The organism is Amycolatopsis sp. NPDC004368, from assembly GCF_053602515.1.
The window spans coordinates 1-56,044 of sequence record NZ_JBSGDT010000011.1 but is presented as its reverse complement, the minus strand read 5'-3'; the positions used below and the strand labels follow the sequence as shown (position 1 = coordinate 56,044).

The window sequence follows — 56,044 nt, the reverse complement described above, 5'->3', positions numbered from 1 at the left end:
TGCCCTCATCCCGGCAACAGCAGTAGCCGAGCCGCCACACACGGCGAACTCACGTCCACAGTGGACTCCGTCACCGGTCCACCGCCGCTGGGCCGGGGAGCGGTACTCGCTAACAGCCCATCGGGCCGTTAAGGCGGATCTGCGGCTACCCTGGGCGGACGAGGTCGAAGGGATGACAGCCGTGGGGCGTTGGGTTCGTCGGGGTGCCGCGTTGGCTGCTGCCCTGCTTTTGCTGTTCGGCGAGCCGTGGTCGGTGTTCGTGCTGCTGCCGGGGTGGCCGATGGCCGGGACGATTGCCGCGACGGTGGTGTTCGCGGGCGCGATGCTGGCGTTCCCGGTGCTCATGTTCCGGGGTCACGGGCCGCGGCAGAGTGATGTGGCGGCGCGGATCGGGGACGTCACGCTCGGCGTGATCTGGGTGCTGTTCGCCTGGAGCGTGCTCGGCCACGTGCTGCGCCTCGCGCTGCTGCTGGGCGGCGTCGGCGACCCGGCGCGGCCGCGCATCGTGGCGGCGGCGACGCTCGCCGTGGCGGTGGTGCTGCTCGTGACCGGCAACCGGATCGCCATGCGGGTTCCGCCGGTGCGTGAGGTCGACGTGGTGATCCCGCGGCTGGGGGCGGGCGTCGACGGCCTGCGCGTCGCGGTCATCACCGACACGCACTACGGGCCGCTCGACCGCACGAAGTGGTCGGAGAAGCTGGTCGCCGAGCTGAACCGCCTGCAAGCCGACGTCGTCTGCCACGCCGGTGACCTCGCCGACGGGTCGGTCGCCAAGCGGCGCAAGCAGGTCGACCCGCTGGGCGGCGTCCAGGCCGGCCTCGGGCGCTTCTACATCACCGGAAACCACGAGTACTTCGGCGAAGCCCAGGCCTGGCTCGACCACATGACGAGCCTCGGCTGGGACACCCTCCACAACCGCAGCACCCTCATCGAACGCGGCGGCGACCGCATCCTCTTCGCCGGCATCGACGACCCCACCGGCGCCGCGTCCGGCCTCCCCGGCCACGGCCCCGACCTACCCGCCGCCCTCGCCAGCGCCGATCCGGGCGTGCCCGTCGTCCTCCTGGCCCACCAACCGAAGCAGGTCGCCCAGGCCCGCGAGGCCGGCATCGCGCTGCAGATCTCCGGGCACACCCACGGCGGCCAGATCTGGCCCTTCCACCTCCTGGTCCGCCTCGACCAGCCCACCCTCTCCGGCCTCACCACCCACGGCCCCACCCAGCTCTACAACAGCCGCGGTTCCGGCTTCTGGGGCCCGCCGTTCCGCATCTTCGCGCCGAACGAGATCACCCTCCTCACTCTCCGCCGCGCCGCCTGACCGCCCCCACAGCCACGCCGTCGCGGCAACCGCCCGCCGCACACCCGAGCGCGAACCCTTCGGCCTCAGCACACGCGACGCCCGAACGAGATCGCCCACTCACACCTGCGGCACCACTGAAATGACCCGCAGGTTCTCGCCCGGAAATGGCGCGCCACGGCCCTCCCGCGCCCACCACGCGCCCCTTCGACCGCGGCAGCACGGAGACGACCCGCACATCCGCCGAGCCCCGGTCCGCCACACCCCGGCCGGCGACGCCCGCCACCGCCCCTCCGACGGCGGCACCACCGAGATGACCCACGGTTCGCGCCCACGCATGGCTCGCCACGGCCCTCCCGCGCCCACCACACCAAATAGCGCCCCCTCGAACGCGGCAGCACAAAGACGACCCGCACATCCGCCGAGCCCCGGTCCGCGCCCACCCCCGGCCGGCGACACCGGCCGGGGCCTCTCCAACTACGGCAGCGCAGAGATGGCCCACGGTTCTCGCCCGGGCATGCCCGCCACGGCCCTCTCGCGCCCACCACTCCAACCCGACACCCGCCCGCCCCGACCAACGCAACACGACCCACGGCCCGGCAAGCCCTGGCCACCGCCGCTCTCTGGCGCTCACCCCGCTGCGACAGCACACAGACAATCCAGACTTCCGTCGAATCCAGGTCTGCCACGCCCCCGGGCCCGCGACCCCACCAGCGGTCCTCCGACGGCGGCACCACCGAGATGACCCACGGTTCTCGCCGAGCCATGGTCCACCCGCGCCCCCACCCAACCAGCGCATACACGACCCAGCGCCCCGTCAAACTCTGGTCACCACTGCAGTCCCGCGCTCATCACGCCAGCCGGCACCCATCCGTCCGCGCCAGCGCAGGCACAACCCACCGCTCCGCCGAGCTCTGGTCCGCAACGCAGCCAGCCCGCGGCACCGGCCAGCGCCCCGCCAACTGTGGCGGTGCGGAACAGTCGCCCCACCCCGCACCCGCCACACCCCCAACCCCACCAGCCGACCAGCACCAGCCCGACCAGCACCAGCCCCATCAAAACCGCCCACCCAGCGCTCACCGACTAATTTTCTTTTCTTGACAACCACAACCGTCGGTGAAACCCTTCTCCCCAACGGACCACCACCCCACGGAGGAATCACCATGACCACCACCGTCTCCGCCGATGGCACGCGGCTCGGCTACACCCGGGTCGGCAGTGGGCCCGCGCTCGTGCTCGTCGACGGTGCCCTCTGTTACCGCGGCTCGACGCCCAACGACGCCATCGCGAAGGAGCTCGCGGATCGCTTCACCGTCTTCACCTACGACCGGCGCGGTCGGGGCGAGAGCGGCGACACGAAGCCGTACGAGGTGGAGCGGGAGGTCGAGGACGTGGCGGCCATCGTGAAGGAAGCGGGTGGCGAGGCCGGCCTCTTCGGGATCTCCTCGGGTGCCGCGCTGGCGCTGGAGGCCGCGCACCGCGGGGTGCCGGTGCGGCGGCTGGCCGTGTACGAGCCGCCGTTCGTGGTTGACGGGGCGCGGGCACCGTTGACCGACGAGTACCGCGAGAGCCTCGATCGCGCGGTCGAAGCGGGTGATCGAGGGACCGCCGTGAAGCTGTTCATGCGGGTGGGCGTGGGGCTGCCGGCGCCGATGGTCGCGATGATGCGCCTGATGCCGGCGTGGCCGAAGCTCAAGGGCGTCGCCCACACGCTGCCCTACGACACCGCGATCATGGACGGCCACCAAGCCGGCCGGCCCCTCCCCGAGGGCCGCTGGTCCGGCATCGCCGCCCCGAGCCTCGTCGTCGACGGGGGGAAGAGCCCCGGCTGGATGCGCGCGGGCGTCGCACAACTCGCCCAGACGCTGCCCGGCGCCACCTACCGCACGCTGCCCGGTCAGACGCATCTCGTGAAGGCAAGCGTCCTGGCCCCCGTGCTTGCGGACTTCTTCACAACGCACTGACACCGCGCACCGCCGTGCGGCAAGCTGGCCCGGTGGCCACGCGAGCGCTGATCTTCGACTTCGACGGAACGCTGGCCGACACGGAAGCCGCCGTGCTGCAGTCGTGGCAGGAGATGTTCCGCAGCCACGGCCACGAGCTCCCGCTCGATGTCTGGCACACCGTCATCGGCACCCAGAACACCGCGGCGACGATGTTCGAGCTGCTGGCCGCACACGTCACGGACCTCGACCCCGAGCAGGTGCGCCCGGGGATGCGCGCCCGCGTGCACGAGCTGCTCGTCGCCGAAGGACCACGCGAAGGCGTGCTCGGCTACCTCGACGAAGCCGCCGAACGCGACCTCAAGCTCGGCGTCGCCTCGTCCTCGTCCGGCGGCTGGGTCCACGGCCAGCTCGAACGCCTCGGCCTCGCCGAACGCTTCACCGCCGTGGCGACCGGCGACCGCCACGCCGCCAAACCCCGCCCCGACACCTACCTCGCCGCCCTCGCCACGCTCGAGATCCCGGCGCAGGAGGCCATCGCCTTCGAGGACTCACCCCACGGCGTCAGCGCCGCGAAGGCCGCCGGCATCCCCACCGTCGCGGTGCCCAACGCGATCACCGCCGTCCTCGACTTCGGCCACGCCGACCTCGTGCTGCCTTCGTTCACGGCCAAGCCCCTGGCCGAGGTCCTCGACCTGTTCGGCTAGACCGCCTCGGAAAGCCGGTCGAGAAACGCCCGCTGCCCCTTCACCAACTTCACCTGCGCCACGTCCAACCCGAACCACTCCACCCGGTCCACCTCCGGAAACTCTCGCCGCAGCCCCGATCGCGGCGGCCATTCCAGTTCGAAGGTCCCGGGCACGACCGCGGCGGGATCCAGGTCCGCCTCCACGGCCCACGCCGTGACGACCTTGCCCGACTGACGCACGTCGCCCAGCGGCAGCCAGGTGCCGCCGGGAGCGGGAAGCCCCAACTCTTCCGTGAACTCGCGCCGGGCGGCGGCCAAGGGCTCCTCGCCGTCCTCGAGTTCGCCCTTGGGCAGCGACCACGCGGCCTCGTCCTTCTTCGCCCAGAACGGCCCGCCCATGTGCGCGAGCAGGACCTCGACCTCGTCGCGCCGGCGGAAGAGCAGCAGCCCGGCGCTGTGTTTGGCAGCCATCGCGCCAGTCTGCCGGACGGCGCGGCGAAAAAGTTTCCGCACCCGTGTCGATTCGCGTCGAGGCCGTCCGACGCACAGGTAAAGGACACAGCGAAGGGAACCCGAAATGACCACCATCACCCGCACCCAGACCGTCGAGAAGACCACCAACCGCGTGCGCCCGGTCGTGCTGGCGCTGTTCCGCGTCGTCACGTCGACGCTGTTCCTGCTGCACGGGCTGCAGGGCTTCGGTCTGTTCGGCGGCATCGACGGGCAAGGCGCGGCCGTGCCGTTCGGCAGTTTCCCCGGGTTCTGGGCCAGCGCGATCGAAGTCGTCGGCGCCACTTTGATCGTGCTGGGCGTGGCGACGCGACCGGCGGCGATCGTCCTCTCCGGCGTGATGGCGTTCGCCTACTTCACCGTCCACGCGCCGATGGGCTTGCTGCCGATGCAGAACATGGGCGAGCCGGCCGCGTTGTACTCGTGGATCTTCCTGACGATCGCCGTCGTCGGTCCGGGCGCGTTCGCACTGGGCCACCGAAGCAACCGCGGCAACCGCAAGAAGGCTCAGTAGCCCGCGGCCGCCAGGTCGTTGTGCTTCACCACGTGCTCCATGAGGATCGTCAGCACCTGCTTGGTCGACTCCCGCTCACGGGCGTCGCACAGCAAGAGGGGAACGTCCGGGTCGAGGTCCAGCGCGGCCCGGACCTCTTCCGTGCCGTAGCGGTACGCGCCGTCGAAACAGTTCACGCCCACGATGAACGGCAGGCCGCGCCGCTCGAAGAAGTCCACGGCGGCGAAGCACGACTCGAGCCGTCGCGTATCGGCCAGCACCACCGCGCCCAGGGCACCCTCGGCCAGCTCGTCCCACATGAACCAGAACCGGTCCTGCCCGGGCGTGCCGAACAAGTACAGGATCAGCTCGGGGTTGATCGTGATGCGCCCGAAGTCCAGCGCGACCGTGGTTGTGGTCTTCTGCTCCACGCCCGCGAGGTCGTCGATCCCCTCCGACGCGGTGGTGATCACCTCTTCCGTCCGCAGCGGAGGGACCTCGCTGACGGAGCCGACCATCGTGGTCTTGCCGACCCCGAACCCACCGGCGATCAGCACTTTGACCGCGGTCGCGGTCAGCGAGCGCCGGGGTTCAGAGTTTCCGGATACCATCGAGAACCGCCTGGAGTACGTGTTTGTTCGGAGCTTCGGTCGGGGGTGCCGCGGTGCGGAACAGCACGAGGTTCGACTCGATCAGATCACTCAGCAGCACCTTCACCACCGGCAGGGGCAGATCGACGCGCGCGGCCACCTCCGCGACCGACGTCGGCTTCTGGCACAGGCTCAGGATCTGCGCGTACTCGGGCTCGATCGCGGCCACCTCGCGCGCGGTGCGCATGGCCACCACGAGCGTGATCAGGTCCAGCCCCAACGTGTCCGAGCGGGTGCGCCCGCCCGTCACGGCGTAGGACCGGACCAGGGGCCCGGCCTCGTCGTCGAACCACGCCTCGTGCCGGCCGCTCATGGCCCCGTCCGCTGGACCACTCCGGCCCGCGGTGCCGCCGTGAGCACCGCGCCGACCCGCTTCACCATCAGGTTCATCTCATACGCCACGAGCCCCATGTCCGCGTCGACGCTCGCCAGCAGCGCCAGGCACGCGCCGCGGCCCGCGGCCGTGACGAAGAGGAACGCGTGGTCCATCTCCACCATCGTCTGTCGCACGTTGCCGCCGCCGAAGTGCCGCCCGGTGCCCCGCGCGAGGCTCTGGAACGCCGAGGCGACGGCCGAAAGGTGCTCAGCGTCCTCTTCGGACAGATTGCCCGACCGCCCGATCAGGAGCCCGTCGGACGAGAGCACCACTGCCCGATCGGCACCGGCGACCCGCTTGACGAGGTCGTCGAGCAACCAGTCGAGCTCGTTGACGCCGTTGTTGGCCATCAGTCGTGATCTCCGTACCTGTTGTCGTAGTCGACTTCCGTCTCCCGGGCGCGCCGGGTGCCCTGCTGGAACGCCGTCAGCCGGTTGCGGGCGAGTTCCGGCGAGTCCTCCCGGACGTCTTCCCGGTCCTGCTCCGGACGGTCCGCGCGCAGCTGCGGCACGAGGTTCTGCTGACGCCGGCGCTGCGGCAGCGGTGGCCGCCCGGGTGCTTCCGGCCGGTTGGGCTGCTGCGGCCGGCCGTTCTCCGGTGCGGGCCGCGGCTCGTGCGCGGGCCACGCCGGCTGGGGCGGACGGGACGGCCGCGCGGCCCGCGGCATGGCGGGCTGCTCGACCGGCGGCTCCGCCTGGCGATAAGCGGGCGGCTCGTGAGCAGACGGTTCGTGCCGGGGCTGCTCGTGCTTCGGCTGTTCGTACGCGGGCTGCTCCACCGGCACCGAGGCGGGCGGCACCGCCTCCGCCCGCAACCGCGCCGCACGCCGGCCGACTCGCGCCATCCGCACTGGCTCCTGCGTGGGTTGCTCGGGCACCGGCGCCTCTTCCCTGGCGACGTCGGGCGCCGCCTCGCTCAGTGGCGCCAGCAACTCCCGGCGCACCAGCACGATCGCGCGAGTGCCGCCGTACGCCGATTCCCGCAGGTGCACCGAAATCCCGTGGCGCGACGCGAGCCGCGCGACCACGAACAACCCCAGCCGCGGCTCGTCCGAGAGCGCCATGATCCCGAAGTCCGGCGGGTCGGCGAGCATCGCGTTGAACTCGTCGGCCTGCTCTTTCTCGAGCCCGAGGCCCTGGTCCTCGACCTCGATCACCACGCCCTTGCCCACCACGTTGCCCCGCAGCTCCACGCGCGCCTCCGGCGGCGAGAACGAGGTCGCGTTGTCGATCAGCTCCGCGAGCAGGTGCACGAGGTCGCCGACCACCGGGCCGCGCACAGCCGCCGACGGCAACGCACCCGTCTTCACCCGCGCGAAGTCCTCCGTCTCGGCCGCGGCGCCGCGCACGAGCTCGGCGAGGCTGACGGGGTTGCGCCACTGCCGGCCCGGCTGGCCGCCGCCGAGGATGATGAGGTTCTCGGCGTTGCGGCGGGCGCGCGTGGAGAGGTGGTCGAGCTGGAACAACGTGTCCAGCTGGTCCGGGTCCTCCTGCTTGCGCTCGGCCGCGTCGAGCACCTTCAGCTGCCGGTGCACGATGACCTGGCTGCGGTGGGCGATGTTGAGGAACACCGTCTTGGTGCCCTCCCTCGTCTTCGCCTCCTCCACGGCCGCGGCGATGGCCGCCTGCTGCGCCTTGTTGAACGCCTCGGCGACCTCGCCGATCTCGTCGTCGCCGTGGTCGAGGAAGTGCCCGCCCTCTTCGAGGTCCACGGGCTCGCCCGCCCGCACGCGCTCCACCAGCTCGGGCAGCCGCACCTCGGCCGCGTCGAGCGTGTCCTCGCGCAGCCGCGCGAGGCGGGCGATGAACCGCCGCGACAGACGCAGCGCGATGAGGACCACGATGAGCGCGATCAGCAGCGCGGCGGCGCCGGCGATGATCGAGTTGGTGAGCGTGGTGTCGGCGTCGGCGATCGCCGCGTTGGTGGCGTTCGAGCTCTGCGTCACGAACATCGTCATCAACGTGGTGGCGACCTGGTGCGCGGCGTCGCGCCACTGCTCCGGTGGCACGGGCAGCTGCTTTTCGCCCGCCAGGAAGGCGTTTTCGACCTGCGTCACCGTGCGCCAGTCCGGGCCGGCCACGAGCTTGTCGTAGCTCGCGCGCACCTGTGGCAGCATCTGCGGCACCGACTGTTCCAGCTGCGCGTGGTACGCGCCGATCTGCCCGAGGTACGCGCGCTGCTCGTCGCCGTCGAGGCCACCCGAGGCGAGCCCGGCCGCCGACAGCGCGTCGCTGCGCTGCATCTCCTCGGCCGCGTTGAAGATCGGGATCGCCGACAGGCGCGCGAACGCGTTCTCCGCCCCGCGCGCCGACTGCGCGAGCCCGGCGACGCCCTGGGTGAACTGGTCGATGATCTGGTTGTAGAAGGCGAACGTCTGCAGCAGCGGCAGCTGCGCGCCGTCCACCTGCTGGCGCACCTGCGGCATCTTCGAGTACAGCCCGATGAACGTGGTGATGTTCTGCTTCACGCTCGCCGGCACGGTGTCGTCGTCGGCGAAGTTGCCCTCCAGCACCGAACTGATCTGCGCGGCCGCCGCGTCGGTCTTCGGCCGGGCGGCCAGCAGCGCCTGCCGCGCGTCGGCCTGGCCCGCGAGCAGGCTCATCGACAGCTGCCGCTCCTGCTCGGCGGCGACGATGAACGGAATGCCGGGGCCTTCCGAAGTGCGGATCTTCTGCGCGTAGTCGCGGGCCTTCAGCGCGTCGGTGATCAAGTAACCGGCCAGCGCGACGCCGACGAGCAGGAGAGCGAGACTCGGTATCAACGCGATCGCGAGCACGCGTGACCGAATCGACGAGCCGCGGTTGCGACGAACGGAATTACGCTTCACCGTGGTCCGTTTTCCTTCCGGCAGTACAAGGTATTCGGGTCTCCCAGGGTTTTCCCACCCGGTTCCGACCAGCCGGATCAACTCACCGTGGTCCATCGCCCGCGACGACGTTAGGCAGGCCGGGCTAGCTCGTCAAGTCTGGACGCGAATCCCGATCACGTTCCCGTGAGCGTCTCACAACCCTTGACAGCGCGTGGGAAATACACCACAGGATCGGTGACCTCGGTCGCTCGATCCAATGGGCCGGACGGCGGTGCCGCCGTGACCTGCGGCGCGCTATCGGCGAGGTGAACCGCGGTTAGGGAAACGTGGAATTACCAGGTGAGGTCCATCACGGGAGGCACCGACGGTCCGTGACGATCACCCCACGGCGGGCGGCAATCGGCACGCGAGGACGAAAAGGCGTGAATTGGACTACACAAGCCGCGGAATCGCGTTCCGTGCAGACACGATTACCACTTTTCAGCGCCGAACGCCGTTCGGTCGCGAGGGGCTGTCGCGATGCGGGATCAGCCGCGGCACGCCGGACTGGTCGAGACCTGTTGCGTGATCCGCTTCACGATCCGCTCCCCGCGAGCCCCGGCCGCGCCGCCCCCGCTGCACGAGCTCGTGCAGCATCTCGCGGCACGCCCACCCGAGCACGAGGACCGAGCACACCAGCACCAGCACCAGCACGGACTCGACCGGGAAGCGCACGAACAGATCACCGAATTCGGCCACCAGAATTCCGATGACAACGCCGATCAGGAGCGTGCCGACATACGAAAGCGGAACCTCACGAACGCGTGCACCGGCCACGGCCGCCCCCTTCGCCCCGGAACCACGCCGACGTTCCCCTCCCGCACCAGCACGGGATCAAGAACGGGACCACGTCGGGTCGCGGTGCTCTCACCAGCGGAAAAGCAGGCCACGATCATAGCGGGGTTCAGACCACAACAGCCCCGGGCACTCACCCGAAGGGACTACCCGACGCACAAGTGCGCCCTCACCAACACCATTTCCGTGAATTCGGTTCGCCTTCTTCGTTCAGCGCAGCTCACGCAAGGTCGTGACGGCGCGAAGCACTTCCTCGTACCGGGTGTAGAGCGGCGCGAGCCCGAACCGCAGTACGTCGGGCGGCCGGAAATCACCGAGCACCCCACGTTCGTGCAGCGCCGCCATCGTCGCCCGCGCGTCGGGCACCCGAACGGAGATCTGGTGCCCGCGGGCGTGCTCACGCGGGGTCGGCACGTCGGCCCCGGGTAGCAGTTCGTCGAGGCAGTGGAGGAAGAAATCGCCCAGTGCCAACCCTTTCGCCCGCAGCACGGCGAGGTCGACGTCGTCCCACACGTCCAGCGCGGCGTCGAGCGCGAGCAGGGAGAGCACGTCCGGGGTGCCCGCGCGCGCTCGCGAAATCCCCGCACCCGCGCGGTAGGCGGCCTCCATCGCGAACGGGTCGGCGTGCCCGGCCCAGCCGGCGAGCGGCTGGTCGAACGACGCTTGCCGCCGGCTCGCGACGTAGACGAACGCGGGCGCGCCGGGTCCGCCGTTGAGGAACTTGTAGGTGCAGCCCACCGCGTAGTCGACCTCGTGCTCGTCGAGCCGCACCTCGACCGCGCCGACGCTGTGGCAGAGGTCCCAGACCACGAGCGCGCCGGCCGCGTGCGCCGCGGCGGTGACCGCGCCCATGTCGTGCAGCCGGCCCGACACGTAATCGACGTGGTTCACGAGGACCGCGGCCGTCTGCTCACCGCACACGGCGGGCAGCTCGGCAACGGGCACGCGCCGCACCGCGTGTCCGGTCAGACGTCCGACCTGATCAGCCACATACCCGTCGGTCGGGAACGTGGCCGCGTCCAGCAGGATCTCGCCGCGGCCCGGGTTCGCGCGCACCGCGGCGACGAGCACCTTGAACAGGTCGACGCTCGTCGAGTCGGCGACCACGACCTGGCCGGGCGCCGCGCCGACGAGCGGCGCGATCCGCATCCCCACGCGTTCCGGCGCCTCCCACCAGCCCTCGGTCCACGACCGGATCAGCCGGCCGCCCCACTGCTCGCGCACGACGGCGGCGAGCCGCTCGGCGACGTGCTTCGGTGGTGCGCCGAGGGAATTGCCGTCGAAGTACGCGACGGCCGGGTCGAGGTCGAACTCCGCGCGCTTGGCGGCCAACGGGTCGGCGGCGTCGAGCGCGGCCGCTTCCGCGGTGAGGTCGCGGCTCATGCGGGGAACTCCTCTGCGAGGGTGTTCCAGAACATCAGCTCGTAGCTCTGGAACAGCCGGGCGTAGGTCCGCGCGCGCTGGGCATCGAGACGGCCGGCGTCGAGCCCGGCCTGGATCGCGGCGAGCGCCTGCTGCTCGATCTCCGGGACGTCGGCGGCGAAGAAGTCGAAGAACGCGCACGCGGCGTCGCCGAAGTCGTAGTGCTCGCGCATCCCCGCCGCGATCGTCGCGCAATACCGGCCCCACGCGGCGAAGTTCGCGAAGATCGCGACCGCGACTTCGGCCGCTTCACCGTTCAGCGCCAGCCACGCGAAATACGCCGGGTAGGCCTGGCACCCCGCGCGGGGCAGCTCGATTCCCGGATCGTCGCCGGCGGCCGCGGCCAGTGCGTCGAGCTTGCCCAGCGCCAGCTGCTCCCCCGGCGCGAGCTCGCCGAAGAACTCACGCGCCCGCGGTTCGTCGGCGCGAGCCGCGAGCGCGTGGAAGCTGCGCCAGTCACTGCGCACGATCCACCGCTCCTCGGTGGCGATCGCGGCGAACACCGCCGACGGCGCGGCTCCCGACGCGACGAGCGGCACGAGCCGGTTGTCGTCGTCGCGAGGCGCCAGCTCGCGCTGGATCGCGTGCAAGAGTTCACGGGCGGGCTGTTCGCGAGCGGGCACGAGCACTCCTTCGGGTGGGGCTTCCATTCAAGCAGGGGCCGCTGAAGTGGATCTTTGCCGCGACCGGTGGAAAATAGACCGTTTTGCGAAGTTCGTGGTGTAGTCCAAACGGCGCAGGACGGTGGCCGCGATTCTCTATCCACACCGGCCCAGAGCCCCTACAGTGGTCGGTCATCAGCCGCACCGAGGAGGGGCCAGCGTTGACCACACCGGAGTCCGTAGCCGCCCAGGCGGAGGGGCAGACGATCCCCCGCCTGCTGCACCGCAACGCCACCGAGTACGGCGAACACCCCGCCATCACCTCGCTCGACCTCGAAGGTCACCCGACGCTGAGCTGGACCGAGTTCCGCACCGCGATCGCCCAGTTCTCCCGCGGCCTGGCCGGTCTCGGCCTCGCGAAACGCGACCGCATGCTGATCATGGCCGCGAGCAGTCCCGACCACATCATCGCCGACCTCGCCGCCGTGCACCTCGCGGCCATCCCGTGCACCGCATACGCGACGTTGAGCCCGGACCAGATCCGCTACGTCGCCCGCCACAGCGCCGCGCCCGTCGTGGTGCTCGGCGGTGCCGGTGAGCTCGAGCGCTGGCTGCCGGTGCTCGACGACCTGCCCGCACTGCGCCACGTCATCGTGATGGACGCGGCCGCGATCCCCGCCGGCGACGACCGGTTCGTCTCGTTCGCCGACGTGCGCGAAGCCGGGTGCGCGGCGCTCGCCGAGGACCCCGGCGCGTTCGAGGCCGCGTGGCAGGCGATCCAGCCGGACGACCCGCTGTCGATGATCTACACCTCCGGCACCACCGGCGATCCCAAGGGCGTCGTGCTGTCGCACCGCAACGCCGTCCACGAAGGACTCGCGGTGCAGCAGCTGCACAACGCGCCGATGCACGCCAAGAACATCGCATACCTGCCGCTGGCGCACATCGCCGAGCGCGAACTGTCGATCTACCTGCCGCTGCTGTGGGCGGGCCACGTGCACACCGTCGCCGACGCCTCCGGGGTCGTCGCCGCACTCGGGCAGGTGCACCCGGAGAGCTTCTTCGGCGTGCCGCGCGTGTGGGAGAAAATGGTGGCGGGCATGAAAAACATGCTCGGCGGCGTGCCCGAGGACCGGCGCGAGGCGCTGCTGTCGGCCAATGCACTGCTGCAGGAGGGCTACAAGCTGCGCTCCGACGGCAAGGAGGTGCCGGCGGAGCTCGCCGAGCGCATAGCGAAGACCGACGAAACCGTGCTCGCCCCCGTGCGCGCCCTGCTCGGTCTGGACAAGGTGCTCGTCGCGTCGAGCGGCGCCGCGGCCCTGCCGGTGGAGGTCCTGTACTTCATCGCCGGCCTGGGCGTCGAGATCGTGGAAGTGTGGGGCCTGTCGGAGACGACGGGTGCGGCCACCTCGAACAGCGCAGCCGCGTTCCGCGCGGGCACGGTCGGCAAGCCGCTCGAAGGCGTCGAGGTGAAGCTCGCCGAAGACGGCGAGCTGCTCGTGCGCGGCCCCATCGTGTTCCTCGGTTACCTGCAGGAAGACGGCAGCATCGCCGACGCCACCGACGCCGAGGGCTGGTACGCCACCGGCGACATCGGCACCATCGACGAAGACGGTTTCGTGCGGATCACCGACCGCAAGAAGGAACTGATCATCACCTCGAGCGGCAAGAACATCGCGCCCACTCGCATCGAGGGCCTGCTCAAGGAACACCCGCTCATCGGCCAGGCCGTCGCGATCGGCGACGACCGCCCGTACGTCACGGCCCTGATCGTGCTCGACGACGAGATCGCCCCCGGTTGGGCCACGGCCCACGGCATCGAAGCGACCGGCATCGACGAGCTGGCCGCCCACGAGCAGGTGCTCGCCGAGATCGAGCGCGCGGTGGAATCGGCCAACAACCGGCTGGCGCGCATCGAGCAGATCAAGCGCTACCACCTGATCACTCAGGCCTGGACGCCCGAGACCGGCGAGCTCACGCCGACGTTGAAGCTCAAGCGCCGCGTGATCAACGAGCGCTACGACGACGCGATCCAAAACCTGTACCCGGCCACCACCCCGGCTTCGTGATCACCGGTCCCGGGCGGCTCGCCGGCCGCCCGGGACCGTCCTCACGCGATGCGGCTGCTGTCCGTCCACTTGCGCAGGCGCGGCGGCACGCGCTTCTCGAGCCCGTAGTTCTCCAGGTGCGCCGAGAACACCTCGTCGAACGCGTTCTGCACCGTCTCGGTGTCCCACACCTGCCGTTCGAGGATCGGCTGCTTCAGGAACGGCTGGCCCATCACGTGCAGCTGCGGCCCGTTGCACCGGATCATCTGCCCGGTGATCCCCGCCGAGCCGTCGCCGAGCAGGAACAGCACCACCGGCGCGATGCGCGACGGCGTGCGCTCCGGCGGACACGCCCGAAGCGCGCGCTCGGATTTCCACACCATCCGGGTGTGCGCCACGGGGCACACGGCGTTGGCCCGGATGCCGTGCTGCTCGAGGTCCAGCGCCCACGAGTACGTGAGCGAAGCGACCGCGCCCTTCGAAGCCGCGTACACGCCGAGCTTGCGCTGCCCCAGCGAAGCGCCCGACGAGATGTTCACGATGGATCCACGCGTGCCCGCCGCGACCATGGCCTTGATCGCCGCGAGGCCCGTGTACATCACGCCCAGGACGTTGACCTCGACCAGTTCCCTGGCCTGGTCGAGGTCGTCCTCCCACGGCAGCGCCTCGTAGTTGAGCCCGGCGTTGTTGACCAGGCCGTCGATGCGCCCGAACTCACCCACGCACAGGCCCACGATCGCCTGGGCCTGGGCCGGGTCGGCCACACTGTGCCCACTCGCGACGGCGCGGCCACCGTGGCGGCGGATGTTCTCCGCGGTGCGCTCGGCGAGCGCCGCGTCGACGTCGTTGACCACCACTGACCCGCCGGCGCGGGCCACGTGCACGGCGAACGCCTCGCCGAGTCCGCGGCCGGCGCCGGTCACGACCACGGCCTTGTCCTGCATGAGCTTGTCCTGCATGAGCTTGTCCTGCATGAGCCTGTCCATAACTTCCTCCCCACCTCGCGGCGCCGGCGGGGCGAGGGGCCGCTCCACCGGGCTCGTTTTCCAGTGTTGGGCCATTCGGCGCACGGGGCAGGGCGATGGCGACGAACGGTGGCCGTGCTGCGCCGAGCGAGTGAAGTGCGATCAGCCCTCCGGTACCCGCGGACGGGTCAGCACCGACCCGGAGTGGGTCCCCTGAACGGCCCAGTGAACGAGAACGCCCGGATCCGCTGTTCGCCCGCGCGTAATCGGCGGCATACTGATTGTTGTCCCACCGTCCGGGAACTGTGACTCCCTCGGGGTCGCCGTCACAACGCGGGCAGAATGCCCACCGGACACGTTCACCCGATCGGGGAGGGGGAAGTGGTCACCCTGTGACGACCCACGCCACGCCACGGCTGACGGCGCCACTGCGGAACGTCGAGTACCGCGTTCTGTGGGCGGCCGAGGCCATCTCGAGCGCGGGCGACCAGCTGGCGAAGGTGGCGCTCGCCATCCTCGTCTACAACCGCACCGGCTCGGCCCTCTGGGCCGCCGTCGTCTACGCCCTGACGTTCCTCCCCGCGCTGGCGGGCGGGCTCGGCCTCTCGTTCCTGGCCGACCGCTACCGGCGGCGCGCGGTGCTCAGCACGAGCGCCGCCGCGCAGGCGGTGCTCGTGGGACTGATGAGCCTGCCCGGCATGCCCCTGGCCGTGCTGTGCTGCCTGCTCGTGGCCGTGCAGCTGGCCGCGTCGCCGGCCAACGCCGCGCAGAACGCCATCACCCGAGAGGTGTTCGTCGACGACGAGATCTACCTGCGCAGCCAGGACCTGCGCGGGATCACCACCAACACCGTGATGCTGCTGGGGCTCGCGGGCGGCGGCCTGCTCGTCGCCTACGTGGGCACTTCGTGGGCGCTCGCGATCGACGCCGTGAGCTTCGCCGTCGCCTCCGTCATCGTGCGCGTGTGGGTGCGCGATCGCCCGGCCGCGGGCGGTGAGCAGTCGACGTGGTTCGGCGCCACGCGGTTCGTGTTCGGGCAGCGCAGGCTGCGGGTGCTCATCGCGCTGTCGTGGCTGGTCGGGCTCGCGGTGGTCCCCGAAGGGCTCGCGGCTCCGCTGGCGGAGCAACTCGGCGCGTCGTCCGCGGCCGTGGGCTGGCTCCTGGCCGCCGACCCGCTGGGGTTCGTGGTCGGCGCCTACGTGCTGTCGAAGTTCGCGTCCGCCCAGGTCAGGCTGCGGCTGCTCGGCATCCTCGCGACGACGTCGCTGGCGCTGCTGGCGCTGTTTCTGGTCCAGCCGAACCTGGTGCTGGCTCTGGTGCTCCTCGCACTGGCGGGTGCGATGGGCGCGTACATCATCACGGTCACCGCGACGTTCGCCACCTGGGTGCCGAACGAGCTACGCGGTGGCGCCGGCGGCCTCTACCGCACGGGGCTGCGGGTCGCGCAGGGGGTCGGGGTCGCGCTCGGCGGGGTGGTCGCCCAGCTGACCGGGTCCGCGGTCACCGCCATCGCACTCGCCGGTCTGCTCGGCGTTGCGCTGGCCATCCCCACCGCCTTCTCGTGGACCCGGGTCCGGCACGCGGTCGCGGCCGACTCGGGGCTGTGAGTCGTGGCCGGCTCGTTCACCGGCCGGGGCGATCCGGTTCCGACATCCGGATCGAATTCTCGGGGTGTGCTCATTTCTCAGGCTTCGCGGTCACGCATCGCGGCTCTCCTCTTCTCACGCAGTCACGAACTCCGGGTCGCCGGTCACGGGAATCACGCCTCGCGGTCACGCACCGTGGAACACCTCCTCGAACCGAGAACGCTGACAATTTCCTGGCAAAGGGACAAGAACGATTCAGGCTTCACGGTCGCGCATCGGGAAAACACCTCCTGGAGGGCAGGGCTCAGTGACTGGTGTTGCAATTCGCATTCAGGTTCACCAGCCATCGGGGAAGGCGCCGCCGGGTGAGAGGCGCACGGTTGGACGAAACACGAATTCAGCCCTCGAGGAGGGCTCACCGCCGGGAAGTCGGTGAGTGCGATGATACCGGTAAGCGATAACAGCACCACAGTGGATACCACCAAACGCGAACAACCCGAGAGACCGGAGGAGGCCGAGCCCGATGCCCGAGAACGGACGTGCGCACGGTGAACCGACGGACTCCGGTCGCGAGGTACCCAAAGCGGCCCATGATCACCCGGGAAAGTCCCAAGATTTTTCCGGTGCTCCGCAGAGCGCCTCACACCGTCCTGCACAAAACGCGACCACTCGGTCGCAGGGCGTCGGCAAACAGCTCGGTGAGTTGATTTCCCGCAATCCCGTGCGCTCGTGGGACCTGTGGACGAAGCCGCGGCCGATGATCGTTTTCCTGCTCGCCTGGGAAGCGCTCGCGGTCGCCCTGCTCACCTTCGGCATCGTCACCGGCGGGCCCACGACCGCCCTGGACTGGAGCCGGTTCGGCATCCTCGCGGTCTGCGCCACGGTGCACATCCAGCTCACGCGCCGGCAGGAGGAGCGGCGCCGCAACCGCGTCACGGCCGTCCACATCGACCTGTCGGGCATCTGGGTGTTCCCGGGCGCCCTGCTCCTGCCCATCCACCTGACGCTGCTGCTGATCGTGATCGTCCGCGTGCAGCGGTGGTTCAACTCGCGGCGGCCTCCGCACAAGTTCGTGTTCACCTCGTTCACGCACGCGGTGTCGGCGTACGCGGCGCACGAGCTGTACCAGACCTTCGCGTCGGCGGAGCTCGAGAACCTCACGCCGGACAACTCGCTCAAGCTCTTCGGCATCCTGATGCTCGTCGGGTTCTGCTACGCGGCACTGCAGGCCATCGTCATCGGCAGCCTGCTCGCACTGGGCGGAACTTCCGCGCCGACGCTGAGCAACGTGCTGGGCACGAAGGACGACAACCTGCTCGAGCTCTCGACCATCGGCCTCGGCACCATCGCCACGATCCTGCTGGTGAACTTCCCGCCGGCCATCGTGATCCTGGTGCTCATCACCGTGCTCGGCAACCGGCTCGCCGAGATCAACCAGTTGCAGTCCGAGGCCCGCACCGACCCGAAAACGGGCATCTTCAACGTGCGCGGCTGGTCCGAATCGGCCGACCGCGCCCTCGCCCGGGCCGCGCGGGCCAACGAAATGCTGGCACTGCTGATGATCGATCTGGACCACTTCAAGTGGATCAACGACACGTTCGGCCACCCGGCCGGTGACGACGTGCTGCGCACCGTGGCACAGACCCTCGACGAGCACACCCGCCCCAGGGACATCATCGGCCGCTTCGGCGGCGAGGAATTCCTGATCCTGCTGCCCGACGTGGACCAGACGGCCGCCAAGGTGACGGCTGAACGGATCCGCGCCGCCATCGCCGATCAGCAGATCGTGACCACCGACAAACGCGGCGGGCGCGCCCGCATCACCGACCGCACCGCCTCGATCGGAGTAGCGCTGCTCGGGCCGAACGGAACGACGGTGGAACAGTTGCTGCACGCGGCCGACGTCGCCGTGTATGCCGCGAAGGAAGGCGGCCGGAATCAAGTCCGGTTCGCCGACTCGGATCCACCACCGCGCGCGGCCTGAGCGAAATCACGGACCGCAACCAATGGCGATTAATCGCGTAGGCGAAACCTTGTCGGAAACAGGCAAAGAATTCACCCACGGGCCCTCTTGTTGTGCTTGAAGTTTCAACAAAACTGCTGTGACGCAATTCACCGCCGCTTGAGATAAAGCACCGGCCGGGCCCGGGGGAGATCCCCCGCCACGCCGGGGGGTCAGCCCCATGCCGTCGCCGGGGCGGGGCTGGCACCCTGGAGCGCATGCCCGCCACCGCCGACGACCGCCCGCCGGCCGCCGCCCCAGCCCGCCGTCCCTGGTCGACGTCGGGCTGGTTGCTGCTGGTGCTCTTCGTCGTGTTCGGCTTCGGGCTCATCGCCTCGCGCCCCGCGTCGCCGCCCGACCAGGGACCGCCGACCGGCGACGTGCTGGCCGCGCAGAACGCCATCGCGGCCCTGACCCACCCCGGCCCCGCACCCACCGCGCTGGCGCTGCTGCCGAAGGACTTCGCCGCCGTCAGCGGCATCACGCCCGGGGCACTGCCGGCGCGCGACGGGACCGTCCGCGCCGTGCACGTCGACGGAGGGTGCTCGACCCCGTGGGGCGACGACAACACCAAGTGGGACTACGCGGTGCCGTGCAAGGCCCACGACCTGGGCTACGACCTGCTGCGCTACGCCGACAAGAAGGGGCACCCGCTCGACCAGAGCGTGCGGGCCTCGCTCGACGCGCGCCTGTCGCAGGACATGCACCACGCGTGCGTGGTGAACCCGATGGGCTCGGCGGGCACCTGCCAGGTCGTCGCCACGCTGTACTCGGCCGGGCTCGTCGTCAACTCGTGGCACCAGCGCTGGGGCCCGCCCGTCGCCGACCCCATCGGGCCGATGGTCGCGGGTGTGCTGGTGATCGGCTGCCTGCTCGTGTTCCGGCTGCGCGGCTGGCACACCGCCCGGCGCACCACGCCCCGCCCCGCCCGCGCCGCCGGCGGTCCCCCGACACGCTGGGCCGTGCTCGGCGCCGCGTCGGCCGTGCTGCTCCTGCTCGGCGAATCGGCGACAGCGCTGGCCGACTGGGCGGGCGCACCCGAGTCGGCGTGGTGGCCGCTCACCTGGCTCGCGCAGCTCACCCCCCTGCTGTTCTTCGCCGGCGGCTACGCGAACGTCAGCGGCTGGCTGGCCGAACGCGACCGCGGTTACCGCCACTACCTCGCCGAACGCGCGAGTCCCCTGCTGCGGCCCGCGTCGATCTTCGCGGTGGTCGCCCTGCTCGTGCCGCTCGCGCTGGAGCTGCTCGGCATTCCCGTGGGCACGAACGCCACGGTCATGCGGATCGCGCTGCACCCGTTGTGGCTGCTGGGGGTGTACCTGCTGACGATCGTCGCCGCGCCGGCGCTGCTCGCCCTCTACCGGCGCACCCGGCTGTGGTCGGTGGCCGGCCTGCTGGTGCTCGTCGTCGCCGGCGAGACCGCCGCGGCCTGGTCCGGTTCGCCGCTGCCCGGCTACGGCGCGACGCTGGCGCTCGCGCTGCTGGCCCAGCAGGTCGCGTTCGCCCACGCCGACGGCGTGCGGCTGCCGCGCCCGGTGCTGGCGGGTGCCGCCGTGGCCGGGGTGGGGGCGCTCGTCGTGGCCACCTTCGCACTCGGCGCGTCGCCGATCCTGCTGGGCAGCCCGGGTGCGCCGACCGCGTTGTCCGCGCCGCCGTGGGAGGTCCTGCTGCTCGGCCTGACGCAGCTCGGGCTGGCCGGGTTGCTGGGCCGGCGGCTGGTGCGCGTCGCGGCGCGCCCGCGCCTGAGCCGCGCCACCGCGTTCGTGCTGCGGACGCCGATGAGCCTCTACCTGGCGTTCCTCGCGGCGATGTTGCTGCTCGTCGCCGCCGTCTACCTGCCGGGGCCGATCGCCGACGGCCTGACCTGGCTCGTGCACCCGCGCACCGCCCTCGCGATCGCGCTGCTGCTCGTGCCGGCCGGGCTCGTGTTCTGGTGGTTCGAGCGCCACCCGCGCACCGGCACCGCCCCCGCGGCCCCGGGGCCGCGGCCGCTCGCGGCCACCGGCTGGCGCCCGGTACTGCTGACCAGGGCTGCCGCCGCGCTCGGCATCGGCTACGCGACGCTCGGCGTGTTCGGTCTCGCGCTGGCCCACTTCGGCACCGTCGCCGCGGACGCCGATTTTCTCGGCCTGCACCTCGACCCGGTGCAGAGCCTCGTGCACCTGCTGCTCGGGGTGCTGCTGCTGCACACCGTCCGTACGGGTGCCACGGCGTCGGCGGGCACGTGGTTCGTGTGCGCGCTGGCTTGCGGGCCGGCACTGATGGTGACGTCGGCCGGCCCGCCCACCGTGGTCCTGCACGCGGCGACGGCGGCGTTTGCCCTGGTCGCGGCCACTTCGTGTCTCGTTCCCGCCCGCCGCGCTGCGAGCGGCACTCCTTGACGGGAAACTCGGGGCGCGACACGCGCTGCTCCGACTGGGCGAACGCGGCGGGTGTGGCGGACCATGGGTGGCACAGGCCACACCGGGCGGGGGAGGTGCGAACCCACCGCAACCCCGCCCCGGCACCATGCGTCTTCGAGGTCCGGGGGAACCGGACACCGAGAGACGCCGAGAACGAGCAGAAGGAGCGGACCGCGTGGACCACCCGCCCCGGAACGGGCAAGGCGGCCGACGCCCCGCCCGATCCTGGCAGGAGCCGCCGGGACGCGGGGGCGGGCGACGGGTGCCGCCGCCCGGCCGCGACCGCGCGGGGCCGCGGGGACCTCGCGACGCCGAACACCGGCCGCGTCCGCCGCAGCGCCGATCGGGCCCACCGCCGCGCCGGCGTGGCTCCCACCGCGGCGCGAAGATCACCCTCGCCGTGGTGTCGCTGCTGATCATGGCCTTCACCGGCTACGCATGGGCGTCGCTGCAGGGCTTGGTCAACGGCCTGAACTACGCCGACGTGATCAACCCGAACTCCGGTGGCGAACAGCCCGCAGACGGCGCGCGCGACATCCTGCTGGTGGGCCTCGACAGCCGCACCGACGCGCAGGGCAACCCGCTCTCTCCGCAGCTGCTCGCCCAGCTGCGCGCGGGCGAGGCCGACGGCGAGCTGAACACCGACTCGCTGATCTTCGTGCACATCCCGAACGACGGCAGCAAGGCCGTCGCGATCTCGCTGCCGCGCGACAGCTACGTGAACATCCCCGGCTACGGCGAGCACAAGATCAACTCCGCCTACGCCCGCGCGATGCTGCAGGCCCGCAAGGACCTGCAGAAGCAGGGCGTGACGGACCCGAAGGAGCTCGACGTCAAGGCCAACCAGGCCGGCGCGAAGGAGCTGATCTCCACCGTCGAGGCGCTCACGGGCTCCACGATCGACAACTACGCGGCGATCAACCTGCTGGGCTTCAGCGACATCACCCAGGCCATCGGTGGTGTGGACGTCTGCCTCAACAACGACGTCGACGACCAGTACTCGGGCGCGAAGTTCACCAAGGGCGTGCACACGATCTCCGGCGTGCAGGCGCTGGAGTTCGTCCGGCAGCGCCACGGCCTGCCGCGCGGCGACCTCGACCGCGTGGTGCGCCAGCAGGTGTTCATGGCCGGCATGGCGCGCAAGGTGCTCTCGGCCGGCACGCTCACCGACCCGGGCAAGCTCAACGCGCTCATCGACGCCATCAAGAAGTCGGTGGTCCTCAACCAGAACTGGGACATCTTCAGCTTCGCCCAGCAGATGAAGGGCCTCACCGGCGGACAGCTCGAGTTCCGCACGATCCCGGTCGAGAACGTCGAGTACCACACGCCCAGCGACGGCGTCGCCATCAAGGTCGACCCGCAGCAGGTGAAGCAGTTCGTGCAGGGTCTCGCCGGTCCGCAGCAAGGCCAGCAGGCTCAGGCGCCGCAGACCGACGCGAACAAGGGCATCACCGTCGACGTCCGCAACGCCTCGGGCCGCACCGGCCTGGCCGCGAGTGTGTCGAAGCAGCTCACGGGCAAGGGCTTCACCGCGGGCGACACGGCCAACGCGACCTCGCGCAAGACCACCGTGATCTGGGTGCCCTCTGGTGGGCAGGACTCCGGCAACGCCGTGGCCGACGCGCTCGGCACCAAGGCCACGGTGCAGGAGGACAAGAGCGTGGACGCCGGGCACGTGATGGTGTTCCTCGGCTCGGACTACCAGCCGACCGCCGACAACGCCGGTTCCGGCGCCCCGGCCGGCTCGGGCAACGCGCCGGCGGCCCCGCCCTCGTCGCCGCCGGCCGGCGCCGGCGACGACAAGCCGATCACGGCCAACGGCGTCCCCTGCGTCAACTGACCTGTTCAGCGCATCGCGTACGCCCGTTCGGAGCAGTCTGCGAAATCGTCACCAAAGACTTGGCCGAAACCGCGTAAGGAAAAGCGCACTGCCCACTTTCATACACGTGAGACGCGCACGCGTTCGCAGCCACGAGAGCGGACGCCGCGCGTGAGAGCGTGAGCAGGGCAGGGGACGAGGAAGTGGTGATCGACGCTGAGCACTACCAGCGGATACTCGGTGACGAGCTCCGCAAGCTCCGGCGCAGGCGCGGGTGGACGCGCAAGGAGCTGAACACGCATCTGCAGAGTGAGATCTCCCTGCAGACGCTGGCGACGTACGAGCTGGGCACCCGGCAGTGTTCCGTGGTGCGCCTGGTCGAGCTGTGCGTCGCGATGGACGAGCTGCCCCAGGACCTGCTGGCCAAGGTGCACCGCCGCGTGTTCGTGGAAGAACCCGGACGCGTGCGGGTGGACCTGCAGCGGGTGGTGGCCGAGGCCGCGCCCGAGCTGCTGCCGCTGCGCCGCTGGGCCGAGGACCGGTTGCGCCGCATCGAGCCGGGCACGGGTTCGGCCCTGCCTGGTTCGGGGTCGGGGTCGGGGTCGGGTTCGGCCGAGGTGTCGCTCGACCTGGCGGCGCTCGAGCGGATGGCCGAGCTGTGCGACCTGCCGGTGGTCGACCTGATCAGCCACCTGCGCAAGCTCGCGCCCGTCTGAGCCGACGGGTTCCATCCCGGACCGGGGGCTTTCGCGCTGTCGAGGGTCGCGAAAGCCCCCCGTCTCTGAGCTGAGCACGCCCACGCCCGATCGTGGGTTTCTTCGACGAGCCCGCGTCCGGGCTCCCCAGACCACGAAGGGGACTTTCGCGCCTCCTCCCCTGCCGCGAAAGTCCCCTTCGTGCCCCCTCACCCGAGCAGTTCGTAGTCCTCCCGGTGGACGGTGCGCGTGTCCAGCCAGTACCGCCAGGTGAAGCCGGGCCAGATCGTGCGGTTCACGCCCTTCGCGTCGAGGTACCAGCTCTTGCACCCGCCCTGGGTCCAGATGCCCTTTTCGAGCTTGCGCTGCACGTCGTCGTTGAAGGCTTCCTGCGCCTGCGGCCGCGGGTCGATGGCGTGGTCGCCGGCCAGGCGCAGGGCCTGTGCGATGTAGGAGATCTGGGCCTCGATCATGAAGACCACGGAGTTGTGGCCCAGACCGGTGTTGGGTCCGAGCAGGAAGAACAGGTTCGGGAAACCGTTGACGGTGATGCCGAGGTGCGTGCGCATGCCCTCGGCCGCCCACTCCTTCGCGAGGTTGCGGCCTTCTCGCCCCACGATCTCGAGCGTGTCGAACGCGTCGGTCACGTGGAAGCCGGTGCCGTAGATGATGACGTCGACCTCGTGCTCCACACCGGCGGTGTCGACCACGCTGTGCTCGCGGACCTCGGCGACGCCGGCGGTGACCACGTCGACGTTGTCGCGGGCCAGGGCCGGGTAGTAGTCGTTGGAGATCAGCACGCGCTTGCAGCCCATGGTGTAGTCGGGCGTGAGTTTCGCGCGCAGCGCCGGGTCGGCCACGGCGTGGTCGATGTTGCGCTTCGCGATCCGCTGGCCGAGCCGCATCACCCACGGCTGGCCGTTGAAGCCGATGGCGCGGGATTCGAGCGTCCAGTAGAGGAAGTCGCGGTAGGCGCGCTGTGCGAGCGGCAGGGCCTTGAACAGGCCGCGCGCCCAGCCGGGCATGTCGTGGTCGGCCTTGGGCATGACCCACGGCGGCGTGCGCTGGAAGAGCGTGAGGTTCGCGACCTGGCCGGCGATCTTCGGCACGAACTGCACCGCGCTCGCGCCGGTGCCGACCACTGCGACGCGCTTGCCGGTGAGGTCCACCCCGTGGTCCCACTGCGCGGAGTGGAAGGCGGGGCCGGCGAAGTTCTCGATGCCCGGCAGGTGCGGGATCATCGGCCGGTGCAGGGCGCCGAGGCCCGCCACCAGGGCCTTGGCGACGAACTCCTCGCCGGACTTCGTGGTGACGTGCCAGCGGTTCTCGTCGGCGTCCCAGCGCGCACCCGTCATCTCCTGGCCGAAGCGCAGGAAGCGGCGCAGGCCGTACTTCTCCGTGACGCCGCGCAGGTAGCTCCAGATCTCGGGCTGCGGCGAATAGGCGCGTGACCAGCCGGGGTTCTGTTCGAAGGAGAACGAGTACATGTGCGACGGGATGTCGCACGCGCAGCCCGGGTAGCTGTTGTCGCGCCAGGTGCCGCCGACGTCGTCGGCCTTCTCGAGGATCACGAAGTCCTCGCGGCCCTCCTTGCGCAGCCGGATCGCCATGCCCAGACCGGAGAACCCGGTGCCGACCACGATCACCCCGGTCTCGGTGCGGTTGCCCATGCGCCCTCCCGTTGAGTGTTACCCGAAGTCCATCCTACTTTGAGTAGGTTACCGGCGGTAGAGTGTGGTCGTGACCACCGCGAAACGCAAGCGCATGCCCCGGGCCGAACGTGAACGGCAGATGATCGAGGTCGCCGAACAGGTCTTCACCGAGCGCGGTTACGCGACGGCGTCGATGGACGAGATCGCGGAGCTCGTGGGCGTGTCGAAGCCGATGCTGTACGAGTACTTCCACTCGAAGGAGGGCCTGCTGCTGGCGTGCATCCGGCAGTCGCGCGCGGCCTTGCGGTCGGAGACCGAACAGGCGACCGTGGGGGCGGCTTCGGCCGAGGACGCGCTGCGGCGCGGGCTGCTGGCGTTTTTCGTCTTCATCCGCGAACGCCGCGAGGCGTGGTCGCTGCTGCGCCACGAGATGGCGCTGATCGGCACGCCGGCGGCCGATGAGATCGAGCAGACGAGGCGGCAGCAGACGGACCTGGTCGCGGCGGTGCTGAGTGAGCATTTCGACGACGACCTGCGCGCGGAGGCGTCGGCCGAGGTCGTGGTCGGCGCGTGCGAGCGCCTGGCCATCTGGTGCGAGCGCCACCCGGCCCTGACCCCGGAGATGGCGACCGACTACGCCATGGACATGCTCTGGTCCGGACTGTCACGACGCGCCCACTGAGGTGCGCGTGAAGATGCACGCGCACTAGGCCATTCGGTCGTCACTCAGTGCGAATCCTCTCTGGTGTCTTGTGACACAGAGTTTTATTGCGGTATCGAGAACCCTGTAAAAAGACTGATGGACAATCGCGGGAGTGCGCGGGGGCGCATAAATCGCGTCACGAGCGTGCGGTGGCCGAGTCTCGGGCAGTGACGCATGCTGGTGACGAGAGGGGTGAGGTAGTGGTGGAGACGATCACAGCGACGTACGCGCACGAGAACGACGACTGGACGATCACCGTCAGCGGCCGCGGCAAGGAACGCACCGCGAAGGCGCCGGGCATCATCGCGGCGCGTGATCGGGCGGACCAGCTCGTGGACGAACTCGCGCCGGACGGGCGACCCACGGTCGTGCACCTGCTCAACGGGAGCGCCCTGGAGTTCACCAGCTCCTACATGGCCGCGCGGCTCACGCTGCCGGACATCGAGCCGCTGGAGATCCCGCCGTCGGGCTCGTCGAAGCCGGCTGCGGTCTCGGCTCCCGCGTCGGCTCCTGCATCGGCTTCCGGCAAGCCCCAGCTCCCGCCGAGCAAGCAGCTGCCGAAGGAAGTCGAGGACCGCAAGCCCTCCTCCGCCGACCGCACCGCCACCCCGAAGCCGACGGTGGCCCCGCGCGCCTGAGGCTCTTCCACGACCGCGCTCTTCTCACGACCGGACGGACCCGCCTTCGGGTCCGCCCGGTGTGGTTTCGATCAGCGGAACAGCTTGCGCACCATCAGCGCCAGGATCAACGCACCGACGCCGATCAGCGGGTACTTGACCTTGGGATCGTCCAGCTTCGCACGGATGCCGTTCTTGGCCTGGTCCGCGAGCTTCTGCGGGCTGGCCTTGGTGCCCAGCTGGTCGAGCGTCGCCGCCAGGGCCGTCCTGGCCTGCTCGATCTCACGCTCGATGGTCTCGGGGTCGCGCGCCACGTGCCCTCCTCGCCGCGTCGGACTGTAGGCGCCCACGTTAGAGGACGCCGCCCCTCTCCCGGCCACTGGCCACGCCGAGCCACCCCGAACGTGGCGCGCGCTACGATTCTCCCGGCTTTCCCCGGGGCCGTAGCCCAATTGGCAGAGGCACACGGTTTAGGTCCGTGCCAGTGAGAGTTCGAGTCTCTCCGGCCCCACTCACGGCTGGGCGACCTCTGCTCGCGCAGGGCGCTCGCCGGAGCCGTTCGTCGTGTTGTCCGGGGTGCGACACCCCAGGCCCCGCCCGGAGGGCTGCACCCCCGGACCCCGGCTGTGGTCGCCATCGCTTGATGGCCGGCTTCCGTCCGGCCAGGCGGACATGGCTCGCGACGCGGGGTCCGCGCGCCGCTCCCCCGATGGTTTGGACCTCGCCCGACCGGGCATCTCCACCGCAACGGGGGAGATCCGAATGGGTGACGACAGCCGAGTGCCACCACCGCCACGCGGCATTTTCGCAGCTGGCCTGACGATGCTCGCTGCCGCCGTGGTGGGCGCGGTCGTGGCGGCGCCGAACGGCAGCGTCCTGTACTTGATCCTCGGAATCGTGCGGTGTGTTTGCGGCCTGTTACTCGGAGCGGTGTTCCGCTGCGCCGGGTTCAAGGGCAGACGCGCGAACCGGTGACCCGTCGCGGCTGGGCTGCTCGGTGAAGAGGTCGCCGCTCAGGTACTTGAGCCCGGTGTCGACCGCGACGGTCACCACGGTGCGCCCGGGCCCGAGTTCGCGCGCGACCTCGATCGCGCCCGAGACGTTGAGCGCGGACGAGGTGCCGGCGAAGAGGCCTTCGCGTCGGGCGAGCTGTAGGGCCAGGACGCGCGCCGCGGGTTCGTCGACGGTTCGAGCCTCGTCGAAGACACCCGGGGTGAGCAGCGGGGGGATCATGCCGGTGCCGATGCCTTCGACGCGGTGCGGGCCGCCGTGCCCGGCGGTGAGCATCGGTGAGCTCGCGGGTTCGAGGGCGATGACCCGCGTCGGCAGCTGATCAGCGCGAAAGGCGGCGGTGACCCCGGCCAGCATGCCGCCGGTGCCGACGCCGGCGCAGAACGCGTCGACGGTCGCTCCCCCGGCTCGAGCCTGCTCGAGGATTTCGCGGCCCATCCGCTCGTAGCCCGCCAGAGCGTCGGTGTTGCGGAACTGATCGGTCCAGAACGCGCCCTCCCGCGTGACGATGCGCTCGACCTCCGCACGCATCCGGTCGAACAACCCGGGCGTGATCCGCCCACCCTCGCTCGCCACCACGGTCAGGTCGGCGCCGAACGCGCACATGGTGCTCAGCTTCTCGGGCGAGAAGGCATCCGAGGTCACAATGGACAGTGGGTATCCCTTGACCGCACAGATGAACGCCAGAGACGACCCCGTGCTGCCACCGGAGAACTCCACCACCCGCCGGCCGCGCTGAAGCACACCGGCGCGCTCGGCGCCTTCGATCATGGCCAGCGCCATGCGGTCCTTGTAACTTCCCGTGGGGTTCGGACCCTCGAGCTTCACCAGAACCCGCGCCGACGCACGCGGTACGACCCGGGTGAGCCGCACCAGCGGGGTTCCACCGATGGCGTCGAGCGGTGACGAAGCGATTCCTGGCCGCATCATCGAGCCCCCCTCCCGCGGAGCTCGCGCACAACGCGGCCCGACGCAGATCGTGGCGATCACCGAAACACGGCTCGGCCGGGAAGTCCACCACGGCTTCTTCAACCGCCCCACGTGCGTGGGCTGCGGTTCAGGCCATGCGGTGACCGAGGCGGTGGTTCAGCTCCCACAGCGCGTGCGGTTGGAGTCCCACCGCACGGCCTTCCTCGCGGCTTCGCCACCGCAGGGGCAGTCCGCGGCCCACCTGCGGTCATCGCGCACTGCCCGAAACCACATTTCCGGTCCTGCGACGAAGATCGGATTGTGTAGCGTTGCCACCGCCACCGCAGTCACCACGGGAAATCCTGGCGCCGAGCAGGGGGACAGATGGACGACGAGCTCGAGTGGTCCGTCCAGGGGACGCTCCGGATGGCGGCCGCCGTGCCCACGAGGAGTGGGGACGTGCTGGTCGCGGCCACCGACAACCAGGGCAACGTGTGGGTGTGGAGCCTGGGCACGGGCGCCCTCGTCACGGGGCCGGTCGGAGTGGGCACCGCGCTCTGGAACATGGAGGTGGTCCACCTCGACGGGGGCCGGCCGTGCCTGGCGATGTGTGACCGGCGGTTCGTCACCGTGTGGGACATGGACACCTTCGGCCCCGAAGCGACGCCGGTCGTGCGGTGTGCGGTGGACTCCGCGATGAGCATGGCCGTGGTGCCGGCTGCCGAGAACCACGGGGAGCTGCTGGTGACCGGGGAGAAGGACCTGGTGCGGGTGGTCGACCCGCAGGACGGTGGCACCGTCGCGACCATTCGGTGGCCGTCGCGGGCGGGGGATCCGATCGGGCGCCGCGTGTACCGCCTGCGGGGGGTGCGGTTCGCCGACGGCAGCGCCGGGTTCGCCGGTGAGGTGGGCTTCGAGCAGACCGCCTGGTCGGTTGCCCGGCGAAAGCTGGTGCCGAGCAGGGTGAAACTGACGCCCCGCAAGGCCGACCGGCAGCTGTTCGACCGCCTGACCTACTTCCCGCCCGAGGGCCCGCGGCAGGTGGTCGCGGCGGGCAAGGCGATCGAGGTCTGGGACCCGCAACGCGGGCAGCGCCTCGCCGTCGGCGAACTGAACGGGGAGGTCGGCCCGTTGACGCTGGTCTCCTGGGCCTGGCACACGCTCGTCGCTGCGTCCGTCGCCTCCGGGGCCGAAGTCGGGGTGCTGCTGTGGGACCCGGCCACGCGGCAACCGGTGACCGACGTGGTGAACCGCCATCCGGCCGAGACAGGCGATGCGGGCGAGGAGGACGACACCGCCCTGGTGACCTTCAGCGGGATGACCATCGGCCAGATCATCACCCTGACCGACCCCACCGGGGCACCGCGGATCGCCATCGTCTCGGACAACTCCGGCCAAGGCACGGTCCGGGTCTCGCCGCCCGTGGCCGATCTTCTCGCCCGGGGTACAGCCGGGTAGGTGTGCCGCCCTCGCCGAGGACGGCACACCCCGACCTCAGCCCCGGCCGGCACCCTCGGTCATCGTTCGGCGCACGCGTGCCCGTTCGACGTCGTCGGCCACTCCGATGGCCGTCGTGCGGGGCAGGTGGCGCCGGCCCGCCGCCAGGACGAACCGCGGACGACGCAGGGTCGCCAAGTCCTCGACGGGGTTGCCGTCCACCGCGATCAAGTCCGCGCTCAGCCCCGGCGCCAGTCGACCGGTGACGCCGGACAGCCCGCACACCGACGCGGCCACGTCGGTCGCGCTCGCCAGGACCCCGCGGGGTGTCAGGCCGGCCGCCGCGAGCAGCGCCAGGCCCTCGGCGTATCGCTCGAAGGCGACCAGCGGGATCCCCGCGTCCGTGCCCGCCACCACGGTCGCGCCGAGGGCCACGAGGCGGCGGAGGTTGTCGAGCACCACGTCGTGTTCGTCCCACGGGCACGTGTACTCCTCGGCGGTGCAGGCGGAGCTCATGGTGGGGCTCACGGCGATCCCGGCGGCCACGATGCGAGCCGCGATGGCCGGGTCGAAGCGCGTGCCCGTGCGCGTGACCCAGCCGCAGTGCTCGATGCAGTCGACGCCGGCCGCGACCGCGTGCTCGATGCCTTCCACGCCGAGAGCGTGTGTGGTCACCGGGAGGCCGTGCGCGTGCGCCTCGGTGACCAGCGCGGTGAGCTCCGCCGTGGTGTAGCGCGCCTCCGACGGGTGGCTGCCGGGTGTCATGAAGCCGCCCGTGGTCATCACCTTGATGAGGTCGACGCCGGCTTCGGCGTGCTCGCGCACACGGGCCCGTATCTCGGCGACGCCGTCCGCCACGCCGCCCATCGACTCGGCGTGGCCGCCGGTCACCGTGATGGGCGCGTTCGCCGCGAGGATCCGCGGCGCGGCCTCGGGCAGCGTCGGCAGGAGGTCGCGGACCTCGGTGCCGAGCGTGCCCGGGGCGCCGAGGTCGCGGGCCGTGGTGACCCCGGCGTCGAGCAGCCGCCGGGAGTTGGCGACCATCCGGTCGCGCACGGTGTCCGGGTCGGCCGGCCCGGCCAGGCTCACCGAGCCCGCCTCGGGGTCGAGGTAGAGGTGCACGTGGCAGTCGATCAGGCCGGGCATCAGCGTCACGTCGCCGAGGTCGAGCGAGTCGCCGACCGGAGCCGAAGCACGCGGCCCGGCATAGGTGATCACCCCGTCTTCGACGCACACGGCCGCGTCCGCGATCAGCTCAGCCGATGAAGACGTCAGCAGCCGGGCGGCCGTGTACACCTCGGTCATGCGGTCCTCCGGTACTCCGCCAGCGCGGCGCAGAACGCGTCGATGTCCTCACTGGTGTTGTAGTAGTGGAAAGCCGCACGCAGGATCCTGCCACGCGGCGACGTGACGATCCGCCGCTCGGCGAGAAACCGGCCGAGCGCATCCGGATCGGCGTCGACCACGGCGACCTGCGGGCCGGGCCGGGCGTCCGGCAGCGGCAGGCTCAGCACCTCACCCGCGTCCGTCAACCGCGCAGTGGCCTGCGCGACCAGGCTTTCCACGTACTTCCAGCGAGCGATCGCGTCCACCTCACCCAGCACGGCGAGCCCCGCGCACGCCGCGTACACCGCGGGGATACCGGGCGTGCCGGACTCGAACCGCCGGGCCCCGGCCGGCCCGTCGAGCGCCACTGGGTCGAACTCGAACGGGTCGGTGCGGCCGAACCAGCCCGTCATCGTCGGCGGCCGCTCGTCCTCGACGCCCGCGCGGGCGTACAGCGCGGCGACACCGGGCAGCCCGAGCAGGTACTTCAACGTGCCGGTGACGAGGTAGTCGCAGTCGAGCTCGCCGACGTCGACCGGCACCACACCGGTGGCCTGGTAGGCGTCGACGAGCACCCGCGCGCCGACTTCCCTTGCCAGCTTGGCGATCTCGTTCACCGGTTGCAGGGATCCGTTGGTGTAGAGGGCGAGCGGGATCGACACGAGCCGCGTCCGCTCGTCGATGCTCGCGCGGTAGGCCTCGACCACGCCGAGCTCCCGCATCGACGCCTCGTCGACCCAGCGCATCTGCCCCGCGCCGGGGCGGCCGGCGTGCAGGACCTGGCCCACGCTGGGGAACTCCGCGGCCATCGACACCACGACGTCGTCCTCGGCGAAGCGCAACGCACCGAGCGCCTGGTACGCGGCGTGCGAAGCCGAGGGCACCAAGGCGATTTCCTCCGCGGTGGCACCGAGGAACCGCGCCATCGACGTCCGCAGACGCTCCACTTCGGACATCCACGGTCCCCACGGCGCTCCCTGATCGCGCAGCAGGTACGCGAACTCGGCCAGCGCGGCCGTCACCCTGGTGGAGACGGCGCCCTGGCTGCACGACGCCAGGTGCGTCGTGTCCACGAGACTGGGGAACTGCTCCCGGAACCGGCTGGGATCCACGAAATACCTCCGTCTGCGCTTTCGGATCGTCCGTCAGTCACAGTGAACAACCGAAAGCCTGGCTGCGCAATACCCGCACCTGCAGGTTGACGACCTGGGGTTCATCACTCACACTGATGCGAATTCACCACGGATGAACACATCGTCGTGTCCCCTCAGGAGAACCCATGCCCGAACCCGCCGCCCCGGTCCGCCGCCGGTGGCACTGGTTGCTGCTGCTGGCCCCGTTCGTCTGGTGCGTCGGCGCCATTCCCCTGGTCAACCGGGTCGAGTACCTCTTCGGCTCGATCCCGTTCCTGCTGGTGTGGATGACGGTGGGTGTGCTCGTCGGGTCCGCCGCCATCGCCGTCGTGTTCGCCATCGATCGCCGCAACGGCGATCTGGACCGGTTCTAGGAGCACGCGATGGCCCTGATCCTGGCGTTGGTGATCGCGGTCGGTTCGGTCGCGTGGGGCACGGTCGCGGCCGCGCGCGGCCGCAAGATGAACCTGCAGGAGTGGTCGGTCGGGAGCCGCAAGTTCGGCACCTGGCTGTTCTGGTTCCTGATGGTCGGCGAGACCTTCACGACCTTCGCGCTGCTGGGCGCGTCGCAGAGCGTGTTCAGCAACGGCGCACCCGGTTACTACGTGCTGGGCACGATGGTGCTCACCGCGGCCGTGGGCTACTGGGTGGTGCCGCGCATCTGGCGAGCGGGCAAGCAGCACGGCCTGGTCACCATGGGCGACTTCTTCACGGCCCGCTTCGGCGCCCCTTGGTTCGGCGGGTTGATCGCGGTGTTCGGCATCATCGCGCTGCTGCTCTACGCCCAGGTGCAGCTGACCGGGCTGAGCCTGATCCTGGGGAGCCTCTTCGGCGACAGCCTGCCGTCGCTGGCGTACGTGATCGCCGGCGGTGTGCTCGTCGCGGCGTTCGTGCTCGTCGGCGGGATGCGCAGCGCGGCGTTCACCGCGGTGGTCAAGGACGTGCTGCTCATCGCGGTGCTGCTGGTGATCGCCGTCGGCGCGGCGAGCGCGGCCGGATCGAGCGGGCCCATGGGCGTGTTCGACACGCTCAAGGACACCCAGCCGCACGCGGCCACGCTGCCCGGCCTCAAGGGCACGGCGGCGACGAACTCGTGGTGGTGGATGAGCTTCCTGCTGATCACGCCGCTCGGCTCGTTCGCGCTGCCGCACATGTTCCAGGTGTCCTACACGGCCAAGGACGTGACCACCATCCGGCGCAACCAGGTGATCCAGCCGCTGTACTCGCTGTTCTACGTGCTGATCGTGCTGATCGCGCTGGCCGCGGTGCTGGCCCTGCCGAACCTGCCCGACAAGCAGGCCAACGCGTCGCTGCTGATCTTCGTGCACGACAACTTCCCGAGCTGGGTGATCGGGCTGCTCGGCGGCGCGGGCATCCTCGTCGCGCTGGTGCCGACGGCGGTGCTCATCCTCACCGCCAGCAGCCTGTTCAGCCGCAACGTGGTCGGTGGCGTGTCGAAGAGGCTGGCCGGTTCGCTCACGCTCTCGCGGGCCGGCGTGGTGGTGTTCACCGCGATCGTGGTGGTGCTGGTGGCCAACAGCACGTCGAAGCTGCTGAGCATCATGACCAACGTGTACAGCGCCGTCGGCCAGCTGGCCCCCGCGCTGTTCCTGTCCATGCTGTGGCGCCGCGTCACCGCGGTCGGGCTCGCGGCGGGAGCGGTGTGCGGCGGGCTGATCGTCGGCGTCCCGCAGCTGGGCGCGATCTTCGCCCACACCGTGCCGCCGGGCACCGTCATCGGCCTGCCGGCGCTGGTGGTCAACCTCGTCGTCACCGTGCTGGTGAGCCTCGTGACGCGACCGCCGGCCGCGGACTCGGTCGACGTCGGAGCCGGTGACAGCGCTCCGGCCGAGGTGGCGGAGCCCATCGAGGAGGTCGCGCTGCACCGGTGATCAACCGTGGTTGCCCCCGGTCATCCGGCCCGGTGCCCCCAGCACCCGGGCCGGATGATCGGGGCCGGACGATAATGGCCGGATGACCGTGACTCGGATCCGTGAGTTCCGCACCCTCCGGGGCTTGACCGTCCGTGACCTCGCGGACCGGGCCGGCGTGTCCACCGGGCTGATCAGCCAGGTCGAACGCGGTGTGACCGACCCGAGCCTCGAGACCATGCGGCGGATCGCCGAGGTGCTCGAGGTGCCGCTGTTCAGCCTGTTCCAGGACGGCGAGGACGACACCGTCGCCGTCATCCGCCGCGAGAACCGTTACCGGATCTCCTCACCGCACCACGCGATCACCTACACCCGCGTCTCCCCCGGCGGCGCGAAGCTCGAGGTGCTCGAAGGCAACCTCGAACCCGGCGCGGTCTCGGCCGATTCGCTGCGGTCGCACCCGTCGGAGGAGTGCGTGGTGGTGCTCACGGGCCGGCTCACGGTCGAGGTCGGTGACCAGGTCCACGTGCTCAAGACCGGCGACAGCTGCCACTTCGACTCGAACATCCCCCACCGCTTCCGCAACGACGGGCGCTCGAGCGCGCGGTTCATGGTGAGCGTGACGCCGCCGAGCTACTGACCCGCGTCAGAACTCGATGACCTCGGCGGTGAGCGCGAACCGGGTGCCCAGCTGCCGGCCCGCCTGCCGGCCGAGTGCCTCCAGGAACTCACGCGGCTCGGTCATCGCGCCGGGGCCGAGGGCCCGCAGGTACTCGGCGTGGGCCTCCAGCGACGCGATGCCCTGCTCCAGGAAGTCGGAGATGTCGATGCCGTGCGTGGCTTCGGGGCTCGTGGTGACCACGACCTGACGCACCTGCCAGGGTTCGAGGCCCTCCTCGACCAGCTCACGGAAGATCCAGCGGTTGCCCGCGTCGCGGACGCCGTCGAGCACCGCCCGGCCCAGCGCGATGTGGTCGGCCTGGTTGAGGTGACCCGGGCCCCAGCGGTCGTGGTAGTTGCCGGTGACCACGACGTCGGGGCGGTGCCGCCGCACGGCGCGGGCGATGTCACGGCGCAGCGCGAGGCCGTACTCGAGGACGCCGTCCGGGTAGCCCAGGAACTCGACGGTGTCGACGCCGACCAGTGCCGCGCCGGCGATCTCCTCCGCCTCGCGCAGCGGCCCCGCGACGTCGGGCTTCATGCTGTCGATGCCGGCTTCACCGCTGGTGGCGAGAAGGTAGGCCACCTGCTTGCCCTGCGACGTCCACCGGGCGACGGCCGAGGCCGTGCCGTACTCGAGGTCGTCCGGGTGCGCGGCGATCGCGAGCGCACTCGACCAGTCCTCGTCCAGCGGTACCAGGGATTCGGTCATCGTCGGGTTCCCCCTCAAGGCCGGTCGTTGTCGTCAATAATCTTGACGACCTGCACTATATCCAGGGCAAGCTCGGCCGCTGCAGGCGTCTTCGGGCACCGGCCGGGGTACTCGCGAACGGACCAATCCGGAACGCGGCCGGGGCCGAACCACCCGCATGGCCACCACCGAAGTTTCCGCGCCCCGGCTGCACGTCCCCTCCGCGGCGCTCTGCGGCGTGCTGGCGCTGCTCGCGGCGCTGGCGGCCGGGCACTTCGTGGCCGGGTTCATCACCGTCAACGCCTCGCCCTACCTCGCCGTCGGCAACGGCGCGATCGATCTGACGCCAGTGGGGCTGAAGGACTTCGCGGTGCGGACGTTCGGCACCTACGACAAGGTCGTGCTGCTCGGCGGCATGGCGGTGGTGATGCTGGTGGTCGCAGCGGCGGCCGGGGTGGTGTCCCGGCGGTCGCCGTGGCCGGGGGTCGCGGTCTTCACGGTGTTCGGGCTGTTCGGCGGGTTCGCGGTGCACCAGCGGCCGGACCTGGGTCCCGTGGCGCTGTTGGCGCCGGCGGCCAGCCTGGTGACGGGGGTGGGCGTTTTCCTGGTGCTGCACCGGATCGCCCCGCGCAAGCAGCAAGCCGCGGCCGCGGAGGGGGCCTCGCGGCGTTCGTTTCTCCTCGGCAGCGCGGGAGCACTTGTTGGCGCGGGGGTCCTCGGCGGCGCGGGTCAACTGGTCAGCGGAACCCGTGACGCCACGGCCTCCCGGGCGGCGATCGGTGCCCTCGTGCCCGCGAAATCCGCGCCCGCGATCCCGGCCGACGCCGACTTCGCCAAGCTCGGGACGCCGACGTTCCTGACCCCCAACGCGAAGTTCTACCGGGTGGACACGGCGCTGTCGGTGCCGCAGCTGCGCGCCGAGGACTGGAGCCTGCGCATCCACGGCATGGTGGAGCGTGAGATCTCCTACCGTTACCCGGACATCCGCGAGCGCCCGCTGGTCGAGCGCACGATCACGATGACCTGTGTGTCCAACGAGGTCGGTGGCGACTACGTGTCCACGTCGAACTTCATCGGCGTCGACCTCGCCGATCTGCTGGCCGAGGCCGGGGTCCGGCCGGGCGCGGAACAACTGTTCTGCACGAGCGTCGACGGCTGGACGTCCGGCACCCCCGTCGCGGCGGCGCTCGACCGCGGCCGCGGCGCGATGCTGGCGATCGGGATGAACCGCGAACCGCTGCCGCCCGAACACGGCTTCCCGGCGCGCCTCGTCACGCCCGGGCTCTACGGGTACGTGTCGGCGACCAAGTGGGTCGTGGACATCGAGGTGACCACGTGGCGGGCCCGGCAGGCGTACTGGCTCAGGCGCGGGTGGGGCGAACAGGCCCCGATCAAGACCGAATCCCGCATCGACACCCCGAAGGGCTTCGACACCGTTCCCGCGGGCGCGGTGCGACTGGCCGGGATCGCGTGGTCGCAGCACAACGGCATCGCCCGCGTCGAGATCAAAGTGGACGGTGGTGCGTGGCAGCCGGTGACCCTGTCGACCGAGGTCAACGTGAACACGTGGCGCATGTGGTGGACGCAGATCGCCGTGGAACCCGGCACCCACCAGGTCTTCGTGCGCGCCACCGACAAAACCGGTTACACCCAGACCGACGCCCGCACCGGCACCGTTCCCGACGGCGCCACCGGCTGGCACTCCACCACGTTCATCGCGGCCTGAGCGGCGTCACTCGAAAGAGTTGCCACCGACACCAATCCCCGATTCGGGCGGCTCCGAATCCCTGGTGAAAGCACAACCGGTCCTGACTCGTCTGTCCACTGTGAACGGAGCCTTACCGTGAAGTCCCTTCGCCTCGCCGGAATCGGCGTCTCCGCCGTCGCGTGCCTCGCCCTCGCCGCCTGCGGCAGCAGCACCGACAGCGGCAGCCAGCCGGCCTCGTCCGCGCCGATGTCGTCGGCTCCGATGCCCTCGGCCCCGATGTCGTCGAGCAACGACTCCGGCATGACCACCAACGCCGACGTCTTCGGTCCCGCGTGTTCCCAGCTGCCGCAAGGAAACGCGCCCGGCTCACTCGACTCCATGGGCCCGCAGCCCGTCGCCTCCGCCGCTTCGACCAACCCGCTGCTGACGAAGCTCGTGGCCGCGGTGAAGGCCACCAACCTGGTCGACACCCTCAACAGCCAGCAGGCCATCACCGTCTTCGCCCCCGCCGACCCGGCCTTCAACGCCCTCGGCGACGCCAAGTTCAACGAACTGGCCGGCAACCCGTCCCAGCTGGCGCCCATCCTGCAGTACCACGTCGTCGGCAAGCGCTACGACGCCAAGGGCCTCGCCGCCGCCGGCACCGTCACCTCCCTCAACGCCGCCGGCGGCCCGCTGAAGATCGAAGGCACCGGCGACAACATGACCGTCAACGGCGCCAAGATCCTCTGCGGCAACATCCCGACCAAAAACGCCACGGTCTTCGTGATCGACAAGGTGCTCACCCCGGGCACCAACAAGAGCTGATGCCGATGGGGCCCGGCCGCCGAAGTCCGGTGGCCGGGCCTCTTGTCATGTCATCCGGCCCAGCGCGAGCAGCTCAACCCCGCGTCCGCTGCGCCGGTACCTCCTGTATCGCGAACGCGGCGACGTGACCCGGGCGTTCGCAGCCCACGGGGCTGAGCTCGAGCAGCCGCCGGACCGAGTACGAGGAGCCGGGGTCCACGGAGAAGTCGACGTCGAGTTCGCGGGCGAGCAGGGACAGGTGGCGCAGCACCTTCAGCGCCGCCCCGGAGAAGAACGTGACGCCGGTGAGGTCGATGACCACGACCCGCCCGGTGCCGCGCAGCCGGCACTCGACCACCTCGGCCAGGTGGGGCGCGGTGAGCGCGTCGACCTCGCCCGCGACTTCGACGATCGCGGTGTGCGGCGCCGGGCGGTGCACGCGCACGAGCAGCCGCCCGCGGTCCTTGCACACCGGACCGGAACTGGTCAAAGCAGGGTACGGGGCGCTCATCACAATCCGCCTCTCGTGAGCGCGCGCACCGGGCGGCGGCCGTGGACGCCGACGAGCGAGAGGGCCGCGGCGGCGTCGACGATTCCCCGGCGCGCGGGAAAACAGTGGTGGCTGGACGCTCAACCTGGCCAGAAAGTAATGCATGGACCGCCTCGGGCGCTACCCTTCGCCCGCTCGGATTCCGCGGCCGCCGTGATGATCCACTGTGGACCTTGATCGAAAATCAGCCCACCTGTGGCACATCGCCGGGGAAACCGATGGGGAGCTCGTAGAGGCCGCGGGCGGTGCGGGCGCCGCCGAGCCAGCCGTGGAAGTAGATGTGGCCGTCGACGACGTCGGCGCCACCGGGGGCGTCGACCTTGCCGGCGAGCAGGTCGGTGGACAGCAGTGGCGTGTCGGCCTTCACGAAGGGGCCGGTGAGGGTGGGAGCGGTGGCGTAACCGGTGTGGTAGCCGGAGCTCTGGAAGGTGTCGGCGGAGTAGAAGAGCAGGTAGCGCGACGGTGTTTTCACCACCGAGGGTGCCTCGACCACGTTCTTCTCGGCGGTCAGGTCGGCGCGCAGCAGTTCCGTGCGGTCGCCGGTGAGGGTGAGTCCGTCGGCGGCGAGTTTCTGCAGCCAGATGGCCGCGGGTGGGCCGGTCGCGGCGCCATCGCTCTTGTACAGGAGGTAGCGGGTGCCGTCGGAGTCGAGGAAGGTCTGGGGGTCGATGTCGCCGTCGTCGGCGGGTAGGCAGACGAGCGGCTGGTCGCCGACCGGGTGGTAGGGGCCGGCCGGGTGCGAGGCGGTGGCGGCGCCGAGGCACATCTGTCCGCTGGTGGTCACGGCAGCGGCGAAGTAGAGCACGAAGGTCCCGTCCGGCCGGGAGGCGGCGTCGGGTGCCCAGAAGCCGCCGTCCGGCTTCGCCCACTTCGGTGGTGCCGCGAGCGCGTCGCCGGTGATGTGCCACGGTCCTTCGGGTGCGGATGAGGTGGCGACGGGGATCCGGCCGGAGGTGGTGCTGGTGGAGAAGGCGAAGTAGCCGCCTGCGGTCTTGACGATGTCGGGGTCGGGGAAGTTCTGGTTGATCAGCAGGTTCGGCTCGCTTGCGGCGAACGCGGCCGGGCAGTTGCCGAAGAGGACCGCGACCACGATCGCCACGCGGATGATCGATTTTCCGTTCAGCACGGGCGGTTCACCTCACCCACGGGTTGGCTCGGCAGACCTTCCCGTCCGCGACGACGGGAGAGCCGGCCGAGGGATCGGACCGGTTGAGCCGCGCGAGGTGGTCGTCCGAGAGCCCGAACGTCTGCTGCATCATCACCGGCGCCGGACCGCCGTCGGCGGGGCACCCGGCGTGGCCGTGGCCGAGGGCGTGTCCGACTTCGTGGTTCACGGCGTAGTGGCGGTAGTCGGCGAGGTGCCCGTCGTAGGCGTGCGCGCCGCGGACCCAACGCGCGAGGTTGATGACCACCCGCTTGCGCTCCGGCAGGTTGCACGACGTGTCGAACGGGATCGCCGCCCCGCAGAGGTCGGGCCGGCGGCTGGTGCCGGGGCTGGTGAGGCTGACCCGGAAATCGGGCCGCGCGTCCGGCGCGTCGACCCGTAGCAGCGACACCGCGCCGAGCCCGATCCAGCTGCGCAGGTCCGCGAGGGTGGCGTCGACCTCGGTGGCGAAGGCCTGGTCGTCGCCACCGATTCCGTCTTCCGCTTCGACGGTGTAGGTGAGCAACTCGGCCCCGGTGCCCTCGCGGGCCCCGCTCGCGCCGGGGACGACGTGCCAGGTCCCGGCCCCTGTCGCCGCGAAGGGCGCGCCGTCCGGAAGAGCCGCCGAGTCCACCGGCAGCGGCACGGTCGCGGCCGCCCGCAGCGGGGCCGCGGCGGTGGCTCCGAGCGCCGTCCCGGTCACCCGCCGGGGCTGGACCGCGGTGGGCAGCACCAGCATCGTGCCCGCGAGGCCCACCGCGAACACCACCAGACACGGCGGCCACCACGGACTCACCGGACGGGCGCGCTGTTCCTCCGGTGGCGGATCCGGCTGACGAGGGGCGACCTCGGCCGTGGCGATCCGGGGTGCCGGAACCGGTCGCGAAGCCGGGTGTCGCCGAGGTGACGAGAGCCGTCCCGCCTTGCGTCGAGGTGCCGGGATCGGGCCGGGCTGGACGGTGTCAGCCGGGATGGCGGAGGTCGCCGGCCGCGAGCGGGGCTGGGGCAGCCAGCCCACGTCCCGGATCGGGGGCTCAGTAGGCAAGGCGCACCGTCGCATAGGGCGGGGCGAGGGTCGTTTCCGCGCGGGGAAAGGAAACCGTGTGGGGGTCGCCGTCGGAGGTGTAGCGCCGGCCGGCCGGGGTGGCGAGGACGTCGAGCCAGTGGGTGGAACCGTAGCCGGCCTCGGCACCGGTCGACTGGGAGCGGATGCGGGGGATGGACTCCGGGTCGAAGTCACTCGAATAGGGCGACGGGGTGGGATTGGCGCCGACCAGCAGAGCTCCGGTGTAGGAGTAGCCGGCGCCGCGCAGCGCGAGGGAGGTTCGGCGGGGGTGGGCGCCGTAGGGCAGCGCCAGGGTGGTGGGCGCGTAGCCCGGAATGGCGTCGCGGATCGCGGTGTCGCCGGCGCGGATGGCGGCCTCGGCGGCGGTGGCACCCGCGGTCCGCAGGTTCGTGTGGTCCGCTGTGTGGTTGCCGACTTCGAAGCCGTGCTGGTGCAGCCACGGCAGGGCGCGCGGGTCGTCGCCGAAGGGCCGGGCGTTCACGTACAGGCTGGCCACCGGGGTGAAGCCCGGGTGGGCCGACGCGACGTCCAGCAGGATGCGCACGGCGGTGCCCGGCGCGGGTGCGCCCTGGGGCGTCAGGGAAAACGCGCTGGGATCGCCGTCGTCGAAGGTCAGCACCACCGGGTGCGCACCCGCCGGCAGGTCGAGGTGGCGCGTGGTGAGGTCGGCGGTGGTCACCGGCACGTAGTGCTCCGCGGCGAGGCGTTCCAGCTCCGCGGCGAAATCGGCGGGCGTGCGCTCGTAGACCGAATCCGGGTGTGCCGTCAGCCGGTGGTACATGAGCACCGGGATCCGGCCGAGCTCGTCGGCCCCCACCGCCCGCGCGATGTCGGCGGTCACGCGCGCGGGAGCGGCCGGCGAGCTCGGCGCGGAGACCGCGGCGGGTTGCGCCGCGGGTTCGACGGCGGGAACCGCGCAGGAGGCGGCCAAGGCGGCTGCGGCGACGACTGCGGCTGGGGCACCGAGCCGCGAAAGTGCGTGCATGGAGCCGATTCTGCGACTCAGTCTCGTCGGCGGCGCTTCGATCCACCGGTACGGGTGATCACTTTTTTCCGCTCTGCAAGGGAAAGCGCTGGTCGGACCGGCGATCCCGGCCCATTCCGGGGCACGATCCGGTGGTCGTCGAGATCCGGGTTTGAACCGAGTGGGGTGAGGACATTCCCCGGGATATTCCCGAAATCCGGTCGCGCCACGCACCGGAGGAGCCCGCGAAGGAGTCCGGATGCCCGGCATTCGCCTGTCCCGCCGAGCCGCCCTCACGGCCACGCTGGCCGGTATCGTGACGAGCGCGTGCGGCACCGCCGCGCCCGCCACGCGCTCGGTGGTCGCACCGGCGGCCCCCCGGCCGACCGTGGCTCCACCGCCACCGAACGCACTGGCCACCAGCCGGTTGGTCGGCTTCTGCGGTGCACCACATGCGAAAGCGCTCGGTGAGATGACGGGCGACCTCACGGCCGCCGGGCAGGAGCTCACGAATCAGATCGCGACCTTCCCGCAGGACGGCCCGATCACGCCGGTCGTGGAGCTCATCGCCACCACGGTGCACCCCTCCCCGGGGGCCGACGGCATGTACCGCAGCCGCTGCACCGATGCGACAGTGCGGGACTACCTCGAGCAGGCCCGGGCGTTGCACGGCGTGCTGCTGCTGAACATCCAGCCCGGCCGAGCCGACTTCCTGCCGGAGGTCAAGGCGTACGAACGGTGGCTGAGCGAGCCGGACGTCGGCGTCGCGCTCGACCCGGAGTGGGCAGCGGAGCCCGGGGTGGTCCCCGGCGAGAAGTTCGGCCGGACGACCGGCACCGAGCTGGACGGCGTCGCGGCCTACCTGGGCGAGCTCGCCGGGCGAGCGCACCTGCCCGACAAGATCATGGTGTACCACCAGGTCGCCGCTTCGATCGTGAAGGACGAGGCGAGCCTGCGTCCGCATCCCGGCGTTTCGGTGGTGAAGGTCGTCGACGGGATCGGCAGCGCCTCGGCGAAGAGGGCGACCTGGCGGGTGCTGATGGCCACGAAACCCGACCACGTGCTCGCCGGGTTCAAACTCTTCTTCTTTGAGGACACCCGCCACGACGCGGCGCTGATGACCCCGGCGCAGGTCCTGGAGCTGAACCCGAAGCCGGCGTACGTCGTCTACGAATGAACGGCAAAGCCCGGTGCGGAAACTTCCGCACCGGGCTTTGCGCGGCCTCCGCGTCCGGGGGCCCGGCCGCCTATGGAGCCGGGATGATGTGCGGCCCGCCGAGCAGGTCGTTGACCAGCGAGGAAAGAGTGAGCAGCAAGCGCTGCAACAAGGCGTTCAGCAGATCCGTCACCGGCGGCAGCGCCTGACGCGACTTCAGCTGGGTCGCCAGCTCGTCCACGCCCTGCTCGGCCTTGGTGTTCTCCTGTTTCGCCGTGACGGCGGTGTTCTGCGCCGTCGCCTGGATCGTGTAGCGCTCCCCTCGGGCGAGGTCGGTCAGCAGCGGGTCGAGGTCACCGAGCGAGGTCCGGGCACCCGCGACATCGCCGCTGTCCGCGCGCGTTTTCAGTTGCTCGCGCAGGGTTTGCACGCTCGCGGCCGCGCTCGTGGTGCTGGACGAGCCGCTGCCGCCGGGTCCGCCGGCCGACGCCACACCCACACCGCTCAGGGTCACCGCAGTCACCGTGGCGAGAACTGCGAGTGCCCGGCCCAGATTGTTCTTCATCCGTTCTCCTCTCCGAATGTCGGAAGCCGACGCGATCATCGTGATCTGTTGATCGCGGAATTGCGAACCGGCGTTTCCGGCGCGCCGGGTCCGCCGATTCCGGACCGTACGCGGGCAGCCCCACGCCGCCGGGCAAACATGAAGTCCGCGTGAAACGTCCAGCGGCGATCACGACCGAACGGTCACGAACAGTGCCTTCCTCACCTGTTCGATGTCCAGGACCTGCGCCCAGGGATGAAACTCGGCCGAGCTATTTACCGTCGGTGCGCCGAAGGGTGGTCCGTCGAGGAACGCACCCACCACTCGATCGTGAGGTTTCGTCCGCCACGCCCTGGGTATCCAGGCAGGTTTCGAAGGCACCGAAAAGACACTCTTCAGAATGCTCCCAGTCCACCACACTTCTATTTTCCGGCACGAATCGATATCTTGGCCGAGGGTTGAGAAATTGCCTCCTGGTCCGCTCTCGGCGCCGGGGACCTGACACGAAGGCTGCCGAGAGCGCCGATTTTCGAGAAACCGGCGTCCCGGCACGCGGCAGTGCCGGGACGCCGCGATCAGGGGAGGGTCGAGAGTGGGGCGAGTGAGCCCGGCGGCCCCGGCGGATCACCCGGCGCCCGGCCGCGCACGTCGTCTCGCGAAGCCGCCCCCGCGCGCCGCGACGGGTCGCGCGCCGCGCCGGAACCCGCCCGGATTTCCGTTGACCCACCCCGAATCACCGCTCCCCTGGTGCATTTGTACTATGGGTGCTGGTTCAACCGGGAGCCTCGGAATGATGTGCCGAGGTCGCGCGTCCGCCCCCGGCCTTCCTTCCTCTTGCGCATCGCGCTTCTCAGCCGGGCTTTTCGCTGCCCGGAAAACTGAACTCGGGGGAAGCATGAACATGGACTTGGCGATCTCGGCTCCTGGGGTCACGTACACCCCCCGGCTGGTGGCGATTGCGGGCGACCGCTTGATCCACCCCGCCGACTCCCAGAACGACCTGGCCCGCATCGTCCTGCGGTGGGCCCGGTGCTGGGTGCCCGAGACCTGGGCCGCCCGCCAGTACTTCGCCGCACTGGGGGTCGGCGACGACGAATCCCCTTGCTACACGGACGAGCACGTCACGGGGTGGCGCCTGCTGCTGCCCCGTGCGGGTTCGCTGGCTTGGCAGGTGCGCTCCGGCGAACTCGAGGTGGCCACGGCACTCGCGGCGGAAGCCGAGGCCTGGCCGGGATAACACCAGAAGACAGGAGGGAGCTCCGCGCCACCGCCGAAGTGGCGGCGCGGGGCCCTTTGTCATGCCACAATTGCCCTGGCGCACAAGAGATCCGTTGGAGCACCCTCGTTGAACCCATTGCCCCGCAACGAAGTCCACGCACCCCCCATTCAGGTTACGGACTGCGCGGTCAGAGGATCGCGCCCCGACACGATGGTGGACCGAAGTGGAAACCGGGCCGGTGCGCCAGTACGTTTCTGTCCACACGGCACGGAAAACACACCTTCATTGCCGTCGCCGTAAGACGAATCGTCAATCCGAGGAGTTCACATGCTGAAGAAGATCGGCTTCATCACCGCCACGATGGCGGCCGGCGCGTTCCTGTGCGGTGGCATCGCGGCCGCCGACACACCCGGCCACCACGGGCACCACGGCCACCCGCACGGCGGGTACGACCACAGTGGACAGGTCGGGCTCGTGAACCTCAACAACACCGACGTGCTGCACAACGTCAACGGCACGCTCGGCCTGTGCGGCAACGACGTCAACGTGCTCGGCGTCCAGGTGCCCATCCGCGACTCGCTCCACGGCATCGGCGTGCCGATCCTGTCGCCGGGTGAGAACGAGGCCAGCGGCGAGTCCCCGTACAACTGCGCCGCGGGCGGCCTGCTCGACGGCGGCAGCAGCCAGGACAACTGAGCCTCCGTGCCGAGGCCGCCCGCTGTGTGTGCGGAAGCGGGCCGAGGCACGGACTCCGGCGGGACGCGTCGCGTCGCGTGTCCAGAGCACGGATCGAGCTGCACACTCCTGTTCCGTGCCCTGGACACGCGCCCGGGCGCCGAGACGCCGGCTCGGGTGGGATCGGCTGCCTGGAGCGCCGGTCCCACCCGGTGTGCAAGAACTCTAACCACCAGCCGCGGTTCCGGCGACCGGAGCCGCGGCATCGCCGTTCCCCGACCAGGAGAAGTGAAATGATCAAGCAGCTGGGTTTCGTCGCGACGGCGCTCGCCGCCGGAATGGCCCTCGCTGGCGGGTCCGCGTCCGCCACCGGGATCAGCGTCTCGGGCCACCCCGTGGACACCACCGACCAGGCCGGCCTGGTGAATTCGCAGAACCTCGATGTGGTGCACAACCTCAACCTCGTCGGCGGCGGCTGCGACAACGACGTCAACGTGCTGGGTGTGCAGGTGCCGATCCGCGACGTCGGCAAGGGCGTCGACGTGCCGCTGCTGTCCCCGGGCGGCAGCGACGCCGAGGGCCAGTCACCGTACAACTGCGCAGCGGGCGGCGTTCTCGACGGCGGCAGCAGCCAGGGCAACTGACCGAGAGTCGGCCGCGCGGAGCCCCCCGCGCGGCCGACGCTTCATCTTGCCTCTTCCACCTGCCCCTTCCCTTGCCGCGTCCCCGCCGCCTCCGATCGCGTTCGTGCGCAGTTCACCCCGAGGAGCCGATGGTGGGCGCTTTCGTTTTCTCCGCGGCGGCCCGCACCACGGCGGGCGTGGTGACGGTGGAGGTGGCCGGCGAGCTCGACGCGTCGACCGCCCCGCTGCTGGAAGCCGAGTTCGCCGAGGTGCTCCGCCGGGACCCGGAGGCGCTCGTCGCCGATCTGGCGGACGTGACCTTCTGCGGGTCGGCGGGGCTTTCCGCGCTGCTCACCCTCAAGTTCCACTGCGTGACCAGAGACGTGCGGCTCCAGCTCGTACCGTCACGCGTGGTGCGGCGCGCGATCGAGCTCACCGGACTCGACGAAGTGCTGGGCTCGCCGCTGCCCTGAGCACGCCGGCGGTCCGGTACGGGCCACGGTCCTCGACGTCCCTGGCTCGTCGGCGAGCAGTGAAAAGCCGGCTGTGCGGCACACCCCGCGGAGTGGGTACCCGCAGGAAAAACGCACCCGGAGGTGACCATGTCTGTCCTGACCCGCGTCCTCGGCGCCGCCACCGCGGCCTACGGCGTGAGCACGATCGTCTACCCGCGTGTCCTCGCCCAGCCGTGCGGGCTCACGACCGCGTCCGGCGCGGTGCCCGCCGCGACCCGCACGCTCATCGCCGCGATGGGGGCCCGGGACACCGCGATCGGGCTCGCCATGGCGTTCGCCCACGAGGGCAAGCCATTGCGGCTCGCGCTGGCCGCGCGGGTCGCCGCCGACACCGCCGACGCCGCGGTGTTCGGGTTGGGCCTGCCGGACCGTTCGGCTCGGCCGAAGGCCGCGGCCGCCGCACTGGGCTGGGCGGCGTTGTGCGCAGCGTCGGCATTCGTCCGTTGATTGTCCATTATGGACGAATGGACACGCAGAAGGCCCGGTCACCGGAACAGTTCCGGTGACCGGGCCCGACGTCATTCAGCACAGTCACTCAACGACCGGCGGCGTCCACGACGAACACCTGCTGCGTGCTGTCACGCTGACCGCGCGTGGCGTTGCGGTCGGAGGTGAAGGCGACCACACCGCACGACACCGCCGCGAACGTGGCGTTGCCCGGCTTCGTCACCTGGACCGGGGCCGACCCGCCCGCGGAGGTGAGCCGGGCCGTGAAGACCTTCCAGCGCCAGTCCGTGGCGCGGGAGTCGTACCACACGGCGCGGACCGTGCCGTCCGGGTCGCGGCTCAGGCGCGGGCGCTGACTCATCGCGGTGGGTTCGAGGGCGAACGGGGTGCCCGCCGACCAGGTGCGGCCGTCAGCCGAACGACTCGAACGCAGCGACAGGTTCGCGCCCGAGCTCTGCAGCGCGCCGCTGTCCCACGCGACCACGAACGCACCCGAGCGGTCGACGGCCGCGCTCGGGTGGCGGTCGGCCCGGTCGGTCACGGCGCTGACCTGCACCGCCGAACCCCAGTTGCCGCGGGTACCCGGGCGGGAGCTGGCGAGGATCTGCCAGTTGTCGGGGTCCGTGCCGCCGGAGGCGGGCTGGCCGGCGGGCGGGGTGTGGCCCGTCCACAGTGGATCCGGGTCGAAGCGGTCGTCCTGCCACGCCACGAGGATGCGGTCGTCGTGGCCGACGGCGACGGTCGGGAACACCGACGCCGGATAGCGGGGCGAGCGGGCATCCACCGCGCGGTTGCCCGCACTCACCGCCTTGCCCGCGGCCGACAGGTTGACCGGCTTCCGGTCGACGCCCACGACCTGCGCGAACACGTCGAACGCGCCGCCGGTGTTGTCGGCCCACGTGACCACCGGCTGCCCACCGCTGAGCAGCGCGATGGCCGGGTGCACGGCGCGGCCGGTGCCGGCGTCGAGCCGCACGGCCGGGCTGAACAGCAGGCCGCCGGTGGAGCTGTGGCGCAGGTAGATCGCGGGCCGGTGCGGCTGTTCTTGGCCGCGCTCGTCCTGCCAGACCACCCACACGTCACGGCCGGACGCGGCGATGCGCGGCGCCGTGGCCGTGCCCGAGCCGGCCGACAACTCGACCTCGAAGAGCCCGAACCCACGCCGGTCCACGCGCTTGTAGACGACGGTGCTGCGCCCGCCGGCGTGCCGCTGCGCGACCACGTGCACGTCGTTACCGGACACGGCGACGTCGGCGAACCCGGTGAACTGCCCGGTTCCACCGAGGACCGCCGTCGCGTTGTCGCGGCTGGTCTGCGCCGCGGGCAACGGGATCTCGGGCTTCGGCGTGGCCACGCGGCCGACCGAGACGAACACCGGCGACGTCGCCGCGCGCAGCTGATCGGGCAGCGTCGGGTCGGCGTCGGCGCCGGACGCGCTGCCCGGCGAGCGCACCTCGGCGCGGAACCACACGTGGTCACCGGCCAGGGTGATCGGCAGCGTGCGCGTGTCGTCGTTGCCGCGCACAGTGGTGTCGAGCAGGGCCTTGCCCGAGCGACCGGGCGTGCCGTACACGAGCAGCCGCGTCCCGGCGCCCTGGCGCACCCGCACGCGCAGCGCGGCGCGCTTGGGCAGCTTCCGCGAGCCGACCACGGCTTCGTCGCCGCCCATCGCCTCGAACCGACCGTCGCCGTCGAGGTCGGCCTCGATCGTCACGAAGGGGCCGGACACCCCGGACGACACCGTGGTGCGGCCGACCTTCAGCGCGTCGAGGATCGAGCGCACGCTGCGCTCACCCGCGAACACGCGCGTGGCGGGCCGGCCGGGACCGGCGATGTCCCACAGCTCACGGAAGTGGCAGTCGCTCGCGGCGGTCACGCCGGTGACGTACCCGGCGTTCCAGCGGTTCTCGGCGTAATCCATCTGCGCGTCGGGGTCCGTCGAGACGTTGAGCACCTCGATGTTGTGCACACCCTGCACGCTGGCGTTGTCGTTGGGCCCGGCCTCGCGGGTGAACTCACCGTCGTCCGGGTGCGCCACGTGCCACACCGCGTCCTGCGAGCGAGCGTCCCAAATGGACTGCTGCACGTGCCGGAACGCCGCCGAGCCTGGCGGGTTCGCGCCGTCGACGACGTTGTCCACCGCGCCGAGCACGATCGCGTGCGGCGAGCCGTTGGCCTCTTCGCCGGGGATCAGCAGCAGCTTCCCGGAAGTCCACTGCGGATCCCAGTGCTGGTCGTACGTGCGGTGGTCCGTGAGCGGCAGGAAGTCGAGCCCGGTGCGCTCGGCCTGGCCGATCTGGTCACCGACGGGCAGGTTGCCGGGCAGCGCCTGCTTCGACTGCTGGCGCGGCAGGCTGCCGTCGGAGGAGTGGTCGTCGTGCACGTGCGTGTCGCCGACGAGCCACTGCCCCTTCGGTTCCCCGCTGCCGCCGCCGAACGGGAACCCGCCGAGGATCGGCAGCTCCTGCGTCGCGGCGACCGCCGGCGTGGCGACGAGACCGGACGCGGCGACCGCGCCGCCCGCCACGATGAACTGTCTTCGAGTGAGGCCCATCTCTGTCCTTCTTCCAGGCACCGGCACCGATCGGGCGCCGGTGGAACTCAGGGGAGGGAAATCCCGTGCACGACACCGTTCTGGTCGCCGACCACGAGCGCGCGGCCGTCGATCACCGGCCGGCCGAAGGTGTAGACGAGGCTCTGCTGCAGCCAGCCCAGCCGCGCGCCGTCGGCGAGCCGCACGCCGATCACCTTGCCGTCGACGGTCAGCACCCACGCCGTGCCGTCGCTGATCGCGACTCCCGCGTTGAACACGCGCAGCGCGAGGTTCGTCGTCCACCGGGTCTTCCCCGTGGCGAGGTCGACGAGCGTCAGCACCCCCCATTCGGTGGTCAGCAGCACGCTGTCCCCGACGATCAGCGCGGGCGCGTACATCGCGCTCCCGGGGACCGTCCAGCGCACCGCACCCGTGGCCGCGTCGAGCGCGATCGCACTCGACACCGTCGCCACGATCACCACCCCTCCCCCGAGCGCCACCACGGTGTCCCACCCGCTGTACAGCGCGATCCGGTGCTCCACCCCGGTCACCATCTGGTAGGCCCACACCTCCGCGCCGGTGCGCGCGTCGTGCGCCCGCGCGTAACCGTCGGCCGCCGCGGTGTACACGCGCTCGCCGTCACTCGCGGCCTGCCCGGACGAGAACCCGCGCGCCGGCACGGACCAATGGCGCCGGCCGTCGGTACCGAGGGCGAACAACGCCTGCCCCGCGGAGAACACCACCTGCTCGCGTCCGTCCACAGTGGAGACCAGCGGAGCGCTGATCACAGGTGCGTGCGCGTCGAACGACCACACCCGCCGTCCATTGCGGACATCCAGCGCGTACAGGTGGTGGTCGGCCGACGGCACGAAGGCCAGCTGTCCGTTCACCGCCGGACGCCGGTACACCGGGCCGACCTGCGTGTGCCACGCGCGCTGCCCGCCACGCCGCAACGCCGTCACCTCGCCGGCCGAAGACGCGGCGAGCACCAGGCCACTGCGCGCGTCCGCGAGGGTCACGCCGCCCTGCACCGAACCGGAGAGCTGCTCCTGCCAGCGGCCGACGGGGTCGCCGGCCACCGCGGGCACGGTGAACAGCACCACCTGCTCCCACCAGCTGCCGTCGGCCGCGTTCACGCGCACCTGCAGGCGCTGGTGGCCCGGCGCCAGCGCCGAGACGTCGACGCTACCGGTCCAGCGGTCCTTCGCGCCGGACAGCGGCTGCCACGCGGCGGGGCTCGTGCCCCCGAATACGGCCTGCGGGTACGGCTGCACGCCCACCTGCTGCGTGGCCGACGCCCGCACCTCGACCGGCAGCGAGCCACCGGAAACCTTGCCCGCGTGGACGTAACGCGGCCGCTGCTCGCGCCCCTGCCCGCCACCGGTCAGCGGGATGGTCGCGAACGGCGCCTCGGTGTCGGTGCCGTCGGCGGCCACGGTGACCCGGCGCACGTCGAGCACGGCGGTGCCGTGCGCGTCCACGGTCTTCTCGGCCCAGTAGTAGGTCGGACCGTTGAGCACGGCGTTCAGCGTCACCTGGGTGAGCCCGTTGAAACGGGTCACGTCCTCGCGGTGCACGTGGCCGGCGATCACGCCGCGCAGGTTGTGCTCCGCCAGCACGTCGAGCACCGCCGGCTGGTCGTCGACGTAGTAGAACTGGTTGCCGAACGGAAAGTGCTGGAACAGCACCACGGGCGTGTCCCGGTGCAGGCGGCGCAGGTCGCGCTCGAGCCAGTCGAGGCCGGCGGGCCCGTAGTGCCCGGGCTCCTGCAGCACCTGCGTCGGGTCGAAGCCGACGAAGTGCACGCCGCCGGCGTCGAACGAGTACGGCGTCGGCCCGAAGTGGCTGTGGAACTCCTTCTTGGCCGAGGGGTCCCAGCGCGTCTCGTGGTTGCCCGGCGAGTAGTGGATCTTCCCGCGCAACTCCTCGGGCAGCAGCCGGCCGTACTGGTCGTACTCGTCGGGCAGGCCGGTGTCGGTGATGTCGCCGCAGTGCAGCACGAGGTCCGGGTCGCGGCGCGCGATCGACTGGTACACCTGCGCGAGCCACGTGGTCGACTGCGGGCTCGTGGTGTTCACGTGCGTGTCCGACACCGCGGCGAACGTGAGCTTGCGACCCGGCCGGCCGGGCGTGGCCTGCGCCGGCGCGGCACCGAGCAGCGTCGCGAGCGCCGGAGCCGCCACCGCCCCCGCGGCGAGCCCGAAAAACGCCCTTCGGTGCAGTCCGTCGTGCCGGCAGGCCTCGTCGACCATCAGGTTCCTCCATTCGGGGAAGCGCAACCTGCCAACCTTCACCCGATCGGGTAACGCCGATCTGACGCACTACCGTGGCGTGGCTGAACGCCGGGCCAAGCTCTGCCGGGGTCTTCGGGAGTTACGTGAGGCTGATCGCATTCTTGGCGCGAGCCACCGGCTCCTCGGCCGCGCGACCGCTGGGGTTTTCCGTCGCCAATGCCTGGTTCGCGGCGACGAAGGGGCGCAACCTCGTTTCGTAGGCGGTGAAAGCGGCGGCGTGGTCGGCGTGGCGCGCGAGCTCTTCGGCGAGCACGTAGACGCCGACGAGCGCCAGGCTGGTGCCCTGGCCCGAAAGCGGCGACGCGCAGTAGCCCGCGTCGCCCGAGCAGCGTCACCCGATGCCGGCGCCGGAGACGAGGACGTCGCGCATGGTTTCCTCCAGGTGTTGGTCGTATCCTTACGGCCGAAACACTGGCGTCAGCCAGCCAACTGTGGGCGCAACTCCGCCGCGATCTCCAGGTAGCGCTGCCCGGTCATCCCCACCTCCGCCTGTCCTAGTACAGATGGCCGACTGTACTAGGACAATTTTGGCCCGAAGAGCGCTTCGCGCAGCACCTCGGGCAGTACCTGGCGATCTTCCCCGCGCCCAACGTCCTCGACCTGGACAACTGGCAGGTCTGGTTCCGCGACCGCGAGACCGGCGGCGCCGTCTACCCGGTGCACGACAACACCGAACTGCGGGTGACGCTCGGGTTCGCGTCCGAGCCGTTGTCCTACGACCACCGCGATGTGGTGGCGCAGAAGGAGATCGTCGCCGAGCGGCTGGCCGGAGCGGGGTGGGAGGTGTCGCGGCTGCTGTCCGAAATGGCTGGTGCGCCGCATTTCTACTTCGACGCCATGCAGCAGATCCACCTCGACACGTGGAGTGCCGGCCGCCGGATCGCCGAGGGTGAGCTGGTGGCCGGCGCGAAGGTGCCCTCGACCCGGCGGATCGCCGCGGAATGGGGCGTCGCACGGCCACCGCGGCCAAGGCGCTCGCCGCGCTCGGGCAGGAAGGCCTGGTGCGGGCCGAACCACGGTCCGGGACCGTGGTGGCGGGCCGGCGGGTCGAGCTCCAGGCCCGGCCGCGGCCGCCGGGTCTGTCGCGCGAACGGATCGTGCGCACGGCCATCACGATCGCCGACGAGGAAGGCCTCGCCGCACTGTCGATGCGCGGGGTCGCCGCGCGGCTCGGTGTCGCGGCGATGGCGCCGTACCGCTGCGTCGGCGGGCGCGACGAGCTGGTGGTGCTCATGGCCGACGCGGCGTTCGGCGAACGCGGATACCCCGCGCGCCTGGTGGGCGACTGGCGCGCGCGGCTCGAGCTCGCCGGGCGCACGCTGTGGTCGCTGTACCGGCGGCACCCGTGGCTCGCGCAGCTCTCGCCGATCACGCGCCCGTTGCCGCTGCCCAACTTGGCCACGCACGCGGAGCAGGCGCTGGCGGCCCTCGACGGGTTCGGCCTGTCCGCGGCCCGGCTGTGCGATCTGCACGTGCTGTTCTTCAGCTACATCCAGGGCGTCGCCGTGCACCTCGAACGCGAGCGGCACGCGGCCGGCGCGTCCGGGCTGACCGAGGAGGAGTGGCTGGCCACGCAGGCACCGGACCACGCGGCGATCAAAGCGGGCGGCGGCCACCCCGTCTTCACGCGGATGCTCACCACGCTGGAGGAAGAGGGCTACGACCTCGATCTCGACGAGCTGTTCGAGCTCGGTCTGCGCTCGCTGCTCGACGGCATCGCCCTGAAGCTGGAAAAGGGGAACGCGCCCACCCCGGGGTGAGCGCGTTCCCCTTCGGGATCAGCCGGTCAGTCCTGCGAGACCTGGAGCACGACGCGGATGTTGGCCTTCGGCATGTGCTGGTAGGCCTCCTCCGCCTTCTCCAGCGGGAAGACCTCGTACACCGGCCGGATGCCGCGCAGCAGAGCGAAGTTCAGCGTGTCCTCGCCGTCGCGGGACACGCCGCTGTACCAGCCGGAGAGGTTCAGCCGGTAGTCCGACATGTGGTGGCCGGTGACCTGGATCGGATCCTGACCTTCGACCACGATCACCTGGCCGTTGGGGCGGATGCCGTTGAGCAGGTCCGACTGCAGTTCGGCGCGGTCGACCGTGCCGAGGACCACCGACGCGCCACCCATTTTCTGCAGGGACTCGCCGATGCTGCCTTCGTTGCTGTCGATGTACTCGTCGGCGCCGAGCTTGCGGGCCAGCTCTTCCTTGCCTCGACCGCGGTTGATCGCGACGGTGCGGAAGCCCATCTTGTTGGCGAACTGGATGGCGAGGTGTCCGACACCGCCCACACCGTGCACCGCGACGAGGTCGCCGGGGCCGGCCTTGGCGTGGCGCAGTGCGTTGAAACCGGTCATGCCGGCGCACAGCAGCGGCGAGGCCTCGGCGAACGTCAGCCCTTCGGGGATCCGGACGACCGCGTCCTCCGGGGTGACCATGTACTCGGCGTAACCACCGTCGTAGCTCGTACCCGTGATCGTGCGGCTGTCGCAGTTGACGAAGTCACCGCGGCGGCAGAACTCACAGGTGAAATCGACACCACCGGCCCAGCCGCAGCCGACCTTGTCCCCGACCTTGTACATGGTCACGGCATCGCCGACCGCGTCGACGACTCCCGCGATCTCGTGCCCGGGCACGCGCGGCAGTTCGGTGCCGAACAGCCCCATGCGGGGAATGACCTCGCCACCGCACACGCCACACGTGTGCACCTTGATCCGAACCTCATTGGGCTTCGGCTCGGGGATCGGCAGCTCGACCTGAACGAACGGACCGCCCGCCTGCTGAACCTGCGCCGCGCGCATAGTCCCTGTCATTTTCCCACAATTCCTTTCGGTGGTCAGTGCATTCCGCCGTCGCAGACAATCTGCTGGCCCGTGATCAGCGCGGCATCGTCGCCGGCGAGAAACGACGTGACCCCGGCGACGTCTTCCGTGGTGCCCAATCGCCCAAGCGGGACCATTTGGACGAGGCTCTGCTTGTACTCCTCGTTGCCTTCGGTGAAAATCCCGGCGCCGTCGATCGGTCCCGGCACCACCGTGTTCACGGTGACGCGACGCGGGCCGAGCTCCATCGCGAGCACCTTCACGAGGTAACCGGTGGCCACCTTGCTGGTGCCGTAGAGGCCGACGCCCAGCTGCGGCACCGTCGTGGTGTTCGACGAGATGGTGATGATGCGGCCACCGTCGGCGATGCGGCGAGCGGCCTCGCGGAGCACGAAGTACGGACCCTTGGTGTTCACCCGGAAGAGAAGGTCGAAGTCCTCTTCGGTGACGTCGGTGACCGGAATGTTGACCTTTTCCATTCCCGCGTTGGCCACGACGATGTCGATCTTCCCGAACTCGGCGACCGCCGCGTCGTAGAGATCGATGATGCCGTCCACCTGGGACACGTCGGCGGCGTGCACGAGCGCCTTCACGCCGTGTGCCTCGGCCGCCTTTTTCACTTCTTCTGCGGCGGACGCGTCGCGGGAGTAGTTGATGACCACGTCGGCGCCTTGTTCGGCCAGCCGCAGCACGATCGCCCGGCCGAGGCCTTTCGACGATCCCGTGACGAGCGCCACTTTCCCGCTGAGATTCATAACTGCTCCCCTGTGTCAATACAGCTATGGTCCGGCCGGGGTGCGGGAAAGGGAAACACTGGATGGTTGTGGTTGCCACAACGATCCGTTGTGACGAGGATCGGACGGTGGACCTGAATCTGCGCCTGCTCAAAGCGCTCGAAGCCGTGGCCGACGAGGGCAGCATGACCCGTGCGGCCGGGCGGCTGATGATGACCCAGCAGGCGGTCAGCAGGCAGATCCGCCAGCTCGAGCAGGTGGCCGGGACACCGTTGGTCCGCCGCCGGTCGTGGGGGGTCGAGCTCACCGCCGCCGGCCAGGTGTTCCTGAAGCAGGGACGCGAGCTGATCACGGCGACCAACGCGATGGTCGCCGAGGCCCGGCACGTCGGCGCGGGCCTGACCGGGCGGCTGCGGATCGCGTTCAAGGCCCAGAGCACCGCGCACTTCCTGCCGGAGGTCGAGTCTGCGCTGCGCCTGGTCGCACCCGACGTCGAGGTCGAGCCGCTCGCGGTGCACACCCTGCCCGACGAGCTCGACGCCCTGCTCGCCGGCACCGCCGACGCCGCGTTCCTGTGGCTGCCCATCGGCGACGACCGCCGCTTCGTCACCCACCGGCTGCTCGACGAGCCGCGCTGGGTCGCGCTGCCGCCCGGGCACCGCCTGGCGGGCCGCGCGTCACTGCGGGTGTCCGACTTGGTCTGCGAACCGATCGTCGGCCCGCGCGACGGCATGCCCGACGCCGTGGTGCGGTTCTGGTTCATCGACCCGAGACCCGACGGCACCCGCGCGATCTACGGTCCCCAGGGCCGGACGCCCGAGGAGTGCCTGCACCACGTGGCCGCCGGGCGGGGTTCGTGGATCGCGCCCGCGTCGACCGCCGCCTACTTCCCCTACCCCCGGCTGGCGTGGGTGCCGCTCGAGGACGCCGCGCCGCTGGGGCTGGCGCTGATGTGGCTGCGGGAGAACACCAACCCGTTGCTCGACGTGCTGCTGGAGGAGAGCAAGCGCAGCACGCGCCCCACCCCTGCGGCCTAGAGCCTGTTTCAATGGCGTAGCCACTCGTTGATCGCCGCGACGTGCACGGTTGCCTCGTAGCGGACTGCGAGTTTGTCGAACCGTGTGGC

The 56,044-nt window shown here is 70.8% G+C and carries 51 protein-coding genes, 1 tRNA gene and 1 pseudogene; 27 read left to right on the top strand and 26 right to left on the bottom strand.

Annotated features, from left to right (window positions below; translation table 11 throughout):
• Window positions 1-181 precede the first annotated feature (181 nt).
• The 3 genes from ACWEOE_RS17860 to ACWEOE_RS17850 all read left to right on the top strand — a co-directional run bounded on the left by ACWEOE_RS17860 (window position 182) and on the right by ACWEOE_RS17850 (window position 3,947).
• The gene (locus tag ACWEOE_RS17860) at window positions 182-1,318 is read left to right on the top strand and encodes a metallophosphoesterase (protein ID WP_452010113.1); all 1,137 of its coding nucleotides are present in this window, start codon (window positions 182-184) and stop codon (window positions 1,316-1,318) included.
• A gap of 1,142 nt (window positions 1,319-2,460) precedes the next feature.
• Window positions 2,461-3,261 (top strand): alpha/beta fold hydrolase, encoded by an 801-nt coding sequence (locus ACWEOE_RS17855; protein ID WP_452010110.1) that lies wholly within the window; start codon window positions 2,461-2,463, stop codon window positions 3,259-3,261.
• Window positions 3,262-3,293: 32 nt separating this feature from the next.
• Window positions 3,294-3,947 (top strand): HAD family hydrolase, encoded by a 654-nt coding sequence (locus ACWEOE_RS17850; RefSeq protein ID WP_452010107.1) that lies wholly within the window; start codon window positions 3,294-3,296, stop codon window positions 3,945-3,947.
• Here ACWEOE_RS17850 and ACWEOE_RS17845 read toward each other — a convergent pair.
• Complete coding sequence (locus ACWEOE_RS17845; RefSeq protein WP_452010104.1) at window positions 3,944-4,399, bottom strand: NUDIX domain-containing protein; 456 nt, start codon at window positions 4,397-4,399, stop codon at window positions 3,944-3,946. The two genes, ACWEOE_RS17850 and ACWEOE_RS17845, sit on opposite strands and share 4 nt — an antisense overlap.
• 106 nt (window positions 4,400-4,505) lie before the next feature.
• Between ACWEOE_RS17845 and ACWEOE_RS17840 the strand changes: the two genes are divergently transcribed.
• Window positions 4,506-4,952, top strand: coding sequence for a DoxX family protein (locus ACWEOE_RS17840; RefSeq protein ID WP_452010101.1), 447 nt, complete (start codon window positions 4,506-4,508; stop codon window positions 4,950-4,952).
• Here ACWEOE_RS17840 and ACWEOE_RS17835 read toward each other — a convergent pair.
• The 7 genes from ACWEOE_RS17835 to ACWEOE_RS17805 form a co-directional block, all read right to left on the bottom strand.
• Window positions 4,946-5,542, bottom strand: coding sequence for a GTP-binding protein (locus tag ACWEOE_RS17835; protein WP_452010099.1), 597 nt, complete (start codon window positions 5,540-5,542; stop codon window positions 4,946-4,948). The genes ACWEOE_RS17840 and ACWEOE_RS17835 overlap by 7 nt on opposite strands.
• A complete protein-coding gene (locus tag ACWEOE_RS17830) occupies window positions 5,523-5,894 on the bottom strand; it encodes a DUF742 domain-containing protein (RefSeq protein WP_452010096.1) in 372 nt (123 codons plus the stop codon). The genes ACWEOE_RS17835 and ACWEOE_RS17830 overlap by 20 nt, the downstream gene beginning before the upstream one ends.
• Window positions 5,891-6,307 carry a roadblock/LC7 domain-containing protein gene (locus ACWEOE_RS17825; protein WP_452010093.1) on the bottom strand — a complete coding sequence of 139 codons (417 nt, stop codon included), beginning with the start codon at window positions 6,305-6,307 and terminating at the stop codon, window positions 5,891-5,893. Before ACWEOE_RS17825 ends, ACWEOE_RS17830 begins: the two co-directional genes overlap by 4 nt.
• Window positions 6,307-8,784: a sensor histidine kinase gene (locus ACWEOE_RS17820; protein ID WP_452010091.1), complete on the bottom strand. Its 2,478-nt coding sequence runs from the start codon at window positions 8,782-8,784 to the stop codon at window positions 6,307-6,309. Before ACWEOE_RS17820 ends, ACWEOE_RS17825 begins: the two co-directional genes overlap by 1 nt.
• Before the next feature lie 462 nt (window positions 8,785-9,246).
• Window positions 9,247-9,582 carry a hypothetical protein gene (locus ACWEOE_RS17815; protein ID WP_452010087.1) on the bottom strand — a complete coding sequence of 112 codons (336 nt, stop codon included), beginning with the start codon at window positions 9,580-9,582 and terminating at the stop codon, window positions 9,247-9,249.
• A gap of 228 nt (window positions 9,583-9,810) precedes the next feature.
• Window positions 9,811-10,983, bottom strand: coding sequence for a kynureninase (kynU, locus tag ACWEOE_RS17810; RefSeq protein WP_452010084.1), 1,173 nt, complete (start codon window positions 10,981-10,983; stop codon window positions 9,811-9,813).
• Window positions 10,980-11,645, bottom strand: a complete 666-nt coding sequence (locus tag ACWEOE_RS17805) for a transcriptional regulator (protein WP_452010082.1) — start codon at window positions 11,643-11,645, stop codon at window positions 10,980-10,982. The genes kynU and ACWEOE_RS17805 overlap by 4 nt, the downstream gene beginning before the upstream one ends.
• 200 nt (window positions 11,646-11,845) lie before the next feature.
• Between ACWEOE_RS17805 and ACWEOE_RS17800 the strand changes: the two genes are divergently transcribed.
• Window positions 11,846-13,693 (top strand): AMP-dependent synthetase/ligase, encoded by a 1,848-nt coding sequence (locus ACWEOE_RS17800; RefSeq protein WP_452010079.1) that lies wholly within the window; start codon window positions 11,846-11,848, stop codon window positions 13,691-13,693.
• A 41-nt stretch (window positions 13,694-13,734) separates the two neighbouring features.
• Here ACWEOE_RS17800 and ACWEOE_RS17795 read toward each other — a convergent pair whose 3' ends face one another.
• A complete protein-coding gene (locus tag ACWEOE_RS17795; RefSeq protein ID WP_452010077.1) occupies window positions 13,735-14,658 on the bottom strand; it encodes an SDR family NAD(P)-dependent oxidoreductase in 924 nt (307 codons plus the stop codon).
• A gap of 371 nt (window positions 14,659-15,029) precedes the next feature.
• Here ACWEOE_RS17795 and ACWEOE_RS17790 point away from each other — a divergent pair, with 371 nt between their 5' ends.
• From ACWEOE_RS17790 to ACWEOE_RS17770, 5 genes are all read left to right on the top strand, one after another.
• Window positions 15,030-16,244: an MFS transporter gene (locus tag ACWEOE_RS17790; protein ID WP_452010074.1), complete on the top strand. Its 1,215-nt coding sequence runs from the start codon at window positions 15,030-15,032 to the stop codon at window positions 16,242-16,244.
• 700 nt (window positions 16,245-16,944) lie between these two features.
• Window positions 16,945-18,207 (top strand): GGDEF domain-containing protein, encoded by a 1,263-nt coding sequence (locus tag ACWEOE_RS17785; RefSeq protein WP_452010072.1) that lies wholly within the window; start codon window positions 16,945-16,947, stop codon window positions 18,205-18,207.
• A 236-nt stretch (window positions 18,208-18,443) separates the two neighbouring features.
• Window positions 18,444-20,606 carry a phospholipase A2 gene (locus ACWEOE_RS17780; RefSeq protein ID WP_452010069.1) on the top strand — a complete coding sequence of 721 codons (2,163 nt, stop codon included), beginning with the start codon at window positions 18,444-18,446 and terminating at the stop codon, window positions 20,604-20,606.
• A 196-nt stretch (window positions 20,607-20,802) separates the two neighbouring features.
• Window positions 20,803-22,467, top strand: a complete 1,665-nt coding sequence (locus ACWEOE_RS17775; RefSeq protein WP_452010066.1) for an LCP family protein — start codon at window positions 20,803-20,805, stop codon at window positions 22,465-22,467.
• Window positions 22,468-22,649: 182 nt separating this feature from the next.
• Window positions 22,650-23,162 carry a helix-turn-helix domain-containing protein gene (locus ACWEOE_RS17770; protein WP_452010476.1) on the top strand — a complete coding sequence of 171 codons (513 nt, stop codon included), beginning with the start codon at window positions 22,650-22,652 and terminating at the stop codon, window positions 23,160-23,162.
• A gap of 188 nt (window positions 23,163-23,350) precedes the next feature.
• Here ACWEOE_RS17770 and ACWEOE_RS17765 read toward each other — a convergent pair whose 3' ends face one another.
• Window positions 23,351-24,811, bottom strand: coding sequence for a flavin-containing monooxygenase (locus tag ACWEOE_RS17765; RefSeq protein WP_452010063.1), 1,461 nt, complete (start codon window positions 24,809-24,811; stop codon window positions 23,351-23,353).
• Window positions 24,812-24,881: 70 nt separating this feature from the next.
• Between ACWEOE_RS17765 and ACWEOE_RS17760 the strand changes: the two genes are divergently transcribed.
• Window positions 24,882-25,475, top strand: coding sequence for a TetR/AcrR family transcriptional regulator (locus ACWEOE_RS17760; RefSeq protein WP_452010061.1), 594 nt, complete (start codon window positions 24,882-24,884; stop codon window positions 25,473-25,475).
• A 221-nt stretch (window positions 25,476-25,696) separates the two neighbouring features.
• A complete protein-coding gene (locus tag ACWEOE_RS17755) occupies window positions 25,697-26,134 on the top strand; it encodes a hypothetical protein (RefSeq protein ID WP_452010059.1) in 438 nt (145 codons plus the stop codon).
• A 71-nt stretch (window positions 26,135-26,205) separates the two neighbouring features.
• Here the strand turns inward: ACWEOE_RS17755 and ACWEOE_RS17750 are convergent, their stop codons facing one another.
• Window positions 26,206-26,427: a DUF3618 domain-containing protein gene (locus ACWEOE_RS17750; protein WP_452010057.1), complete on the bottom strand. Its 222-nt coding sequence runs from the start codon at window positions 26,425-26,427 to the stop codon at window positions 26,206-26,208.
• Between the two features lie 123 nt (window positions 26,428-26,550).
• On the opposite strand from ACWEOE_RS17750, the gene ACWEOE_RS17745 reads away from it, so the two are divergent.
• A tRNA-Leu gene (locus ACWEOE_RS17745) sits at window positions 26,551-26,624 on the top strand.
• A 407-nt stretch (window positions 26,625-27,031) separates the two neighbouring features.
• On the opposite strand, the gene ACWEOE_RS17740 is transcribed toward ACWEOE_RS17745, so the two are convergent.
• On the bottom strand, window positions 27,032-28,054 hold the full coding sequence (locus ACWEOE_RS17740; RefSeq protein WP_452010054.1) for a PLP-dependent cysteine synthase family protein: 1,023 nt from the start codon (window positions 28,052-28,054) through the stop codon (window positions 27,032-27,034).
• Window positions 28,055-28,417: 363 nt separating this feature from the next.
• On the opposite strand from ACWEOE_RS17740, the gene ACWEOE_RS17735 reads away from it, so the two are divergent.
• Window positions 28,418-29,491 carry a hypothetical protein gene (locus tag ACWEOE_RS17735; protein WP_452010052.1) on the top strand — a complete coding sequence of 358 codons (1,074 nt, stop codon included), beginning with the start codon at window positions 28,418-28,420 and terminating at the stop codon, window positions 29,489-29,491.
• A 36-nt stretch (window positions 29,492-29,527) separates the two neighbouring features.
• Here the strand turns inward: ACWEOE_RS17735 and ACWEOE_RS17730 are convergent, their stop codons facing one another.
• Window positions 29,528-30,775: an amidohydrolase family protein gene (locus tag ACWEOE_RS17730; protein WP_452010049.1), complete on the bottom strand. Its 1,248-nt coding sequence runs from the start codon at window positions 30,773-30,775 to the stop codon at window positions 29,528-29,530.
• Window positions 30,772-31,908 carry an aminotransferase class V-fold PLP-dependent enzyme gene (locus ACWEOE_RS17725; RefSeq protein WP_452010047.1) on the bottom strand — a complete coding sequence of 379 codons (1,137 nt, stop codon included), beginning with the start codon at window positions 31,906-31,908 and terminating at the stop codon, window positions 30,772-30,774. The genes ACWEOE_RS17730 and ACWEOE_RS17725 overlap by 4 nt, the downstream gene beginning before the upstream one ends.
• A gap of 167 nt (window positions 31,909-32,075) precedes the next feature.
• Between ACWEOE_RS17725 and ACWEOE_RS17720 the strand changes: the two genes are divergently transcribed.
• From ACWEOE_RS17720 to ACWEOE_RS17710, 3 genes are all read left to right on the top strand, one after another.
• On the top strand, window positions 32,076-32,303 hold the full coding sequence (locus ACWEOE_RS17720) for a DUF3311 domain-containing protein (RefSeq protein ID WP_452010044.1): 228 nt from the start codon (window positions 32,076-32,078) through the stop codon (window positions 32,301-32,303).
• A 9-nt stretch (window positions 32,304-32,312) separates the two neighbouring features.
• Window positions 32,313-33,821 carry a sodium:solute symporter family protein gene (locus tag ACWEOE_RS17715; RefSeq protein ID WP_452010043.1) on the top strand — a complete coding sequence of 503 codons (1,509 nt, stop codon included), beginning with the start codon at window positions 32,313-32,315 and terminating at the stop codon, window positions 33,819-33,821.
• 82 nt (window positions 33,822-33,903) lie between these two features.
• Window positions 33,904-34,440, top strand: a complete 537-nt coding sequence (locus ACWEOE_RS17710) for a helix-turn-helix domain-containing protein (protein WP_452010041.1) — start codon at window positions 33,904-33,906, stop codon at window positions 34,438-34,440.
• Between the two features lie 6 nt (window positions 34,441-34,446).
• Here ACWEOE_RS17710 and ACWEOE_RS17705 read toward each other — a convergent pair whose 3' ends face one another.
• Window positions 34,447-35,172: a PIG-L deacetylase family protein gene (locus ACWEOE_RS17705; protein WP_452010039.1), complete on the bottom strand. Its 726-nt coding sequence runs from the start codon at window positions 35,170-35,172 to the stop codon at window positions 34,447-34,449.
• 157 nt (window positions 35,173-35,329) lie between these two features.
• Between ACWEOE_RS17705 and ACWEOE_RS17700 the strand changes: the two genes are divergently transcribed.
• The gene (locus tag ACWEOE_RS17700; protein WP_452010037.1) at window positions 35,330-36,877 is read left to right on the top strand and encodes a molybdopterin-dependent oxidoreductase; all 1,548 of its coding nucleotides are present in this window, start codon (window positions 35,330-35,332) and stop codon (window positions 36,875-36,877) included.
• Window positions 36,878-36,994: 117 nt separating this feature from the next.
• Window positions 36,995-37,666, top strand: a complete 672-nt coding sequence (locus ACWEOE_RS17695) for a fasciclin domain-containing protein (RefSeq protein WP_452010032.1) — start codon at window positions 36,995-36,997, stop codon at window positions 37,664-37,666.
• Window positions 37,667-37,739: 73 nt separating this feature from the next.
• Here ACWEOE_RS17695 and ACWEOE_RS17690 read toward each other — a convergent pair whose 3' ends face one another.
• From ACWEOE_RS17690 to ACWEOE_RS17675, 4 genes are all read right to left on the bottom strand, one after another.
• Window positions 37,740-38,156 carry an STAS domain-containing protein gene (locus ACWEOE_RS17690; protein WP_452010029.1) on the bottom strand — a complete coding sequence of 139 codons (417 nt, stop codon included), beginning with the start codon at window positions 38,154-38,156 and terminating at the stop codon, window positions 37,740-37,742.
• Between the two features lie 223 nt (window positions 38,157-38,379).
• On the bottom strand, window positions 38,380-39,321 hold the full coding sequence (locus ACWEOE_RS17685; RefSeq protein ID WP_452010027.1) for a glycoside hydrolase family 43 protein: 942 nt from the start codon (window positions 39,319-39,321) through the stop codon (window positions 38,380-38,382).
• A 7-nt stretch (window positions 39,322-39,328) separates the two neighbouring features.
• Entirely contained in the window at window positions 39,329-40,108 is a 780-nt protein-coding gene (locus tag ACWEOE_RS17680) for a DUF3152 domain-containing protein (RefSeq protein WP_452010024.1), read from the bottom strand.
• Between the two features lie 265 nt (window positions 40,109-40,373).
• Window positions 40,374-41,390 (bottom strand): polysaccharide deacetylase family protein, encoded by a 1,017-nt coding sequence (locus tag ACWEOE_RS17675; RefSeq protein WP_452010022.1) that lies wholly within the window; start codon window positions 41,388-41,390, stop codon window positions 40,374-40,376.
• A gap of 238 nt (window positions 41,391-41,628) precedes the next feature.
• Between ACWEOE_RS17675 and ACWEOE_RS17670 the strand changes: the two genes are divergently transcribed.
• Window positions 41,629-42,546: a hypothetical protein gene (locus ACWEOE_RS17670; protein ID WP_452010020.1), complete on the top strand. Its 918-nt coding sequence runs from the start codon at window positions 41,629-41,631 to the stop codon at window positions 42,544-42,546.
• Between the two features lie 70 nt (window positions 42,547-42,616).
• Here ACWEOE_RS17670 and ACWEOE_RS17665 read toward each other — a convergent pair whose 3' ends face one another.
• Window positions 42,617-43,090, bottom strand: a complete 474-nt coding sequence (locus ACWEOE_RS17665) for a hypothetical protein (RefSeq protein ID WP_452010017.1) — start codon at window positions 43,088-43,090, stop codon at window positions 42,617-42,619.
• Window positions 43,091-43,970: 880 nt separating this feature from the next.
• On the opposite strand from ACWEOE_RS17665, the gene ACWEOE_RS17660 reads away from it, so the two are divergent.
• The 5 genes from ACWEOE_RS17660 to ACWEOE_RS17640 all read left to right on the top strand — a co-directional run bounded on the left by ACWEOE_RS17660 (window position 43,971) and on the right by ACWEOE_RS17640 (window position 46,548).
• Entirely contained in the window at window positions 43,971-44,306 is a 336-nt protein-coding gene (locus ACWEOE_RS17660) for a hypothetical protein (protein WP_452010014.1), read from the top strand.
• A 309-nt stretch (window positions 44,307-44,615) separates the two neighbouring features.
• The gene (locus tag ACWEOE_RS17655) at window positions 44,616-44,984 is read left to right on the top strand and encodes a hypothetical protein (protein WP_452010012.1); all 369 of its coding nucleotides are present in this window, start codon (window positions 44,616-44,618) and stop codon (window positions 44,982-44,984) included.
• Between the two features lie 272 nt (window positions 44,985-45,256).
• Window positions 45,257-45,607 carry a hypothetical protein gene (locus ACWEOE_RS17650; protein ID WP_452010010.1) on the top strand — a complete coding sequence of 117 codons (351 nt, stop codon included), beginning with the start codon at window positions 45,257-45,259 and terminating at the stop codon, window positions 45,605-45,607.
• 131 nt (window positions 45,608-45,738) lie between these two features.
• A complete protein-coding gene (locus tag ACWEOE_RS17645; protein ID WP_452010008.1) occupies window positions 45,739-46,059 on the top strand; it encodes an STAS domain-containing protein in 321 nt (106 codons plus the stop codon).
• 129 nt (window positions 46,060-46,188) lie between these two features.
• The gene (locus tag ACWEOE_RS17640) at window positions 46,189-46,548 is read left to right on the top strand and encodes a hypothetical protein (protein WP_452010005.1); all 360 of its coding nucleotides are present in this window, start codon (window positions 46,189-46,191) and stop codon (window positions 46,546-46,548) included.
• Window positions 46,549-46,636: 88 nt separating this feature from the next.
• Here ACWEOE_RS17640 and ACWEOE_RS17635 read toward each other — a convergent pair whose 3' ends face one another.
• The 4 genes and pseudogenes from ACWEOE_RS17635 to ACWEOE_RS17620 all read right to left on the bottom strand — a co-directional run bounded on the left by ACWEOE_RS17635 (window position 46,637) and on the right by ACWEOE_RS17620 (window position 52,227).
• Window positions 46,637-49,102 (bottom strand): CehA/McbA family metallohydrolase, encoded by a 2,466-nt coding sequence (locus tag ACWEOE_RS17635; protein WP_452010003.1) that lies wholly within the window; start codon window positions 49,100-49,102, stop codon window positions 46,637-46,639.
• Window positions 49,103-49,149: 47 nt separating this feature from the next.
• A complete protein-coding gene (locus tag ACWEOE_RS17630; RefSeq protein ID WP_452010001.1) occupies window positions 49,150-51,333 on the bottom strand; it encodes an outer membrane protein assembly factor BamB family protein in 2,184 nt (727 codons plus the stop codon).
• A gap of 121 nt (window positions 51,334-51,454) precedes the next feature.
• Window positions 51,455-51,697: pseudogene (locus ACWEOE_RS17625) on the bottom strand (hypothetical protein); the annotation flags it as partial.
• Window positions 51,698-51,891: 194 nt separating this feature from the next.
• On the bottom strand, window positions 51,892-52,227 hold the full coding sequence (locus tag ACWEOE_RS17620; RefSeq protein WP_452009998.1) for a hypothetical protein: 336 nt from the start codon (window positions 52,225-52,227) through the stop codon (window positions 51,892-51,894).
• A gap of 89 nt (window positions 52,228-52,316) precedes the next feature.
• Here ACWEOE_RS17620 and ACWEOE_RS17615 point away from each other — a divergent pair, with 89 nt between their 5' ends.
• Complete coding sequence (locus ACWEOE_RS17615; RefSeq protein WP_452009996.1) at window positions 52,317-53,135, top strand: TetR/AcrR family transcriptional regulator; 819 nt, start codon at window positions 52,317-52,319, stop codon at window positions 53,133-53,135.
• A gap of 26 nt (window positions 53,136-53,161) precedes the next feature.
• Here ACWEOE_RS17615 and ACWEOE_RS17610 read toward each other — a convergent pair whose 3' ends face one another.
• Window positions 53,162-54,175, bottom strand: a complete 1,014-nt coding sequence (locus ACWEOE_RS17610; RefSeq protein ID WP_452009994.1) for an alcohol dehydrogenase catalytic domain-containing protein — start codon at window positions 54,173-54,175, stop codon at window positions 53,162-53,164.
• Between the two features lie 23 nt (window positions 54,176-54,198).
• Window positions 54,199-54,939, bottom strand: coding sequence for an SDR family oxidoreductase (locus tag ACWEOE_RS17605; RefSeq protein WP_452009992.1), 741 nt, complete (start codon window positions 54,937-54,939; stop codon window positions 54,199-54,201).
• Window positions 54,940-55,046: 107 nt separating this feature from the next.
• On the opposite strand from ACWEOE_RS17605, the gene ACWEOE_RS17600 reads away from it, so the two are divergent.
• On the top strand, window positions 55,047-55,955 hold the full coding sequence (locus ACWEOE_RS17600; protein WP_452009989.1) for a LysR substrate-binding domain-containing protein: 909 nt from the start codon (window positions 55,047-55,049) through the stop codon (window positions 55,953-55,955).
• Window positions 55,956-56,044 lie beyond the last annotated feature (89 nt).

Bases quoted from the DNA above. Each gene is read 5' to 3' on its own strand.
- ACWEOE_RS17660 (WP_452010014.1), top strand. From the start codon at position 43,971: ATGGACTTGGCGATCTCGGCTCCTGGGGTCACGTACACCCCCCGGCTG.
- ACWEOE_RS17630 (WP_452010001.1), bottom strand. From the start codon at position 51,333: ATGGTCGACGAGGCCTGCCGGCACGACGGACTGCACCGAAGGGCGTTT.
- ACWEOE_RS17855 (WP_452010110.1), top strand. From the start codon at position 2,461: ATGACCACCACCGTCTCCGCCGATGGCACGCGGCTCGGCTACACCCGG.
- ACWEOE_RS17840 (WP_452010101.1), top strand. From the start codon at position 4,506: ATGACCACCATCACCCGCACCCAGACCGTCGAGAAGACCACCAACCGC.
- ACWEOE_RS17710 (WP_452010041.1), top strand. From the start codon at position 33,904: ATGACCGTGACTCGGATCCGTGAGTTCCGCACCCTCCGGGGCTTGACC.
- ACWEOE_RS17610 (WP_452009994.1), bottom strand. From the start codon at position 54,175: ATGACAGGGACTATGCGCGCGGCGCAGGTTCAGCAGGCGGGCGGTCCG.
- ACWEOE_RS17670 (WP_452010020.1), top strand. From the start codon at position 41,629: ATGCCCGGCATTCGCCTGTCCCGCCGAGCCGCCCTCACGGCCACGCTG.
- ACWEOE_RS17665 (WP_452010017.1), bottom strand. From the start codon at position 43,090: ATGAAGAACAATCTGGGCCGGGCACTCGCAGTTCTCGCCACGGTGACT.
- ACWEOE_RS17780 (WP_452010069.1), top strand. From the start codon at position 18,444: ATGCCCGCCACCGCCGACGACCGCCCGCCGGCCGCCGCCCCAGCCCGC.
- ACWEOE_RS17730 (WP_452010049.1), bottom strand. From the start codon at position 30,775: ATGACCGAGGTGTACACGGCCGCCCGGCTGCTGACGTCTTCATCGGCT.
- ACWEOE_RS17735 (WP_452010052.1), top strand. From the start codon at position 28,418: ATGGACGACGAGCTCGAGTGGTCCGTCCAGGGGACGCTCCGGATGGCG.
- ACWEOE_RS17835 (WP_452010099.1), bottom strand. From the start codon at position 5,542: ATGGTATCCGGAAACTCTGAACCCCGGCGCTCGCTGACCGCGACCGCG.
- ACWEOE_RS17720 (WP_452010044.1), top strand. From the start codon at position 32,076: ATGCCCGAACCCGCCGCCCCGGTCCGCCGCCGGTGGCACTGGTTGCTG.
- ACWEOE_RS17650 (WP_452010010.1), top strand. From the start codon at position 45,257: ATGATCAAGCAGCTGGGTTTCGTCGCGACGGCGCTCGCCGCCGGAATG.
- ACWEOE_RS17825 (WP_452010093.1), bottom strand. From the start codon at position 6,307: ATGGCCAACAACGGCGTCAACGAGCTCGACTGGTTGCTCGACGACCTC.
- ACWEOE_RS17765 (WP_452010063.1), bottom strand. From the start codon at position 24,811: ATGGGCAACCGCACCGAGACCGGGGTGATCGTGGTCGGCACCGGGTTC.
- ACWEOE_RS17605 (WP_452009992.1), bottom strand. From the start codon at position 54,939: ATGAATCTCAGCGGGAAAGTGGCGCTCGTCACGGGATCGTCGAAAGGC.
- ACWEOE_RS17845 (WP_452010104.1), bottom strand. From the start codon at position 4,399: ATGGCTGCCAAACACAGCGCCGGGCTGCTGCTCTTCCGCCGGCGCGAC.
- kynU (WP_452010084.1), bottom strand. From the start codon at position 10,983: ATGAGCCGCGACCTCACCGCGGAAGCGGCCGCGCTCGACGCCGCCGAC.
- ACWEOE_RS17700 (WP_452010037.1), top strand. From the start codon at position 35,330: ATGGCCACCACCGAAGTTTCCGCGCCCCGGCTGCACGTCCCCTCCGCG.
- ACWEOE_RS17830 (WP_452010096.1), bottom strand. From the start codon at position 5,894: ATGAGCGGCCGGCACGAGGCGTGGTTCGACGACGAGGCCGGGCCCCTG.
- ACWEOE_RS17635 (WP_452010003.1), bottom strand. From the start codon at position 49,102: ATGGGCCTCACTCGAAGACAGTTCATCGTGGCGGGCGGCGCGGTCGCC.
- ACWEOE_RS17675 (WP_452010022.1), bottom strand. From the start codon at position 41,390: ATGCACGCACTTTCGCGGCTCGGTGCCCCAGCCGCAGTCGTCGCCGCA.
- ACWEOE_RS17715 (WP_452010043.1), top strand. From the start codon at position 32,313: ATGGCCCTGATCCTGGCGTTGGTGATCGCGGTCGGTTCGGTCGCGTGG.
- ACWEOE_RS17795 (WP_452010077.1), bottom strand. From the start codon at position 14,658: ATGGACAGGCTCATGCAGGACAAGCTCATGCAGGACAAGCTCATGCAG.
- ACWEOE_RS17705 (WP_452010039.1), bottom strand. From the start codon at position 35,172: ATGACCGAATCCCTGGTACCGCTGGACGAGGACTGGTCGAGTGCGCTC.
- ACWEOE_RS17615 (WP_452009996.1), top strand. From the start codon at position 52,317: ATGGGGCGTCGCACGGCCACCGCGGCCAAGGCGCTCGCCGCGCTCGGG.
- ACWEOE_RS17740 (WP_452010054.1), bottom strand. From the start codon at position 28,054: ATGATGCGGCCAGGAATCGCTTCGTCACCGCTCGACGCCATCGGTGGA.
- ACWEOE_RS17690 (WP_452010029.1), bottom strand. From the start codon at position 38,156: ATGAGCGCCCCGTACCCTGCTTTGACCAGTTCCGGTCCGGTGTGCAAG.
- ACWEOE_RS17640 (WP_452010005.1), top strand. From the start codon at position 46,189: ATGTCTGTCCTGACCCGCGTCCTCGGCGCCGCCACCGCGGCCTACGGC.
- ACWEOE_RS17655 (WP_452010012.1), top strand. From the start codon at position 44,616: ATGCTGAAGAAGATCGGCTTCATCACCGCCACGATGGCGGCCGGCGCG.